At 62.9% G+C, this 57,671-nt stretch carries 48 protein-coding genes and 1 pseudogene (1 of these 49 running past the window's edge); 9 read left to right on the top strand and 40 right to left on the bottom strand.

Annotation, left to right across the window (positions count from 1 at the left end; genetic code table 11):
• Nucleotides 1-780: 780 nt before the first annotated feature.
• The 12 genes and pseudogenes from pbpC to C5J24_RS32780 form a co-directional block, all read right to left on the bottom strand.
• A complete protein-coding gene (gene pbpC, locus C5J24_RS29115) occupies nucleotides 781-2,862 on the bottom strand; it encodes a penicillin-binding protein 1C (protein WP_105423000.1) in 2,082 nt (693 codons plus the stop codon).
• Between the two features lie 16 nt (nucleotides 2,863-2,878).
• Entirely contained in the window at nucleotides 2,879-8,326 is a 5,448-nt protein-coding gene (locus tag C5J24_RS29120; RefSeq protein ID WP_105423002.1) for an alpha-2-macroglobulin family protein, read from the bottom strand.
• Between the two features lie 136 nt (nucleotides 8,327-8,462).
• Nucleotides 8,463-9,212, bottom strand: coding sequence for an SDR family NAD(P)-dependent oxidoreductase (locus tag C5J24_RS29125; RefSeq protein ID WP_105423004.1), 750 nt, complete (start codon nucleotides 9,210-9,212; stop codon nucleotides 8,463-8,465).
• Nucleotides 9,213-10,081: 869 nt separating this feature from the next.
• Nucleotides 10,082-11,719, bottom strand: a pseudogene (locus tag C5J24_RS32505) (acyl-CoA synthetase); the annotation flags it as partial.
• Nucleotides 11,716-12,885 carry an acetyl-CoA acetyltransferase gene (locus C5J24_RS29135; protein ID WP_105423008.1) on the bottom strand — a complete coding sequence of 390 codons (1,170 nt, stop codon included), beginning with the start codon at nucleotides 12,883-12,885 and terminating at the stop codon, nucleotides 11,716-11,718. The pseudogene C5J24_RS32505 and the gene C5J24_RS29135, both read right to left, overlap by 4 nt.
• 16 nt (nucleotides 12,886-12,901) lie before the next feature.
• The gene (locus C5J24_RS29140) at nucleotides 12,902-13,777 is read right to left on the bottom strand and encodes an IclR family transcriptional regulator (RefSeq protein ID WP_105423010.1); all 876 of its coding nucleotides are present in this window, start codon (nucleotides 13,775-13,777) and stop codon (nucleotides 12,902-12,904) included.
• A gap of 35 nt (nucleotides 13,778-13,812) precedes the next feature.
• Nucleotides 13,813-14,832 (bottom strand): TRAP transporter substrate-binding protein, encoded by a 1,020-nt coding sequence (locus tag C5J24_RS29145; protein WP_046638027.1) that lies wholly within the window; start codon nucleotides 14,830-14,832, stop codon nucleotides 13,813-13,815.
• A gap of 44 nt (nucleotides 14,833-14,876) precedes the next feature.
• The gene (locus tag C5J24_RS29150) at nucleotides 14,877-16,733 is read right to left on the bottom strand and encodes a TRAP transporter large permease subunit (protein ID WP_105423165.1); all 1,857 of its coding nucleotides are present in this window, start codon (nucleotides 16,731-16,733) and stop codon (nucleotides 14,877-14,879) included.
• A gap of 325 nt (nucleotides 16,734-17,058) precedes the next feature.
• A complete protein-coding gene (locus tag C5J24_RS29155; RefSeq protein ID WP_105423012.1) occupies nucleotides 17,059-17,862 on the bottom strand; it encodes an SDR family NAD(P)-dependent oxidoreductase in 804 nt (267 codons plus the stop codon).
• 157 nt (nucleotides 17,863-18,019) lie between these two features.
• Nucleotides 18,020-18,601 carry a DUF2239 family protein gene (locus C5J24_RS29160; RefSeq protein ID WP_105423014.1) on the bottom strand — a complete coding sequence of 194 codons (582 nt, stop codon included), beginning with the start codon at nucleotides 18,599-18,601 and terminating at the stop codon, nucleotides 18,020-18,022.
• Nucleotides 18,602-18,658: 57 nt separating this feature from the next.
• A complete protein-coding gene (locus C5J24_RS29165; protein WP_105423016.1) occupies nucleotides 18,659-19,738 on the bottom strand; it encodes an acyltransferase in 1,080 nt (359 codons plus the stop codon).
• A gap of 234 nt (nucleotides 19,739-19,972) precedes the next feature.
• Nucleotides 19,973-20,266, bottom strand: a complete 294-nt coding sequence (locus C5J24_RS32780) for a hypothetical protein (RefSeq protein ID WP_371674850.1) — start codon at nucleotides 20,264-20,266, stop codon at nucleotides 19,973-19,975.
• A 31-nt stretch (nucleotides 20,267-20,297) separates the two neighbouring features.
• Between C5J24_RS32780 and C5J24_RS32785 the strand changes: the two genes are divergently transcribed.
• Nucleotides 20,298-20,738 (top strand): hypothetical protein, encoded by a 441-nt coding sequence (locus C5J24_RS32785; protein WP_371674851.1) that lies wholly within the window; start codon nucleotides 20,298-20,300, stop codon nucleotides 20,736-20,738.
• 55 nt (nucleotides 20,739-20,793) lie between these two features.
• On the opposite strand, the gene C5J24_RS29175 is transcribed toward C5J24_RS32785, so the two are convergent.
• From C5J24_RS29175 to C5J24_RS29255, 17 genes are all read right to left on the bottom strand, one after another.
• Nucleotides 20,794-21,807, bottom strand: coding sequence for an amidohydrolase family protein (locus C5J24_RS29175; protein ID WP_105423020.1), 1,014 nt, complete (start codon nucleotides 21,805-21,807; stop codon nucleotides 20,794-20,796).
• A 171-nt stretch (nucleotides 21,808-21,978) separates the two neighbouring features.
• Nucleotides 21,979-22,758, bottom strand: coding sequence for an IclR family transcriptional regulator (locus tag C5J24_RS29180; protein WP_105423021.1), 780 nt, complete (start codon nucleotides 22,756-22,758; stop codon nucleotides 21,979-21,981).
• Nucleotides 22,759-22,854: 96 nt separating this feature from the next.
• Complete coding sequence (locus C5J24_RS29185; protein ID WP_105423023.1) at nucleotides 22,855-24,105, bottom strand: LysR substrate-binding domain-containing protein; 1,251 nt, start codon at nucleotides 24,103-24,105, stop codon at nucleotides 22,855-22,857.
• Nucleotides 24,106-24,186: 81 nt separating this feature from the next.
• Nucleotides 24,187-25,110 (bottom strand): 5,10-methylenetetrahydrofolate reductase, encoded by a 924-nt coding sequence (locus C5J24_RS29190; RefSeq protein WP_105423025.1) that lies wholly within the window; start codon nucleotides 25,108-25,110, stop codon nucleotides 24,187-24,189.
• 92 nt (nucleotides 25,111-25,202) lie between these two features.
• On the bottom strand, nucleotides 25,203-26,615 hold the full coding sequence (locus tag C5J24_RS29195; RefSeq protein WP_046626242.1) for an aminomethyltransferase family protein: 1,413 nt from the start codon (nucleotides 26,613-26,615) through the stop codon (nucleotides 25,203-25,205).
• Between the two features lie 161 nt (nucleotides 26,616-26,776).
• A complete protein-coding gene (locus C5J24_RS29200) occupies nucleotides 26,777-27,511 on the bottom strand; it encodes a GntR family transcriptional regulator (RefSeq protein ID WP_105423027.1) in 735 nt (244 codons plus the stop codon).
• Nucleotides 27,512-27,692: 181 nt separating this feature from the next.
• Nucleotides 27,693-28,565 (bottom strand): NAD(P)-dependent oxidoreductase, encoded by an 873-nt coding sequence (locus C5J24_RS29205; RefSeq protein WP_105423029.1) that lies wholly within the window; start codon nucleotides 28,563-28,565, stop codon nucleotides 27,693-27,695.
• Nucleotides 28,566-28,580: 15 nt separating this feature from the next.
• The gene (locus C5J24_RS29210; protein WP_105423031.1) at nucleotides 28,581-29,636 is read right to left on the bottom strand and encodes a 4-oxalomesaconate tautomerase; all 1,056 of its coding nucleotides are present in this window, start codon (nucleotides 29,634-29,636) and stop codon (nucleotides 28,581-28,583) included.
• 52 nt (nucleotides 29,637-29,688) lie between these two features.
• Nucleotides 29,689-30,360: a 4-carboxy-4-hydroxy-2-oxoadipate aldolase/oxaloacetate decarboxylase gene (gene ligK, locus C5J24_RS29215; protein ID WP_105423033.1), complete on the bottom strand. Its 672-nt coding sequence runs from the start codon at nucleotides 30,358-30,360 to the stop codon at nucleotides 29,689-29,691.
• 13 nt (nucleotides 30,361-30,373) lie between these two features.
• On the bottom strand, nucleotides 30,374-31,102 hold the full coding sequence (locus C5J24_RS29220; protein ID WP_046665258.1) for a PIG-L deacetylase family protein: 729 nt from the start codon (nucleotides 31,100-31,102) through the stop codon (nucleotides 30,374-30,376).
• A 15-nt stretch (nucleotides 31,103-31,117) separates the two neighbouring features.
• Nucleotides 31,118-32,074, bottom strand: a complete 957-nt coding sequence (locus tag C5J24_RS29225; RefSeq protein WP_105423035.1) for a VOC family protein — start codon at nucleotides 32,072-32,074, stop codon at nucleotides 31,118-31,120.
• 279 nt (nucleotides 32,075-32,353) lie between these two features.
• Entirely contained in the window at nucleotides 32,354-33,007 is a 654-nt protein-coding gene (locus C5J24_RS29230; protein ID WP_046665260.1) for a TerC family protein, read from the bottom strand.
• Between the two features lie 373 nt (nucleotides 33,008-33,380).
• Nucleotides 33,381-34,262: an ABC transporter permease gene (locus C5J24_RS29235; RefSeq protein WP_105423037.1), complete on the bottom strand. Its 882-nt coding sequence runs from the start codon at nucleotides 34,260-34,262 to the stop codon at nucleotides 33,381-33,383.
• 12 nt (nucleotides 34,263-34,274) lie between these two features.
• Entirely contained in the window at nucleotides 34,275-35,201 is a 927-nt protein-coding gene (locus tag C5J24_RS29240; RefSeq protein ID WP_046665262.1) for an ABC transporter permease, read from the bottom strand.
• Between the two features lie 12 nt (nucleotides 35,202-35,213).
• Entirely contained in the window at nucleotides 35,214-36,197 is a 984-nt protein-coding gene (locus C5J24_RS29245; protein WP_105423039.1) for an ABC transporter ATP-binding protein, read from the bottom strand.
• Nucleotides 36,194-37,207: an ABC transporter ATP-binding protein gene (locus C5J24_RS29250; RefSeq protein WP_105423167.1), complete on the bottom strand. Its 1,014-nt coding sequence runs from the start codon at nucleotides 37,205-37,207 to the stop codon at nucleotides 36,194-36,196. Before C5J24_RS29250 ends, C5J24_RS29245 begins: the two co-directional genes overlap by 4 nt.
• Before the next feature lie 108 nt (nucleotides 37,208-37,315).
• Complete coding sequence (locus tag C5J24_RS29255) at nucleotides 37,316-38,953, bottom strand: ABC transporter substrate-binding protein (RefSeq protein WP_105423041.1); 1,638 nt, start codon at nucleotides 38,951-38,953, stop codon at nucleotides 37,316-37,318.
• Between the two features lie 401 nt (nucleotides 38,954-39,354).
• Between C5J24_RS29255 and C5J24_RS29265 the strand changes: the two genes are divergently transcribed.
• Nucleotides 39,355-40,173, top strand: coding sequence for a sugar phosphate isomerase/epimerase (locus C5J24_RS29265; RefSeq protein WP_105423169.1), 819 nt, complete (start codon nucleotides 39,355-39,357; stop codon nucleotides 40,171-40,173).
• A gap of 42 nt (nucleotides 40,174-40,215) precedes the next feature.
• Here C5J24_RS29265 and C5J24_RS29270 read toward each other — a convergent pair whose 3' ends face one another.
• Nucleotides 40,216-40,908: a GntR family transcriptional regulator gene (locus C5J24_RS29270; RefSeq protein ID WP_046638008.1), complete on the bottom strand. Its 693-nt coding sequence runs from the start codon at nucleotides 40,906-40,908 to the stop codon at nucleotides 40,216-40,218.
• Nucleotides 40,909-41,158: 250 nt separating this feature from the next.
• Here C5J24_RS29270 and C5J24_RS29280 point away from each other — a divergent pair, with 250 nt between their 5' ends.
• Nucleotides 41,159-42,436, top strand: a complete 1,278-nt coding sequence (locus tag C5J24_RS29280; protein WP_105423047.1) for a cysteine desulfurase-like protein — start codon at nucleotides 41,159-41,161, stop codon at nucleotides 42,434-42,436.
• 42 nt (nucleotides 42,437-42,478) lie between these two features.
• Here the strand turns inward: C5J24_RS29280 and C5J24_RS29285 are convergent, their stop codons facing one another.
• From C5J24_RS29285 to C5J24_RS29295, 3 genes are read right to left on the bottom strand one after another with little or no spacing between them, the layout of a single operon-like run.
• Nucleotides 42,479-42,988: a flavin reductase gene (locus C5J24_RS29285; protein WP_105403783.1), complete on the bottom strand. Its 510-nt coding sequence runs from the start codon at nucleotides 42,986-42,988 to the stop codon at nucleotides 42,479-42,481.
• On the bottom strand, nucleotides 42,985-44,079 hold the full coding sequence (locus tag C5J24_RS29290; protein ID WP_105423049.1) for an LLM class flavin-dependent oxidoreductase: 1,095 nt from the start codon (nucleotides 44,077-44,079) through the stop codon (nucleotides 42,985-42,987). The genes C5J24_RS29285 and C5J24_RS29290 overlap by 4 nt, the downstream gene beginning before the upstream one ends.
• A complete protein-coding gene (locus C5J24_RS29295) occupies nucleotides 44,076-44,783 on the bottom strand; it encodes a GntR family transcriptional regulator (RefSeq protein ID WP_105423051.1) in 708 nt (235 codons plus the stop codon). Before C5J24_RS29295 ends, C5J24_RS29290 begins: the two co-directional genes overlap by 4 nt.
• Nucleotides 44,784-44,977: 194 nt before the next feature.
• Between C5J24_RS29295 and C5J24_RS29300 the strand changes: the two genes are divergently transcribed.
• Together C5J24_RS29300 and C5J24_RS29305 are read left to right on the top strand one after the other, a co-directional pair.
• Nucleotides 44,978-45,733: an HpcH/HpaI aldolase/citrate lyase family protein gene (locus C5J24_RS29300; protein ID WP_105423053.1), complete on the top strand. Its 756-nt coding sequence runs from the start codon at nucleotides 44,978-44,980 to the stop codon at nucleotides 45,731-45,733.
• Nucleotides 45,734-45,761: 28 nt separating this feature from the next.
• Nucleotides 45,762-46,691 (top strand): NADP-dependent oxidoreductase, encoded by a 930-nt coding sequence (locus tag C5J24_RS29305; protein ID WP_105423055.1) that lies wholly within the window; start codon nucleotides 45,762-45,764, stop codon nucleotides 46,689-46,691.
• A gap of 6 nt (nucleotides 46,692-46,697) precedes the next feature.
• Here C5J24_RS29305 and C5J24_RS29310 read toward each other — a convergent pair whose 3' ends face one another.
• A complete protein-coding gene (locus C5J24_RS29310; protein WP_105423057.1) occupies nucleotides 46,698-47,504 on the bottom strand; it encodes an aspartate/glutamate racemase family protein in 807 nt (268 codons plus the stop codon).
• 98 nt (nucleotides 47,505-47,602) lie between these two features.
• On the opposite strand from C5J24_RS29310, the gene C5J24_RS29315 reads away from it, so the two are divergent.
• Nucleotides 47,603-48,145, top strand: a complete 543-nt coding sequence (locus C5J24_RS29315; protein ID WP_051903914.1) for a winged helix DNA-binding protein — start codon at nucleotides 47,603-47,605, stop codon at nucleotides 48,143-48,145.
• Here the strand turns inward: C5J24_RS29315 and C5J24_RS29320 are convergent.
• The 6 genes from C5J24_RS29320 to C5J24_RS29345 form a co-directional block, all read right to left on the bottom strand.
• A complete protein-coding gene (locus C5J24_RS29320; protein WP_105403778.1) occupies nucleotides 48,124-48,915 on the bottom strand; it encodes a cyclase family protein in 792 nt (263 codons plus the stop codon). The two genes, C5J24_RS29315 and C5J24_RS29320, sit on opposite strands and share 22 nt — an antisense overlap.
• Nucleotides 48,912-50,159, bottom strand: coding sequence for an SDR family NAD(P)-dependent oxidoreductase (locus C5J24_RS29325; RefSeq protein WP_245446849.1), 1,248 nt, complete (start codon nucleotides 50,157-50,159; stop codon nucleotides 48,912-48,914). The genes C5J24_RS29320 and C5J24_RS29325 overlap by 4 nt, the downstream gene beginning before the upstream one ends.
• On the bottom strand, nucleotides 50,156-51,331 hold the full coding sequence (locus C5J24_RS29330) for a thiolase family protein (RefSeq protein WP_105423094.1): 1,176 nt from the start codon (nucleotides 51,329-51,331) through the stop codon (nucleotides 50,156-50,158). Before C5J24_RS29330 ends, C5J24_RS29325 begins: the two co-directional genes overlap by 4 nt.
• On the bottom strand, nucleotides 51,331-51,756 hold the full coding sequence (locus tag C5J24_RS29335; RefSeq protein WP_105423096.1) for an organic hydroperoxide resistance protein: 426 nt from the start codon (nucleotides 51,754-51,756) through the stop codon (nucleotides 51,331-51,333). Before C5J24_RS29335 ends, C5J24_RS29330 begins: the two co-directional genes overlap by 1 nt.
• 71 nt (nucleotides 51,757-51,827) lie before the next feature.
• Nucleotides 51,828-53,441 carry an AMP-binding protein gene (locus tag C5J24_RS29340; protein WP_105423098.1) on the bottom strand — a complete coding sequence of 538 codons (1,614 nt, stop codon included), beginning with the start codon at nucleotides 53,439-53,441 and terminating at the stop codon, nucleotides 51,828-51,830.
• A gap of 10 nt (nucleotides 53,442-53,451) precedes the next feature.
• Nucleotides 53,452-53,880 carry a hypothetical protein gene (locus C5J24_RS29345; RefSeq protein WP_105423100.1) on the bottom strand — a complete coding sequence of 143 codons (429 nt, stop codon included), beginning with the start codon at nucleotides 53,878-53,880 and terminating at the stop codon, nucleotides 53,452-53,454.
• A gap of 403 nt (nucleotides 53,881-54,283) precedes the next feature.
• On the opposite strand from C5J24_RS29345, the gene C5J24_RS29350 reads away from it, so the two are divergent.
• The 3 genes from C5J24_RS29350 to C5J24_RS29360 all read left to right on the top strand — a co-directional run.
• Nucleotides 54,284-55,819 carry an ABC transporter substrate-binding protein gene (locus C5J24_RS29350; protein WP_105423102.1) on the top strand — a complete coding sequence of 512 codons (1,536 nt, stop codon included), beginning with the start codon at nucleotides 54,284-54,286 and terminating at the stop codon, nucleotides 55,817-55,819.
• A 76-nt stretch (nucleotides 55,820-55,895) separates the two neighbouring features.
• Nucleotides 55,896-56,912, top strand: coding sequence for an ABC transporter permease (locus C5J24_RS29355; RefSeq protein WP_105423173.1), 1,017 nt, complete (start codon nucleotides 55,896-55,898; stop codon nucleotides 56,910-56,912).
• A gap of 1 nt (nucleotide 56,913) precedes the next feature.
• On the top strand, nucleotides 56,914-57,671 hold the 5' portion of the coding sequence (locus C5J24_RS29360; RefSeq protein ID WP_105403771.1) for an ABC transporter permease. It continues 118 nt past the right edge of the window; 758 of the gene's 876 nt are visible here — the first part of the coding sequence; its start codon is at nucleotides 56,914-56,916; the stop codon falls past the right edge of the window.

Genomic DNA, 57,671 nt, shown 5'->3' on the forward strand with positions numbered 1-57,671 from the left:
GGACTTCATCCAGCATGAAAACCCCTCCCACCTGCCGGCCACCCTCCCCACCAGGGGGAGGGTTAAAAATGCCGCGCCGCCGCACATTCCATATACGATCGCCCTGCCCGCGAGGAGGAAGATCACCAGCTTCATAGCCTTCCCGCTTACCTCGGGTGAAACGGTTGTTTGTTTGGGAGCTGGTGCCCACCCGGACGGAGGAGGGTATGGCAGGATGCGCCGTCCAATACTGTCTTTCCATGTTTACCCGTGGATAATTCAGCGCCGCCCTCCAGCATCTCCAGCGACTTAACCGCCTCATCATCCCCGCCTCCCAACCCACGCCTACAATCCCCTCGCTTCCATCGCCGGAGTGTTTCGCGAGACGTTCGCGGGCAGGCGGAGGCCGGCGCTTTCATAGGAACCGTAACGTGCGGGGATGGTGGAAGAGGTGAAAGCCATGGAGCGCTCGTCGAAAGGCAAGCCTTCCTATCAAGCCTCCCCCGGACAGCCATGTCCGGTTCGGTTGAGCCGTGCAAGTGGCAAGGTTTCCCGAAAGGAAACCGTGAACACAGCCACGCAGCGAGGCGAGATGATCACCTGTAGAGGCTGGAAGCCTCGAAAAGACGCCGAAGGCCACGCGAATGCGGAGCCACCATTAAAAAATCAATCGAGGTTCCGCATTCGTGTGGGCTCTCCGATCTTTGACAGAGCCACGGCAGGTAACTGCGCGGGGCTCCGGAGTATTGGCCGAAGCCGAGCGGACGCCCAAACGCCTTCCTCGCGGAAGCTCCAACATTTCTATTCCACGAAAACCCGAACGCTCGCGGCACGGCCGGCGGCGTCGATCACCGTCAGCGTCGAATAACCGGCACCATCCGGTTTCCATTCGCTGGTCCGGCGGCGGGACAGCTCGCTGAGCGGCTTGCCGTTGGCGAGCCAGCGGAACGGCGCGCGGCCGCCCTGCAGCTTCAGGACCAGCGGCGAGATATCGCCCGATAGCGCGCCGAGATCGACCCGTGCGCCTTCCGGCGGATAAACGATCTGCGGTGCCGGCTCCCGCGTCGAGGCGGAAAACAGCCCGTTCGCGGTCATCGAGAACCGCCTCTGGCTGATCGGCAGTTCGGCCTGCGCAATGCGGACGGCACCCGAAGGCGCGGATGGCAGCGGCGTGATCGGCACGCCGGACTTCGAAAACGCCTCGAACAGGATCGGCGCCGCGGTCTGATAACCGGCAATGCCCGGCACCGCGCCATTGTCCGGCCGCCCGACCCAGACGCCCAGCACATGACGTCCATCGAACCCGACCGACCAGGCGTCGCGATAACCGTAGCTCGTGCCGGTCTTGTAGGCGATGCCGAGCCTTCGGCTGCCCTGCGGCGGCAGAACATCCGAGAGAATATCGGCGACGTTCCACACCGCCTGCGGATCGAGAAGCGGCTCGCCGTCGATCATGCCAGGCTGGTCCTCGATGCCATTGCCGATCCGCATCGGATTGCCGCGATTGGCGAGCGCCGCATAGGCCTGCACCAGATCCTTGAGCGTGATGCCGACGCCGCCGAGGCCGATCGCCAGGCCCGGCGCCTCGTTGGCCGGCAGGACCGGCCGCACGTCGGCGCGACGAAAGCGGATCATCAGCCGCGACGGGCCGACGGCATCGAGCAGCCGCACGGCCGGCACGTTGAGCGACAGTTGCAGCGCCTGGCGGACGCTGACATCGCCCTGGTAGGTCATGTCGAAATTTTTCGGCCGGTAGCCGAAGAAATCCGCCGGCCGGTCCTCGATGATCGTTTCCTGGGACACCAGCCCCTGCTCGAAGGCAAGGCCGTAAATGAACGGCTTCAGCGTCGAGCCGGGCGAGCGGTTGACCCGCGTCATGTCCACCCAGCCGGAGCGGCTCGCATCGAAATAATCGGCCGACCCGACCTCGCCGACGATCGCGCCGGTGGTGATGTCGGCCATCACCATGGCGACCGAGACCTTCGGGCTGAGCTTGACCGAAGCCTCCCTCGCCACCTGTTCCAGCCCCTGCTGGATGCTGCGCCTCAGCGTTGTCCTGTGCTGCTCGGTCTTCGGTTGCTTGCGGATCGCCGCTTCGGCGAGATGCGCCGCATAAGCCGGCAATTGCAGCCGGCGTGCCGGGATGCCGTCGTGTGCCGCCCGCTCCGACTCGCCGTCGCCGGTCACCGCGGCAACGGCCGAACGCATCAGCACCCGTTCCCGAGCCGCCTGGGCAACCTTGAAATGCCGGTCCGGCCGCCGGCCCTCCGGGGATTGCGGCAGGGCAACCAGAAGTGCTGCTTCCGCCACCGTCAGCCGCCGCGGCTCCTTGCCGAAATAGGCAAGGCTCGCAGCCCGCACGCCCTCCAGATTGCCGCCATAGGGCGCATGGGTGAGGTAGAGTTCGAGGATTTCCCTCTTGGATAGCCGCCGCTCGATCTGGATGGCTCGGACGACCTGGCGGAGCTTGGCTGCGACGGACCGGCTCTCGCGCGGCTCGATCAGCCGCGCCACCTGCATCGACAGCGTCGAAGCGCCCGACACGACGCGACCGTTGGTGACAAGCTGCAGCATCGCTCGCCCGAGCGCCCACGGGTCGACGCCGCCATGCTCGTAGAAACGCTGGTCCTCATAGGCGACCAGCATTTTCAGGAAGCGCGGATCGACGTTTTCGGTGCTCGTACGAAGCCGCCAACGCCCCTCGGGCGTCGCGAAGGCGCGCAGCAGCTCGCCATCCGCATCCAGCACCTCGGTGGAAACCACCCGCGCCTTTTCAAGCGGCGGGGGATAGGCCCTGTCGACCGCATCGAGGCCGGCGATCAGCCCCGCCGCTGCGCCGAGGCCGATACCCAGACCGATCGAAAGTTTCCACCTGAGCTTCATCGGAACGAGCTACCGCTTACTGGGCGGCAAGCACCTCCATCTTGCCCATTGCGGTACGGGCCGAGAACTGCGGACGATACATGTCCTCGACCTGGGCAGCCGGGTGATCGTAGACGCCGGGGGTCACGGCGCGGACCACATAGGCAAGCGTGATCTCGCGGTTGTCGCCGGAACTCCGGTCGAAGGCCGCAACGAAACGGTCGTTGCGGAATTCGGTATGGGCCGCCTGCACTTCCTCGATCCAGTCGAAATTGGCGAGGCTGGCACTGTTGACGATGCTCGGATTGTCGATCTCGAACCCCGCCGGCAGAAGGTCGGTGACGACGATGCGCGACGGCCAGCTGTTGCTCTCGGTGATGGTGATCACCGCCACATAACGCTGGTTCTGCTGCGCTTCACTGACATTGGTCTCCTCGCCGTCCATCGAGTAATAGGTGCGGCTGATCTGGAACCCGTCGCCGCCGGCAGGCAGCGGCTGAGCCGGTGCAGCAACCGTGGTGATCGAGGCAGACAGCGGATCGGCGCTGTTGTTCTTGACGGTCAGCGGATGGCCGATCAGCGCATCGCCGGTCATCTGCGACATCAGCGTGCCGCGATGGTCGGCGCCGTTGACCTGCAGGCGCAGGCCGTCGTCACCGTTCTGCAGCGCGCGGGCGGCGAGCAGCATCCAGGTCTGTTCCTGGGTGCTGGTATATTTCTTCTGCCCCCATTCCTTGGCAACGATGGTGGCAAGTGCCGGAACGATCGGCGGCACCGGCCGGCTTTCGGCGGCAAGCGCCAGAACCGCGGCACCGTCACGCAAGGAGGAACCGTAGTCCGAGCGCGACAGGCTGACCCTGTGGATCTGCGCTGTTTCCGACATCTGCAGCGAGGCTGCAAAGATGTTCTTTGACCGCAGCGCATCGCCATAAAGCGCCAGCGCCGCGGCGATATGGGCCTTGGCGAGCGGCGTCGGGAAGTCGTTCAGCATCGTGTCGGCGTAATAACGCAGGTCGCTGATCGCGGCCTTGCGGTTGCGGGCGAGCACATAGAGCGCATAGGCGATCTCGTTGCCCTGATCCTTGACGTTGTTGGTGAAGCCGAGCGAGTTCTGCAGGCTGTCGAGAGCCTGGACGAGCGCCTGTTCGGGCACGTCGTAACCCTGCTCGCGGGCCCGGCTGAGGAAGTCGCTCACGTAGGAATCGAGCCACAGATCGCCGCCGCCCGGACCCCAGAGGCCGAAACTGCCGGCCGAAGACTGGTAGGACAGCACGCGATAGATCGCATCCTGGACCCGCTTCTTGACTTCCGTATCGTCGGCAAGGCCGTTCTGCACCGCCATCTGGCTGAGATAGAGAAGCGGCAGGGCCCGGCTGGTCGTCTGTTCCGCGCAGCCATAGGGATAACGGCTGAGGCTCATCAGCAGTGCCGGAATGTCGAAGGCGGTCGAGCGGCTGACGTTCACGCTGACCGAGGCACCCGGCAGGATGCTGTCGGCAAGCAGGTTGGCATCGACCGTGACGCTGGCGCCCGGCTTCAGCTGGACAAGCCGCTGCTGGGTGATCGGCATGGCGGCCGGCCGCACCGGAATATCGAGCACCTGGTCCAGCGACATGCCCGACGCATTCGAAAGGCGGACCAGGATCGACCCGTCGCCCGGCTCGACACCGCGAAGCGCAAGCGTGACATCCGACTTGCCGCCTGCGGCCAGCGTTATCTTTCCGGTCCCCTTCTGGTCGACGGCAACCGGCTTGTTGGTGGTGATGGCGAGCTGGTAGTCGCCCGCCGGCGCATCGGTGTTGGCGATGTCGAGCCTGAGATTGGTCTGGTCGCCAGGCGCCAGGAAGCGCGGCAGGCTGGCGGTGATCACGACCGGATCGCGGATCACCACGTCCTTGACGCCATGCCCGACGCCGGTCTTCGACCAGGCGACCGCCATGACACGCGCCGTGCCGTTGAACTGCGGAATGTCGAAGGAGACATTCACCTTGCCCTGCTCGTCGAGCTTCACCGGCCCCTTGAAAAAGGCGATCAGCTTTTCCTTCGGCGGGCTCGACTGCAGCGCAGTGCTGCCGCCGTCGCCGCCGGTGCGCAACCGCCCGGTGGCGCCGAGCGAGCCGTCGATCAGGCGACCGTAGAGGTCGCGGATTTCGAGGCCGAGGCGGCGCTGGCCGAAATACCAGTCGTCCGGTGCCGGAGGTTGGTAACGCGTGAGATTGAGGATGCCCACGTCCACCGCAGCGACGGTGACATAGGCGTCCTCGTTGGCGCCCGCTCCGGCAACCTGCAGCGAGATATTCAGCGGCTGGCGCGGCAGCGTTTTTTCCGGGGCGGTGATCTGCACCTGCAGATCGCGGCTTTCCGGATCGACCTTCAGCCATGTGACGCCGATGGCGCGCATCGGCATGCGGCTTTCCTGCGCCTGGCCCGGACGATAAAGTGTCGCCGTGACATAGGAACCGGCACCCCAGGCGGCGGTGACCGGAATGTCGACTTCGCCGCCATTCACGCCGATGCTCGCGGTCTTGACCGCAATCAGACTCTCGGAACCGGACGTGATCATCAGCTCGCCGGCGTAACGTGACGACACCTTGAGCTTGGCCGTCTCGCCGACCTTGTAGCTCTGCTTGTCCAGTGCAATTTCCAGCGCATCCGGAGTTTCGGTCGAGGTCGCGGCCACGAACCAGCCGGCATCGAACTCGACGCTGGACGTCGGCCCGCCGATATCGGCGGTTTCGACCTCGAGCCGGTAGCGGCCCCAGTTGACCGGCACGGAAACCTTGCCGCCGTCTGCCGTGACATTCACCATGCCGTTGGCAACCTGGCTGGTGCGGGTCACCGGCTCATACCGCCAGGACGAGCCGTCGCGATACCATTGATAATCGCGGTCGATCTTGATCAGTTTCCAGGGCAGGTTCTGCACCGCCTGTTTCTTGCCGGCCGCGTCCACCATGATCACGGTGAAGTTGCCGACCGAGTTTTCGCCGAGATCGCCGGAGAATTCCGGCTTGATGCCGATCCGCGCACCCTCCGCCTTGACCGGCAGGGTGATCGAACGCTCGATCGCCCGGCCGCCCGCCTCCTGCATGCGCACCACGATATCGGCGTTCACAAGCTGCGTCGTCGAGGGCGCTTCGGCAACGGTCGCGTCGAAGGTCGCCTTGCCGTCGTCGTCGAGCGGTTCGAGCTCCTCAAGCGGAATGCGAACCGCTTCGCTCGCCTCTTCGTCGACGAGGCCGAACTGATAGCCTGGGAAGGCGGGATTTTCGCGCGTCGTCTTCAGCGCGATCTCACCTTCGAGATTGAGGCCGGCCGCCGGCGCGCCATAAAGATATCGGCCGTCGATATTGACCGGCACCGGTGCCCCGACCGCGATTTCCTTGGCGTCGCTGGTCATGTCGAACTCGATGCGATCCGGCACGAAATCGTCGACGAGGAAGGTCTTTTCGCCGATCGCCGATCCCTTGGGATCGGTGAAGATCTGCATCGTCCAGGTGCCGCGCATGGAGGTAGCCAGCAGCGGCAGGTCGAGCGCATAACCACCGAGCGAACCGTTCCTGACCATCCGCCGATCCTCGACCCCGTCCGGACGCAGGAAGACGAAGGTGAGCGGCAGGTTCTCGATCGCCGTCGCATCGATGTTTCGGGCAAGCGCCGAGGCATGCACGGTTTCGCCGGGGCGATAGATGCCGCGTTCCGTCCAGGGCAGGATGTCGATCGCGCCGGGTGCGGGGCGGCCTGTCACGCCACGGTCGGACAGATCGAATCCGGCACGGGCCATGTCGAGGAAGACATAGTCCTGGCCGTTGTTCTGTGCCGCCAGCACCGCCGGCACCATCGCCGCCGTGCCGCGCATCAGGCCGGCGGTGAACACCGCGCGGCCGTCCGCATCGGTCTTCGCCGTGCCGAGGATTTCGTTGTTCTTGGCGAGCAGCTGCAGATCGACGCCGGCCATCGGCTTGGCGCTGCCGAGCGAGCGGGCGAAGACGTTGAGGCCATCCGTGCCGGCATAGGTGGCAAGACCGATATCCGACACCACGAACCATTGCGTCGCCTTGGTATCGTATTCCTGGCTCGTCGCATTGGCGGCTGCCGCCGTCAGCATGTAGACGCCGGGCTTGCGGGTCGGCAGGGCTTCGTCGACCGGGAAGCTCGTCACCACGTCCTTGTTGAGGTCCTGCGCGATATCGATCGTGCCCTGCCAGACCAGTTCGCCGCTCTGCTCCTCGATCTGGGTGGCGTTATAGCCGTCCATCTGGGTCAGGAATTGCGAATTGGCGAGCAGTGCCGCGATGCTGCGGTCGCCCACTCTGTAGAGCTTCAGATTGGCCTTTTCGGTATTGACCGAGACGATCGGAATGCCGCGGCGCGCGGTCGAGGGCAGTACGAAACTGTCGCCGGTGAACCGCACGGACGCCGAGCGGTCCTTGACGTAGATGTCGATATCGACCTGGGCAACAAGCGGCTCGTCGACGGAAGACGGCAGGCCTCGGCGCAGCGACAGCTTGTAGCGCTGGCCATGAGTAAGGCCTTCGACGCAGATCTGGTTGCCCTTGGCTTCCATCGCCTTCGGCGCCTGCCCGTTGAGCACGACGAAGGGCGCGTAGTCGACGCCGATCTTCACCAGCGGTTCGGAGAACTGAACGCAGACGCGCGGGTTGGCGCTATCGGCATCGACCGTATTGCCGGTCATGCGGAAACCCTGGCGTTCGCGCAGGTCGTTGTAGGCGGCCTGCACGGTGCGGGCGTTCACCAGCGCAAGACTTGCCTTGTAGGCGTTGAGCGCCGCGCGATAATTCTGCTGCTTGGCAAGCGCGGCCCCGAGAACCGCCAGCGCATCCGCCCGGGTCTGCGTCGTGCGTGAAAGCTGATAGCCGTTAACGGCGGCAAGCGTGCCTTCGCCATCGGCAGTGCTGTTGTTCTTGGCGGTGCCGGCAGCGCGCGCAAGCTCGATCCACAGCGCCCCATCATCGGGAATGATCGAAAGCGCGCCTTTGAAATTATAGATCGCCGTTTCGACATTGCCGGCGAGCAGCTGGCCCTGGGCGATCGTCTTGAGGCTTTCGACGCCGTAACCCTGCTGGTTGTCGCCGAGCGTCAGGCCATCCTTCTGATCACGCGCCTGCTGGAGGACCTCTTCCGAGAGGAAGGACAGTTTCGGCGGGGCGCCGATATCCGGTTCGATAGCCGATACGACGATCTTGCCGGCTGTCGCACCCTGGAACGGGTTGAGCTGGCTGTAATCCGACTTGAGGAAGCACCATTTGGCTTTCTCGTTATAGGTGAAAGCCTTGCAGGCATTGTCGCCGATGCAGGCCGCCTCGCACTGGGGCTGGCTGACATTTTTCACGGTCCTGAGATCGAAACCGAGATAATCGCTGTTCGGAGTGCTTTCGATCCGCCGGTCGGCCGCAGTCAGCGGCGAGGCGAAAGCGAATGCGGAAACGATGAGAGCGAGAAAGCCGAATAACGCGCGCCTAGACATGGAAGTCCCCCCGTGGCTGCCGTCGGAAGCTGGCAGTTTTCTAATCTATCCCGTGACTTGTCAACGAGCCCCGACGCGTCGGGCCGCCTATTTTCATGAAGAGATTGTCATATGACGAACGTCGTGCCGGAACGGATCAGGCCATCAGCCCGGCAGCCGTAAATCCGCCGTCGACGGCGAGGATTTGGCCGGTCACATAGGAGGACTGGCGTTCGTCGACGAGAAAGGCAATGGCCGTGGCGATCTCCTCCGGCCGGCCGTAGCGGCGCATCGGCACGGTGCGTTTCCACTCCTCGCGCGTCGCGGTGGTGTGGTTTTCCCTGACCATCGGCGTCTCGATCGGACCCGGCGCAATGGCGTTGACGCGGATCAGGTCGTCCGCGAGTTCGACCGCCATGATCTTGGTGAGCGTCACCAGCGCGCCCTTCGACGCGCCATAGGCGGAACGGCCGAGATTGCCCTTGATGCCGGAGACCGAAGCGATGTGGACGATCGACCCGCCGCCGTTTTCCCGCATGATCGGCGCCAGCGCCTGAGACAGCGCAAATGCGCCGACGACATTGACCTCGTAGATCCGCCGCAACTGATCGGTCGTGGTATCGGCGAAACGAACGTTCGAACCGATGCCCGCGCTGTTGACCAGTGCCTGCAGCGGGTTTTGAAGCGCCTGGCAGCGTTCCGCGAGACCCGCGATCGCCTTTTCGTCGGTGATGTCGAGGAGGACGGTGGTGAGGAGACCGGCCCGATTGCCGAGACGTTCCGCCAACCGGTCAAGCGCCGCAGCATCGCGGTCGGCAGCCAGCACATGCCAGCCGGCTTCGATCAGAAGCTCCGTCGTCGAAAGGCCGATACCCGATCCCGCACCCGTGACGACGACGCTGCGCATGTTCAGCTCTCCCGGTTTTCGATGATGACCAGTTCGAAGGTGACGCCGACGGGATTGTCGCCCCGCGCCAGCCGGCCGTGATAGATCACGCCGTCCGTATCGACGACCGCGGCGTCGATGGAGGCCCGAAGCCCATCCGGCGTCATTTCGAGCACGCCGTTCTCGATGTCGATCTCGGTCGCGAGGCAGACCACCCGGCCCCCATCTTCGAAGACGGGCTCGTTGATGCTGCCGATGCCATAGATGCGGGCGTTCTCGATGCCATGCTCCCGGCAGACGCCTTCGATCGCCATCCCGACATCCTCGTTCGGGCGCACCCGCAGCAGGATGCCGTTGCCCTCGCCGCTCTCGCCGTTAGCGGAAAACAGCGTGAAATTGGTTTCGGGATCAGGGATCGACGAGAAGGTCGCGGTGGCGCTGCCATAACCTTTGACCGCGATCGGCCGGCTGACGATGCTGTCGAAGGGCAGCACATGCCCCATGCGCAAAGCCCCTTCGCCGGTATCCCAGATGCCGTGGCAATGCAGGAACGGCGCCCCGTCCCGTTCGCCGACCATGGCGGTCGCCGCCAAAAACCTGCCGCCCGCCTCCGGCGCGAAGGTCGCGCTATACCAGGCAGCATGATCCTCGTCCGGTGAGAAGGCCGGCAGGACATAACGGAACGGATCGCAGGCCCCACCTTCGATATTGAGGAAACCACCCTTGCAGCCGGCCTCAGCGAAGATGCGCGCCACCTCGGCCATGAAGACTTCGCCGGGCCGCAGCACACCCTCGACCGGCTTCAGGGCGGTCCGCACCGCCTCTCGCCTGATCGGAGCGACGGGCCCCGGATGCCTGAGCTGGCGCAGTCCCGGCAGGTCATTAGCCGGCTTACTGTCAAACTCGCCACGCGCGTGCAGCTCTTCGCGGATCATTTTCTTGGTGATCTTGCCATAGGCGGATTTCGGCAGCGCGTCCCAGAAGATGAAACGTTTCGGCATCTTGTAGCGGGACATCCGGCCGTCGATGAAGGCGAACAGGTCCTTCTCGGTCACCGCCGAACCCGGCTTGGCGACGCAGACGGCGATGCCGACTTCGCCCCAGAGCGGATCGGGCACGCCGAGCACGGCCACCTCGCTGATTGCCGGATGGGTGAGAAGTTTCTCCTCGATCTCCCGCGGATAGACGTTCGAGCCGCCGGAAATATACATGTCCGAGGCGCGGCCGGTGATGTAGAGGAAACCCTCCGCATCCATGTGGCCGAGATCGCCGGTGCGGAACCAGCCGTTGCGGAACGCCTTCTCGTTGGCCTCCGGATTGTCGTAGTAGCCAGCAAAGACGGCCGGACCGACGCAGCAGATCTCGCCGGTCTCGTAAGGACCGACCTCGTCGCCCGCATCGTTCTGGATCGACACCTGCATGCCGGTGCGTTCCATGCCGCAGGTCCCGATCCTGGCAGCTTCGCCGTCCTCGGCCGAATGTTGCGCCGGCGGCAGGACGGTGATCGCCCCCGTCACCTCGCCGAGCCCGAAATATTGAACGATCACCGGTCCGAGGCTCTTCAGCGCCCGCTTCTGGTCCTCGCGATACATCGGCGCGCCGGCATAGATGACGTAGCGGAGCGAGGAGTGGTCGTATTTCTCGGCGGCCGGATGCTCGACCAGCAGCTTCAGGATGGTCGGCACCGTGAACATCGTCGAGACGCGCCATTTTTCGACCAGCGCCCACGCCGCATCGATATCGAATTTTTCGGTCGGCAGCAGGATAGTTTTCACCCCATGCGCCACCTGGGTGAGCTGATGCACGCCCGCGCCATGCGAGAGCGGCGCAACGACCAGCGCCGCATCGGCGGAGGTCACGCCGGGCATCAGGTCGCAGAGATGGTTATTGATCACGAAGGCCATCTGTCCGTGGGTCAGCACCGCCGCCTTCGGCCGACCGGTCGTGCCCGACGTGAAGAAGAACCAGCAGGGATCGTCGCGCTCGACCCGCGCTTCGGCCGGCTTCCTGCCGCCGAACTCGTCGACAACGGCATCATAGGACGGCCCGAAATCCGCTTCGCCTATGGCAATAACGAAACCGATCTCCGGATTGTTCTCCCGCACCACCCGGGCGTGATCCGGAAACGAGGCGTTGCAGATCAGGCCGGTCGCGCCGCTCGCCTTGGCGAGATAGGCGACCTCTTCCGGCGTCTGCCGGAAATTGGTCGGCACCCAGACGGCGCCGATCCGGAAACAGGCGAACATGCTCTCGAACATCTGGTTGCAGTTCTGCGACTGGACCAGGATGCGGTCGCCCTTGGCCACCCCGAAGCGCTGCTGCAGCGCCGCGGCCATCGCGTCAATGCGCGTCTCGAACTCTTCCCAGGTCCAGGACTTTTCGGCCCAGACCAGCGCAACGCCCTGCGGCTCTCGGCGCATCGCCTGCGTCACGAAGCGGGCGAGGTTCATCACCCGCGTCGAACGGGGGCTCAGCCCTCCCTTCGGTTCGGCCTGATCGCCGCCGGCAACCGAGGTCGTCGCATTCATTTCGTCCGCTCCAGGATCGACACGTAATTGGCGACGGCGGCGCCGCCCATGTTGAAGACACCGGCCATCGTCGCCTTCGGCAGCTGCATCTCGCCCGCCTCGCCGCAGAGCTGCATCGCCGCCATCACATGCATCGAAACGCCGGTCGCGCCGATCGGATGGCCCTTGGATTTCAGCCCGCCGGATGGATTGACCGGCAGCCGGCCGTCCTTGCGGGTGATGCCTTCGCGGATGACGCGATACCCATTGCCGGGTTCGGCAAGCCCCATCGCCTCGTATTCGATGAGTTCGGCGATGGTGAAGCAGTCATGCGTCTCGACGAAGCTCAGGTCGTCCAGCGAAACGCCTGCCTCCGCGAGCGATTTCTGCCAGGCCCTGCGCGCACCTTCGAAGGCGATCGGATCGCGGCGCGACATGGCAAGGATATCGTTGACATGGTTATGCGCCTTGAAGGCGACCGCGCGCTTCATGCCGGCTGCGACTTCAGGCGAGGCGATCACCAGAGCGGCCGCACCATCCGAAACCAGCGAGCAGTCGGTGCGCCTCAGCGGCGCCGCCACGTAGGGGTTCTTGTCGGATACCGTGTTGCAGAAGTCGAAGCCGAAATCCTTCTGCATATGGGCATAGGGGTTCTTCATGCCGTTGGCGTGGTTCTTCGCCGCGATCATCGCCAGCTCTTCCGAACGGTCGCCATAACGCTGGAAATAATGGCTGGCGATGCGGCCGAAGAGGCCGGCGAAACCGCCTCCGACATCGGCCTCCTCCTCGCGGTAGGAGGCCGACAGAAGGATATCGCCCGTCTCCTTGGTGGGTAGCGCCGTCATCTTCTCGGCACCGACGACCAGCGCGATCTTGCCGCGCCCGGCTGCGATGAAATCGAGCGCCGAATAAAGCGCCGCCGAACCGGTGGCGCAGGCATTCTCCATCCGCACGGCCGGCACATGATCGAACCCGTCGGCCGCCATCGCCACCAGGGCGCCTTGAAAATCCTGCTTGGAAAAACCGTTATTGAACACGCCGACGAAAATGCCGTCGACATCCTTGGCCGTGATGCCAGCATGTTCGAGGGCCGGATTGATCACCTCGGCCATCAATTCCCGCGTCGAGGCCGCTTCGGACTTGCCGAACTTCGAATGCGCCCAACCGACGATCTGCGCTCCTGCCATGACCTTCTCCTTCGTTTCAAACCCGTTCCGGTGTTCTCGACCGTGCCGCCTGCGGCGCCTTTCGAAGCGCCGGTTTCTCCGAACTGAACAGCGATTTCAGCTTGCCCTGCACCTGCTCGACCTCATGAGCCAGCAGCCCGACAAGTTCCTTCTGACGTGCCTCACCCATGCGACTGTCGATCGCGGCAATCGACAAGGCTCCTGCAAGCCGTCCGTCGGGCAGCAGGATCGCCATGCCGATCCCCCAGGAATTGGCGATCACCCGCCCGGGATTGAGCGCGTAACCGAGTTCGCGTGAGCGAGCGACATCCTCTCGGATAATCTGAGGGGAATAGCCCGGATATTGCGCGGCAATGACGCCTTCAATGCGGCCGAGGACCGCCTCCACTTCCGAGTCCGGCAATGCCGCCAGCATGGCAAGTGATCCGGCCCCGACACCGAGTGGGTTCTGGTCACCGGTCAGCAGCGCGTGGGTGCGCACCGGATGCGTGCCCTCCTCGCGGTGCAGGCAGACGGCGTAATCGTCACGCCGCATCGAGACGAAACTCGTATCAGCGGACTTGCCGGAAAGCCGCTTCAGGCTTTCGCCTGCCATTTCCAGAAGGCCGTGCCGGCGAGAGGCCAGCATGCCGAGTACGTAAAGCTCCCCGCCGAGATAATATCGGCGGGTAAGCTCGTCCTGCTCGACGAGGCGGGACCGCATCAGCGCCATCAGCAGCCGCCGGGCGGTGGGGTTGTTGAGGCCGCTATCGGCGACCACATCGGCGAGCGCCACGCCCTTTTCCGCGCCACGGCCGACGATGGAGAGAAGCTGCAACGCCCGCTCCACCGCCTGCGAGCCGGAAACGGCACCTTCCCGAAGACCCGACGGGATCTCGATCACCTGTTGCATATGCCGTTTCCCATCAGATGCATGGCCGCTACCGATCAGCTCAATGACTTGCCGATAGCCTTTTCGAGGATCGCCCAGGCCTCGTCGCCGTATTTCGACTTCCAGTCCTTGTAGAAATTGGCAGCGCGCAGCTTTTCCTGGAAAAGCGCACCGTCCGGCTTGTTGAACTTCATGCCCTTGCCTTCGAGTTCGGCCTGGACCGTGGCGTTGAGACCCATGACGTCCTTGCGCTGCAGCTCGGCGGCGGCGTTGAAGTGCTTCGAGACGATACCCTGCAGATCTGCCGGCAGCGCCTGCCAGGAGCGGCGGTTGAGCAGGATCCAGAAACCGTCCCACATGTGGTTCGTCATCGAGACGTATTTCTGCACCTCGAACAGCTTCGCCGTCGTCAGGATGGCCAGCGGGTTTTCCTGTCCGTCGACGATGCCGGTCTGCAACGCGGTATAGGTTTCTGCAAAGTTGATGCTGGCGGGCGCCGAACCGAAGGCCGTGAACATCGAGGTCCAGAGCGGGCTCACCGGCACGCGGATCTTGAAGCCCTCGAGATCCTTAGGCGTCGTAATCGGCCCCTTGGACGAAGTGATCTGCCGGAAACCGTTATCCCAGATCTTGTCGAGCGTCAGCAGGCCCTTCTTCTCGATCTCGCCACGAACATATTTGCCGAGCTCGCCGTCCATTGCCGGCCAGACCTTGTCGTAGCTCGGGAAGGCGAAGCCGACGCCGTTCAGCGAGGCATTCGGCACCAGGGTCGACAGGATGATCGGCGACAGGCTGAACATTTCGACGCCGCCGGAGCGCACCTGGTTCAGCATGTCGGTGTCGGCACCGAGCTGGCTCGACGGGAAGATGTTGATGGCCATGCGGCCGCCGCTCTCCTCCTGGATCTTGGCGACAGCTTCCTTGGCGCGGACGTTCATCGGATGCGTCAGCGCCTGGTTGTTGGCGAACTTGTAGGTGAACTCGGCGGCGTTGGCCGGCCGTGTGCGGATTGAAAAGGTCGTGGCAATGCCGGTCGTGGCCGCGCCCAAAAGAAGCGTTCTGCGATTGACGTTCATGAAATCCTCCTCCGATTTCGTTCCCAGTTTTTGCCTCAGAGCCCTTAGAGAAAGGCCGTCGAGAAGTAGGGCACCGCTGCGATCACCAGAAGGCCGATCATCAGCGCGCCGATATAGGGCCAGATGGCCTTCATGGCTTCGTCCGGCGAGACATTGCCGATCTTGCAGGCGATGTAGAAGCCGATACCGATCGGCGGCGTCATCAGGCCGATATTCATCGCCGTCACCACCACCATGGAATAGTGGATATCATTGATGCCGAGCGAGCGGGCGACCGGAAACATGATCGGCGCCATCAGCACGATCGCCGGCAGGCCTTCCAGCACGCAGCCGAGCACCATGAAGATCAGGATGGTGACGCCCATGAAGGTCATCCAGCCGCCCGGCAGGCCCTGCACGGCCTCGACGAGCTGCGCCGCGAAGCCGGTCTGGGTCAGCGCCCAGGCCATGGCGGAGGCCGCACCCAGGATCATCAGGATCGCGCCGGACAGTGCTGCCGTCTCTACCAGCATGGAATAGAGCTTCTTCAGGCTGATGCCGCCGTAGAGCGTCGCGCCGATGATCATCGCGTAGAGGACGGCAATCGTCGAAACTTCCGTCGCGGTGGCAATACCCTCGCCCACGGCGGTGCGGATCAGGAAGGGCAATAGCAGTGCGGGGGCGGCGACCAGAAACGCTTTCTTGATCACCGAAAGCGGTGCCCGGCGCACACCCGCCATGGATTCGTGCCGCGCCTTCCAGCGCGCCAGGATCGCGAGAACCAGAAGCAGAACCATGGCGATCGCAAAACCGGACGTGAACAGCCCGGCGATCGAAACGCCGGCGGCGGATCCAAGCACGATCAGCACGATCGATGGCGGCACGGTTTCCGCCATCGCCGCGCCGGTTGCCAGAAGCGCGATCATCTCCGGTGGCTTGTGGCCGCGACGCTTCATTTCCGGAAACAGCGCCGGCGCGACGGTCGCCATATCGGAGACCTTGGAGCCGGAAATGCCGGACACCAGGAACATCGAGCCGAGCAGCACATAGGACATGCCGGCCCGGACATGGCCGAGCAGCGAGGCCAGCACCTCGACGATCGCTCTGCCCATGCCGGTCGCATCGAGCACGCAGCCGAGCAGCACGAAGATCGGCACCGACAGCAGGATGATGCTCGACATGCCCTCGTCCATGCGGCCGATCATCACGAACACAGGCACGGAAGTCGTGAACGTCAGGAATGCCAGCGTCCCGAGGCCGAAGCAGAAAGCGATCGGTACGCCGAGAACCAGGAACAGCGCGACGAAACCGACGAGGAAGATCGGGATGTTCCAGTTGCCGATCTGCTTCAGGCCCGGCCCAACCAGCCAGAGCAGCACCGTCACGGCGGCGATGACCACCACGGACACCGCCACCTGCCTGAAGGTCGATCCCTTCAGCGCGTTGACGACCGCGAGGATCAGCATCAACCCGATGCCGACCGGCAGGGCCGCGGCGCGGAAACTCATCGGAATGTTGAGCGCTGCCGAGGTAATGTAGGATTCTTCGATCGCATATTCGTAGGCCGGCCGCAGCATCACGCCGAGGAAGAGCGCCATCAGCAGCAGGGCGAGCGTATTCGCCAGGCCGTGCAGCTTTTCCGGCAGCATGCCGACAAAGAGCGTCAGCCGCAGGTGTTCGCTGCGATCGACGGCCATGGCCGAACCGAGCATGGCAAGCCAGAGGAAGGAGATCGATGCCACCTCGTCGATCCAGACGACCGGCAGCGAAAAGACATAACGGGAAATGACCCCGGCCAATAGAAGCGCGATGATGCCGACGAGAAGCGCCGCGGCGACCGCCTCCACCGGCCGCATCCAGACGGAACCGCTTTGCTGCGGCGCCACGCCTTCGAGACCGGCGAGCAGAGAAGCCTCGTCCATGGGCTCGATCGTATTATGGGCTGCCGTCACGCGTCATCCTCCTCAGTGCCGCGAAGGGGACAAACGAAAGAAACACTCCGGATCGATCGCGGCCGAGCCGCAAATCCAGGCGGACTACACCCCTCTCCGGCGCAACCGCTTTTCCTCCCGACGTCCGGCTCCTCCAGCCATCCGTAGTGGTCCATGATCTGGATCTTATTCTTCTTCAAGTTGCCGGAGTTTGCTGAACACGGACGGATTAGGCAAGCCTAAATTTGCCGCCAGAGCAGAAAACTTTAAAATCGATCCACATCATGGATCGCTCTCCAGCGTAGCTGTAATTGTCTCAGCTCAAGCTGCCGGACACCGTCACATGCAGCCCGCCGTCGATGGGAAGCTCGACTCCGGTAATGTATTTCGCCTCGTCGGACGCGAGGAAAACCGAGGCCCAGGCGATGTCCCAGCCGTCTCCCTGGCGTTTCATCGGCGAAAGCGCGTCTCTTTTGGCCTTCATCTCCTCTGCGGAACCGTAGTACCCGCTGATCTGTTTCTGGATATGCGGCGTGTCCATCACCCCCGGCAGGATCGCGTTGGCGCGGATGCCCTTGGCCGCATATTCGATCGCAATCGCGCGCGTGAAGTGATTGAGCGCCGCCTTCGATGCATAATATGAAACGTAGGGGTAGCCGGTCCACCGGATGGAGGCGAGCGATGAAATATTGATGATCGCCCCGCCGCCCTGCTTCTCCATGATCGGCAGAACGGCCTTGCAAGTCAGGAAGGCGCTGGTCAGGTTCACGTCCATCACCTTGCGCCAACTCTCCTCGGTTGCCTCCGCCGCGCCGCCCGGCAGGTTGATGCCGACATTGTTGTGCAGCACGTCGATACGGCCGAAGCGTTCCATGGTCGTTTCGACGACAACGGCAATGTCGGAGGATTTGGTGACGTCGGCGGCGAGCGCCAGGCCCGTGCCGCCCTCGGATTCGATGACGTCGACCGTGTTCCTCGCTGCATCGAGATCGACGTCGACGCAGACGACGCTGCCGCCCTCGCGCGCATAGGCGACGGCCGCAGCCTTGCCGTTCCCGAAACCCGGGCCGACCGAACCGGCACCAAAGACGAGAACGACCTTATTCTTCATGCGATCCATAAACTGCTCCTCCGAGCCACCCTCCCCGGCGGCGCGAAGCAACTTACGGTGCGGATTTCATCCGGTCCATGTTCAATCGCGGACAGAACGTGTTCAAAAAGTACCGGATTGCTCCGAATTGCCCGGTATCCGCGGCTTTTTTGGCGACTAACAGAAGTTATTTTTCTTCGGCAGAGCCCGCCCCGAATGCGGCTCGGGCGAGATATCGGGCGTGGTCCCGAATATCCTTCGGCCAGATCTCCGTCAGCTCCTTGAAGCGATCTTCCTGCCCGGCATAAAGCGCCCGCGCCGCGTCCTCATATCCCGGCTGATCCCCGGCGAGCGCCCGCATGAAACGGTCGGCGGTCTCCTGAGCCCGGCGCCTGTCGTCTCCCGAACTGCCGGCAGCACGCGCTGCGTCGACGAGCTTGCGCAGAGCCACCGAGGCGCCGCCCGGCTGCTGGGCGAGCCACTCCCAATGCCGCGGCAGCAGTGTCACCTCGCGTGGCACCACGCCAAGCTTCGGCCGCCCGGGCCGCCGTTCCACCGGCTCGACAGGCTCCACATCATCCCTGGGAAGGCGACCGAGACAGTCTTCGAGTGTGCCGCGGAGATCGAGATCGACCGGCTTTCCCGTCTCATCGTCGAAGACCAGAACGCTTTCATGGCCACCGGCCTTGATCGCCGTGACGACCTCGACCGGGGATCCGCCCGCAATGCGGTTTTCACCCCGAAAAGCTGTCCAATGAAAATCTGCCATCTGCTTCCTCTGTATCGAGAGGAATTTACCCGGGTAGAATGAACCCGTCAATCCGGATCAGGCGGTCCGCTGTCTGAGGCGCCCCAAACCGTCGCGAAGATGACCAGCAGCGCGTATGATCGCCCGCCGCGCCGGCGGTTCGATAGTCCTTGCGATCACCCAGGCGACGAAGAGCAGGGCAGCAACCAGCACGAGGGCTACGAGCCAGCGGTTCTGATCCGTGCCGAAATGGGCAAACACCGCGTAACCGATATTCTGGTGCAGCAGGTAGAGCGGATAGGTGAGGCCACCGAGCCCGATCGCCAGTGCCGGAGAAATGCGGAGCGACGGCGCCGTGGCACAGACCGCAACCGCTGCCAGCGCCAGCGGCCCGATGAGCGCGAGCCCGACGGCGCTGCGGCCCAGCCCGTATGTGGCGATGAAATCCGGTTCGGTCAGGAAGGGTGTGGCGATTGCCCAGCAGACGGTGGCGGCAAGCACGCAGAGGCTCGAAGGGGACGCATGCTGCCTCACCTTGTAAAGCGCCAGGCCGAAGGCGAAATAGCCGGAATATTCGGTGATCAGCAGTTTCTGGATCGCGCCGCTGCCGATGAAGGCCTCGTTGACGACCGAAATCGCCAGCCATGCCAGCACGACAACGCGCCAGCCGCGCTCGAAAAGGCCGGTGGCGATGAGCAGGAAAACCCAGCCGTAGAAGATGATCTCGTAGGCGATCGTCCAGTAGGCACCGTCGAGAAAGGGCTGGCCGAGGCCGCGCGAGATGATGACGGCATGCGCCAGCCATTGCCTGACCGTCGGCGGATCCAAGGTCGGCAGATGCCAGACGGCGAGCACAGCGGCAGTGATCGTCGCGCAGACGATGAAGGTCGGCCAGAGCCGCGCGAAGCGTCCGGCGGCAAAGTCATAGGCCGTGTGGCCTTCCGCCGACATGGTGATGACATAGCCGGAAATCGCAAAGAAGATCAGCAGGCCGGTATCGAACCACATGGCAAAGGGTGCGAGCTCCGGAAAGCTGATGCCACCGCCCTCGCCGGAAATCCGCATGCGGAAACCGTAATGGAACGTCAGCACCATCAGCGCCGAGACGAGGCGCAGGATATCCAGGTTCAGCAGCCTTGGCGTCTTCGGGGCCGTCATCCGATCCTCTGGGGTAAAATAGCTTAAAGCCGGACCCTATCGCACCTGCCTTTGGAAAACGTGAATCCTTCCCCGAGAATACGAGCGGTTCGGGCTGGCCAGCCTCAGGGGACGCAAGGACTTCCCTTTCCTTGACGAATATCGTTTCCTGCCAAATTCATGACGGGACCCATGGACAGTCCCGAGGGAGGTTTCGATGTCGGTTTTTCTCTGCAGCGCCTGCGGCACTTCCTTTCATGAAGCCGAGGAAGCGCCGGAAACGTGCCCCATCTGCACAGACGAGCGCCAATATATACCGCCTTCCGGCCAAGCCTGGACGACGACGGAAAAGCTCGCACGGACGCACCGAAATTCTTGGGTGCAGCTCGAGCCGGAGCTGTTGGCGATCCAGACCGTCCCCGCCTTCGCCATCAACCAGAGGACCCTGCTGCTTCGCACGCCGGCGGGAAACATCCTTTGGGATTGCATCGCGCTCCTCGACGATGCGACCAAGGCGATCGTCCAGTCACTGGGCGGCCTCAGCGCCATCGCGATCTCCCATCCGCACTATTACACGACCATGCAGGATTGGGCCGCCGCCTTCGACGCGCCGATCTATCTGCATGCCGCGGACAAGGAGTGGATCTGCCGTCCCTCGGATCACGTCCGGCTGTGGGACGAGGATGCGCTGGTGCTTTCCTCCTCCGTCACGCTGGTTCATGGCGGCGGACACTTTGCCGGCGGTACCGTCCTGCATTGGACGGGCGAAGACGACAAGGGCGTGCTGCTGGCCGGAGATATCGTCCAGGTCACGCCGGGCGCCGACCACGTCTCCTTCATGTGGAGCTACCCCAACATGCTGCCGCTCAGCGCCGCTGAAGTTGCCGATGTCGCGGAGCGGCTGGCACTTTGGCCTTTCGAGCGGATCTACGGCGCTTTCTCGCACCAGAATGTCCGTCAGGATGGGCAGGCGATCGTCGCCCGCTCCGCCAGGCGTTATATCGACCGGCTCTCCAAATGAAGAACGCGCGGGCGTTGCCGCCCGCGCGTCCGATAGACCCAAGAACCGGGATCGCTTACTTCAGGCCAAGAAGCTTCTTGGCATTGCCCTCGTAGATCTTCTGGCGGGTGGCGTCGGAGATGTCCATGTTGTCGAGAACCTGGATGGTCTCGCGGATGTACATCGGACCGCCTTCCGGATCGAACGGCGCGTCGGAGGCGAACAGCACCCGATCTTCGCCGAAGAATTCGATGGCGTGCTCTATTGCCTTGGTCGAACCGAAGCTCGCCGTATCGGCATAGAATTCCTTGAAATATTCGAGATGCGGACGCTCCAGCGCCTTCAGCACGACCGAAAGGTCGCGATCGGACGTGCGCTTGCCCATCTGGTCCCAGCCGGCACCGACGCGGCCTTCGAAGAAGGGCACCATGCCGCCGGCATGGTGGGTGACGACCTTGAGACCCTTGTACTTGTCGAAGATGCGCGAGAACACGAGGCGCGCCATGGCCGCCGAAGTTTCATACGGCCAGCCGAAGGTCCAGAAGATCTCGTATTCCGAACGGTCTTCGGTCAGGTAGTCCGGGAAGTTGGCGCCGCGCGACGGATGCAGGAAGACCGGCTTGCCGGACTTTGCCATATATTCGAAGAAGGGCTCGAACTGCGGCAGGTCGAGCGGCTTGCCGCTGTAATTGGTGAAGATCTGGACAGCACAGGCGCCGAGATCTTCGACGACCCGCTTGGTTTCCGCCATCATCCATTCCTGGTTTTCCATCGGCACGGTGGCGATGAAGGCCGGGAAGCGTTCCGGATATTTGTCGCATAGCTCCTTCTGGGAATCGTTGCCGATCCGACCGAGGTCATAGGCGCGTTCGGCACCGGCCAGCTTTTCCAGCGGCGGGGAAGCGAGCGACAGGACCTGCTGGTAGTCGCCGCCGAACATGTCCATCACCTGGAAACGACGGTCGAGGTCCGTCATCATCGGCACCGCGCCCGAGCGCATGGTGACGTCGGTCATCGTGCCGATATAGCCGATCAGCTTGTCGAAAAAGGGCTTTGGCCAGATATGGTTGAAAGCGTCGATCTTCTTCATGGAATGCTCCTCCTGTCTGTCCTGCTACGGCACCGCGAACTAAGGGAAGTCCAGTGCCCCGAGGCGTTTAAAAAATCCGCGAGCCGAGCGATGCCGAGATCGACCATGCTCCGTCGCGGCAAAATGCGAAGGCAACCGCCGAAAGTCAACATATTTTCTTGTATTATGAGATTATCGACTAGAAATCCTGTGTCGATGCGAGGCCAGCGCGGCGGTGATCTCACCGGCGGCAAGCAAGACTTCCCGGCCGATATCCTCCACCGCGGAGCCTCGGGCGAGTTCTTGGGCGATCGTCACGGAAAAGCTGGCGATGGGGCTCTGGCCCGCATCGAAGATCGGTGCCGCGAAGCCGACGACACCGGGTGTCACCTCACCATGGGCCACGGCGTAACCCTTCTTGCGCACCGACTTCAGCCCATCGAGGACGGCTTCCACGGTATCGCCGGCGCCCGCCGCCTGCCAGTCGTCGAGCGTGCGATTGATCAGCGGCAGGAGATTGCGGCGCGGCAGGAAGGCAACGATGGACCGGCCGATCGCGCCCCGGCTGAGCGGCATCGGCCTCCCGCGCGGATAGCTGCTGATCGCCTCGCGGCTGGAACTGATCGAATCGACGCAAAGGATCTTTTCGCCGTACCAGCGCACCAGAAGCGCCGTGCACTCGTATCGCCCCGTGAGTTTCTGGAGGTAGGGCGCGCCGGACAGGATGAGATTGTCGGATTTCCGCAGGAGGTAGTCCATCTCCACCACCCTCGGCCCCAGCGTAAAGCCGGTATTCGGCATGGAGGTGAGGAAACCGCTGTCCTTCAGGATCTTCAGATAGCGATAGAGCGTCGGCCGGCTATAACCCAGCTCCTCCATCAGCTCTTCCGGGGTCCATTCCAGACGGTCCTCGGTGAAAACCTCAAGTACCGCCTGAAGGCGTTCGAGACTGTTGACGGCCTTTTTTCTCAAAGATGCTCCCGCTCTTTCCTGACGGCGCGCGACATCAGACCGGCCGGACCTATGCGGCAATAACGATAACTGCGAAAACTGCAATGGCAAGTGGTGCTACTCGGCGGCCTTCAGCGGAGGCAGGCGACTGCCGCCAGGAGCGCTGACTGCCTCCTCCGTCGCGACCACACGCCGGATCGCCGCCAGATATTCCGCCTGGAGAGCGGTCGGCTGCCAGTTGCGGCGGGTGGTGATGCCGATCGACAGCGGCTTTCCCGGCACTTCATAGTTCAGAAGCGTCAGGAATCCCGCCTTCAGCTCGTGCCGGAGCTGATGCCGGGACAGCAGCGCCAGCCGATCCGTCTGCATCAGGATGCCACGCAAGGCCGTCAGCGAACCGGTCTCGACGGTCCCCTGCATCTGCGGTCCATCGGGAAACTTTGCCGCCAGGGCATCGAACGTGTTGCGGTTGGGCGTCCCCTTGCGCGCCACCACCCATGGATAGGAGGCAAGTTCGACAAGCGAGACATCCGTCTTGCCCGAAAGCGGATGACCGGCACCCGCGACGACCGCCAGCCGAAAATCGAAAAGCGGCTCCTGGCCGAGTGTCGGCGTCAGGCGGCTGCGCAGCGCCCCGATCAGAAAATCGATATGTCCCATTTCCAGATCGCTGAGGAGCTGCTCGTAGCTGCCCTCGAGGATCTCGAACCGCGCCAGCGGATGGGTGAGGGCCAGCGAGGCAATGGCATCGGGCACGATGGTGGTGCGCGCCATGGGCAGCGCGCCGACCGATACCAGGCCATCGAACTTGCCGCGCAGCTCCTGCACTTCCTCGGTGGCGTTGCCGAGCTCTTTCAGCGAAAGGCCGGCCCAGCGGGCAACGGCGCGACCGGCACCGGTGAACCGCGTCGCGCGGCCATCGGCCTCGAAAAGGCTTGTGCCGAGGATTGCCTCCGCGTTGCGCGCCGTGCGCTGAACCGCGGCACCTGATTGGTCGAGGATACGCGCGGCACCCGGAAACCCTCCGGTCTGGGCAAAGGCCTGCAGGGCGCGCAGGTGGGAGATCGTCAGCCTTGCATCGGCACCGGAGCCGCGCGAACCCGAATCCGCCTGGAGCTTCTGGCAACCGCTCCGGATAAGATCGAGCGCCCTGAGCGACCGGGTCTGGACGACCCGGCCTGCCGGCGTCGCCATCGCATGTCCCGGCCCGCGCTCGAGAAGCCGCGTTCCGAAGCGGTCTTCGAGGCGGGAAATCGCCTGTGAGGCCGCCGGCTGGGTGACGCCGACGATATCGGCCGCCCGCGTCAGCGAGCCGGTGCGCAGGCAGGCGCAGAAAAGACGGATATGGCGCAGATTGGGATAGTCCACGTGCCTGTCCTCCCCTGCCTTTCTCCTCCCGGCAGCGGGTCGAAACGGTGCAAGTCCGGCACTTGCCCCGCTTCTGTTAATTCACGGTGCGACGTTACGCTCGCCGGTCAGCTGTTCGTTCATCCATTCCGCGCTGGCACGGATGCCGCCGAGCGGGAAGACATGGATCTGCTGGATCAGGCTTTCCGGATGGGAAGCCTTGTAATCGGCGATCTCGGTCAGCACTTCCGTCGGTTCGTAGGGAACCAGGAGCTTGCTGAGATCCATCGCGCGCTTTTGCAACACGCCGAGCGAGGGGCCGACGCCGCAGGCGATGGCAAACTTGATGAGCGTCTGCAGCTTGGTCGGTCCGGCAATGCCGAGATGGATCGGCAGCTTGACGCCGGCGGCAGCGATGCGCTCGGCCCAGGCGATGACCGGCTTGGCATCGAAGGCGAACTGAGTGGCAATCGCCATCTCCGCATCGGTGCGCTCGGAATAGGCCTGCTTGAACTTCAACGCCTCGTCGACGATCCTGTAACCGCCGTCCTTGTCGATGTCCTTGTTGCCTTCCGGATGGCCGGCGACATGCAGTCGCTTGAAGCCGTAGCGGTCGAACAGGCCGGTCTCGATCAGCTGGATGGAACTGTCGAAATCGCCAGCGGGCGTCGACACGCCGCCGCCGAGCAGCAGCGCCTGGTCCACGCCTGCCTCGTTTCTGTAGCGCTTGATCCAGTCCTCCAGGATCGCGTGGCTTGCAATGATGCGGGAGGGAAAATGCGGCATGACGGGGAAGCCGTCTTCGTGCAGGCGCCTTGCGGTCTGCACCATGTCCTCGATCGGCGTCCCGTCGATATGGGCGATATAGACCCGCGTGCCCTTCGGCAGCAGTGCCTTGAAATCTTCGATCTTGGCTGCCGTGCGCGGCATGACTTCGATAGAATAGCCGTCGATAAGGTCCCTGAAGCTGGCCGGCTCCACGGACTTCTCTTCCTGCTTGCCCCTGAACAGATTCAAAAATGCCATTGTTGATCCTCCCCCCGTTTAGCCAGTGAAAACCGTCCGGTCAGACGGACGGAGCGGCGTGCGAGAACAACCCGTTCTCGCACGCCCATCGATTAGAGGGCCTTCTTTGTGCGCCAGCTTTCGGCGTAATTTTCACGCGCTTCCTGAGCGTAGGGCACGGCTGCGACGCGAACGCGGATCTCGGCCTGCTTATGGCCCTGCTCGACCGAGGTCTTGGAAGTACCGCCATCCGGCTCGCCCCAGATGAGCGTCAGGATATCGTTTTCCTCGATGTCGGCATCGACGACGCCGAGCGACAGCATGGAGCGCTCGTTGTAGCTATAGCCGTTGAACATCGACAGGCCGACGACCTTGCCGTCCTTCAGAACCTTGTCGAAGCTCGACGAGGCGTAGTTGGAGAGCGGGAAGTCGATCCACTTGGCGGCCTGTTCGCCGGGCTGGAAAGCCGAAGCGATGACCTTGACGACGTCGTCGGAATTCCACTCGAAAGTGACCTTGCGGCGCTGCGGGGTCGCCTTCTGCTTTTCGACGGCGGCGCGGCCGACGAAGTCGTGGTCGAACTTGACGTAGACGCCGTAACCCAGCTCGTAGGGGTTCAGGTAATAGTCTTCGATCTTGTCGGAGACGTAGCTGCCGCCGATCGAACCCGAAGCTTCGTAGCTCTGGGCAGAAAGCCAGTCGCGATAGGCCTGCAGCTCGTCACCGGTGTAGATCGCCGGAAGCGGCGACGGGATCCAGCCGGATTCCAGGGTGTTGGTGGCATAGGCGCGGCTGCCGACCGGACGCAGATCGACGCCGGCCTCTTCAGCTGCCTTGATGATGGCGGCGCGGACTTCGTCCTTCTCCGCATACGGGCCCCAGATTTCGAGACCCGGAGCGCCGGCCATGCCGTGGCGCAGAGCCTGAACCTTGCGGCCGCCGACATTGATCCAGTCGACGTGGAAGAACTTGATTTCCGGGATCGGGCCGCCGTTCATCTTTTCGAAGACCTTCGGCGCATCCGGACCCTGGATCTGGAAGCGGTAGTGGATGCGGGTGACGAGCTTGCCGTCCGGACGCGAGGGCGAGCGCGGATCGTGGGTCAGCTTGACGTTATATTTGCCGAGCGACGCGTTGTAGAGCAGCCAGTTGGCGGTCGGTGCGCGGCCGACGAGGACGAATTTCTCTTCGGTTTCCCGGAAGATGATCATGTCGCCGATGACATGGCCGGCAGGCGTGACCGGAACGTAATGCTTGGCGCGGTCGACGCCGAAATTGGCGAAGCTGTTGATCGACAGGCTTTCAAGGAACTTGGCGGCGTCCGGGCCTTCGACGACCAGTTCGTCCATGTGATGCGACTGGTCGAAAAGAACCGCGCCTTCACGCCATGCAGCCTGTTCCGAACGCCAGTTGGAGAATTCCGGAGCCACGACCGGGTATACATAGATGCCGGTCTTGGAGTTGCGCAGATGCTCGACGGTGTTGCCCGCATCCTTCAAAACTTGAGTGAGATTGGCCTGAGTCACGGAATTCCTCCCTATGGTTTGTCTGTGGCTTGCGATGTCGTGTATACATGACGGCATCGGAAGACAAATTCAAGGGGAAATATTCGGCAGGCTGATGATCGCCTCGGGGATAGTAAACCGAAGGCTTCCGACCATCAAAACCTGCGGCAGGCGGTCGGGTCTCAGGAGTTGAGGAGCACCAGGCCCGGAACTGTCAACATCAGTTCCGGATCCTCGAAGACGGCGTATTCGAGGTTCTTGCGGGCGATGCGGGCATGTTCGCGGGCGATGAATTCCGCCCGTGCGCCTTCGCGCCCGGCGATTGCCTGCACCAAGGTGCGATGTTGTTCCTGCGCGATATGCAGCGACTGACGGAAGGCAGCCACATGGGCCCGGCCTGACAGGAAAGCCGATGGCGACGCGAACGGCAGCCGTGTCGCGCGCTCGACCTCCCGCTGGATTACCGTGCTGCCGGAGAGCTCGACCAGCACCACATGAAACTTTGCGTTCGCCTCCGAATAGGCTTCCAGATCCACCTCGTCCGCGGCTTCGCCGAAACAATCGTCAAGCCGGGCCTGGATTTCCCGAAGCTGATCCAATCCCGCCTGGGAGACGCCGCGTTCGGCGGCAAGCCGCGCCGCCGTCCCTTCCAGCACGCCGCGTAGCTCGATCGCATCGACGGCATCGGCATAGGTGAAACTGCGGACCACAAAACCGCCATTCGCCAACCGGTCGAGCAACCCCTCTTCCGCAAGACGCGACATCACCTCCCGCACCGGCGTTCGGGAAATCTGCAGCGTCTCGGCCAGAGACACTTCGAACAGTCGGGTGCCGCCGGGGTAGTCGCCGCTCAGGATCTTCTTGCGCAGCTCCATCAGCGCGCGCATCGTGTGGGTCGTTCTCGAGGTCTCTTCCAAATCCGCACCTTTGCCTGAGACAAGCCGGCGCAACCTCCGCCTGTCGATCCGCAAATCTTAGCCACATCTGATGGATTGGCCAAGCCTCATGTATACAGGGGGCAGAGGCTGTGGATGACGGTGCGGGTTTGGAGCGCAAATGCATGGCGCGTATACAAGGCAACGCGCTGAAGAGGCGGGCTTATTTACCTCGACGCCGAGCCGAAAGGACCCGCGCAACGGTTTCCCTGAGATCGCCGGCCGGCTTCACGCCGCTCGCCGCCATCTCGTCCTGAACGGCGGCAATCTCGCAGGCAAGCCCGCCGTTCAGCCCCAGCGCATCGAGGGTAACGCCGCTTTCGCGCATCTCCGCGGCCCGGCGGCGGCCGTGGCGGGTCGTGCGCTCGAACTGGTAATCCGGGAATTTCGACCAGTCGAGGCCAGGAAAGCTTTGGGAGAGCGAGGCTAAAATTTCCTCGAAACAGCCCGAGGCCTCCGCCGCCAGCAGCGCCTCGACGGTGATCGCTTCCAGGCCCTTCACGAATACCGAGCGCACCATCTTGATGGCCGTCGCCGAACCGACCGTCTCGCCCGCAACATCAGCGCTGAAGCCAAGGCCGCGGAAACGTTCCAGAAGCTCGGCCGCGCTTTTGCCGGCAATCAGAACCGGCGTCGCATGGCCCTTCGGATGGACCGGGGCCATCACGGCCATGTCGAGGTAGTCGGCGCCGGTCTGGTCGACCAGCGCGGAGGTCTCGCGTTTGCGGCCGGGGGACACGGAATTGATGTCGATCAGCAGCGCGCCCTGGCCGAGATACGGCGCGATCGACTGGGCGGCAATCAGGCTCTGGTCGGCGGTGACCGCGCTGAAGATCCATTCGGCATCGGCAAGACTCGCGGGCGAGGCTTCTGGCCGGACGCCGCGGCTGGTCATCGCTGCCTGCATCTCCCCCGCCTTTTCGGCGTCGTCGAGCAGCAGGTCATAGGCACGGAATTCGCCATCATCCAGCTTCGGCGCAAGGCTGTCATGAAAGGCGCGTGCCGCCTCGCCAAAACCCAGAAATGCGATCCTCATGCCCGTGCCCTACTCTCAGTCGCCGAAAACCACACCGTCGAAAAGCTTGCGCGCCGTGCGCAACACCGCCGCACGATGGACTTCGCCATCCTTCATCGTGGCGATGACGCTCATCTCGCCGGTCGGATGCTCGATCGACAGCAGCTTCTCGTCGCCTTCCGGAATGACGGCCAGGTCCGAAGCCGGGCCTTCCGGCAGCAAGCAGGCGGTCGCGACGCTGACCGCGCCGAGCACGCCGATCGCATCATGGCATGTGTGCGGAATGAAGGTGCGGGTCGAGATCGCCCCGCCCGCCGTCGGTGCAGAGACCATCGTCATCTTCGGCACGGATTTCTTGGTAACGTCGCCAAGGTTCATCATCGGCCCGGCCTTCAGGCGGATCGCTTCAAGCTTGGCGCGCAGCTCCTGGTTCGCTTCAAGATCCTTCGGGCTCTCGGTGCCGGTAATCCCGAGCACATCGCCGCGCATGACGACGCAGGGCATGCCATTGTCGATCAGCGTGCAGGCGACGCCTTCGATCATGTCGACCGGATTTCCGGTCGGCAGCAGCGCGCCGCAGGAGGAGCCGGCCGTATCGGCAAACACGATCGGTACCGGCGCCGAAGTCCCCGGCACGCCGTCGATCCGAGCGTCGCCCTTGTAGGTCACCTGGCCGCCGGGCGTTTCGATGGTCGCAATGGCGATCTGCCCGGTATTTTCCATGAAGATCGAGACTTCGGTCTTGTCGCCCCGGGCGGCCACCAGCCCGCGCTCGATGGCAAAAGGCCCGATGCCAGCGAGGATATTGCCGCAGTTCTGCGCGTCGGTGACGATCGGCTGGTCGACGAAGACCTGCAGGAAGAGATAGTCGACATCAACCCCTTCCCGATCGGACTTCCGAACCACCGCCACTTTGGAGGTCAGCGGGTGGGCGCCGCCCATGCCGTCGATCTGGCGAGGATCGGGCGATCCCATCGCCCGCAGAAGGAAATTGTCACGGTCGGCCGGCAGGTCCGAGGCGAGGAAATACCCGCCCTTGGAAGTGCCGCCACGCATCCACATGCAGCGGACGCCGGTTTCAGTGTCACTCATCTCGATCTCCCTTCTTCTCCCCAGCGGGAGAAGGGAAAGCGGCCTCCACCGCTCAGATATACTTCAGGCCTTTTTCGGCGAGCTTGCCGCGCATGTCATAGATATCGAGGCCGAGTTCGCCGGCCGCGAGCCGCTTGCGCTTGTCTTCTTCGGCCGCAACCCTTGCTTCCGCCTTCTTGGCAACCGCTTCGGCTTCCTCGCGGGCAACCACACACACACCGTCGTCGTCGGCAACGATCACGTCGCCGGGTCGGACATAGGCACCGGCGCAGACGACCGGAATGTTGACCGACCCGAGCGTTTCCTTGACCGTACCCTGGGCGTAGACCGCCTTCGACCAGACCGGGAATTTCATCTGGGTGAGATCGACCACGTCACGCACGCCGGCATCGATGATCAGGCCCTTGCAGCCGCGCGCCTGGGCGGAGGTCGCCAGCAGGTCGCCGAAATAACCGTCCTCACAGGGGCTGGTCGGGGCGAGCAGCAGGATGTCTCCGGCCTTCAGCTGCTCGATCGCCACGTGCAGCATCCAGTTATCGCCCGGAGGTGCGGAGATGGTGACGGCGCTCGCCGCGAGGCGCGCGCCCGGATAGATCGGCCGCATGTAGCTGGCGAGCAGGCCCTTGCGGCCCTGCGCCTCATGGACGGTTGCGACACCGCAGGCTGCCAGCTGGTCGATGACCGACTGATCCGCGCGTTCGATATTCTGGACGACGACCGACATTAGTTCGCCCCTATCAAAGTTCGTCGACGGTGCGCGGGAAGACCGACTGGAAGCCTTCCGCATGGGTCGACTTGCGTCCGCTGGCCTGGCCGCCGGAATTGCGCATGAAATGGTTACCGCGGTTCTCGGCGACGTTCTTGTAGAAGTCCCAGAGATGTTCCTGGCCTTCCATGCACTGGATGGCCGCCCACTTCTTTTCCCAGACGGGAGAGATGTCGAGGAAGACGTCCGGCTTCCATTCCATCTGCTCGGTCTGGTGCGGCTCGAACAGGTAGAGCTGCGGCGCGCCAAGGATCTTTTCGCCCGGATTGTGGCCCCAGGCCTGGGCGATCATGCGGGCCTCGATCGCAACCTGCGTCGCGTACATGTGGTCGGTATTATAGGGGTCCCACTTGGAATGGGAGAGCATGAATTCCGGCTGAACCTTGCGGATCACGTCGACCAGCTTGAACTTGGCGTCCTGATCGACGACCAGCGGATAGTCGCCGAGATCGAAGAACTGGATGTCGGTGACATCTAGCGCTTTTGCCGCGTTCTCCGCTTCCCTGCGGCGCTCGGTCTTCACCTTTTCAAGCGTCATGCCCGGGTTTTTCCAGAGCTTGGCGCTTTCTCCGCGCTCGCCATAGGACAGGCAGACGACGGTGACGTCGTAGCCCTTTTCCTCGTGAAGCGCGATCGCGCCGCCGCAACGCCAGACGAAATCCGCCGAATGGGCGCTGATGACCAATGCTGTCTTTGCCATGGGATGCCTCTTGACTTACTTGTGTGCCACCGGCGGCGTGCCGTGCGTGTGGAAGGTTTCGATCGTCTTCATGCCCCAGGCCTGGCCCTTTTTGCGGTCGGCTTCGGTCCAGACGACCGGCTTCCAGTCCGGACGAAGGATCAGGCGGGCGCCTGCATTGGCGAGCTCGACGCGGTTGCCGGCAGGCTCCCAGACATAGAGGAAGAACGTGCCCTGGATCGCATGCTTGTGCGGGCCGGATTCGATATGAACGCCGTTTTCCAGGAAGATATCGGCGGCGCGCAGAATGTCTTCGCGCTGGTCGCAGGCATAGGTGACATGGTGGAAGCGGCCGTGCGAACCGGTATGGTCTTCGGAGCAGGCAAGATCGTAGGTCTTGTTGTTGATGGTGAACCAGCAGCCGCCGACCCGGCCGTTGTCGAGCTGGATCATCTCGGTGACCCGGCTGCCGAGCGCCGTGGTCATGAACTCGCGGATCAGGCTGACATCGGCAGCGAGCAGATTGACGTGGTCGAGGCGGCGCGGGCTTGCGCCGCGGCCATGGTAACGCTGGGCGATGTTCTTGAGCGCCGGCTTTTCTTCCGGCGGCGCCACATATTCCCTGGTGTCCCAGTAGAGCTCGAACAGATGGCCGTCGGGGCTCTTGAACTGGTAGGCCCGGCCGTGACCGAGATCACCTTCGGTCCAGCCGACGCCCCAGCCCTTTTCCTCGATTACCCTGACGCGGCGCTCCAGCGCTTCGGCAGACGAGGTGCGATAGGCGATATGGCCGACACCGGTCGTGTGATGCCTGGTGAGCTTCAGCGTGTGGAATTCGTAGTCGTCATAAGCGCGCAGATAGACGCTGTCGCCCTCGCGACCGCTTTCGGTCAGCCCGTAGACGCGGGTGAAAAAGTCGAGCGACTCGTCGAAACGGTCTGAATAAAGCTCGACGTGGCCGAGATGGGCGACATCATAACAGGGTTCGGTCATGGCTTTTCCTAGATGGTCGATCTATCGCGCCCGGCGGACAGGCGCATCTCCTCCAAAAAATCGAGCCCGCGTCCTCCACTCCAACACGGCCGGCGCATGGGCGCCGCAGCTTGGCATGAAGACATAAAAGGAGATCAGCAGCCTGACGAATAGGTTCTGCTGACGCGGCATAAGTTTTGGTTGAGATCAGGAAAAACCGCCCGGCAAACGGCGGGCAAAGACGGGCGTCAGAGGCCCGAAGGAAAGGGCGCGGCGGCAGAACCGCCGCGCCAGGCGATATTACACGCCGAGATAAGGTGCGACTTCGTGATAGCCGCGCCAGATCATCTCGAGCGACACGTAAAGGATGACGGCGAGACCGACATAGGCAATCCAGCGATGCTTGTTGAGCAGGCGGGCGATGAAGCTTGCCGCGATACCCATCAGCGCGATCGAGAGGACCAGGCCGAAGATCAGGACTTCTGGATGTTCATGGGCAGCACCCGCAACGGCGAGCACGTTGTCGAGCGACATGGAGACGTCCGCAATGACGATCTGCCAGGCAGCCTGGGAGAAAGTCTTGCGCGGCGCACCGCCCGCGACCGTACCGTCGGCGTTGAGGTCTGCATTCTGCAGCGCTTCGTTGGCTTCGTCCTCATGCTGATGGGGCGTGCGCAATTCGCGCCACATCTTCCAGCAGACCCAGAGAAGCAGGACACCACCGGCCAGCAGCAGGCCAACGATCTGCAGAAGCTGGGTCGTGGCAAGCGCGAAACCGATACGCAGCACGGTCGCTGCAATGATACCGACCAGAATGGCTTTGGACCGCTGTTCCTTCGGCAGGCCGGCAGCAGCAAGGCCGATGACGATCGCATTGTCGCCGGCCAGCACGAGGTCGATCATGATAACCTGCAGGAGGGCGGACAATGCCTCCGGCGTAAAGAATTCCATCATTTGGCACCCAATCTCTCAAAGGCGGGAGTGCCCGCGAGTGGACCGAGACGAACTTGAGACGCTCACGACCTGCATTTCCGCCTGTCGTAGGTCACCGCCGTTGTCGTCACATGATTTCCACGAACACCAGGCACCCAAGTTGGACTAATCCAGTCCGACATCACAGCTCAAGCATGAACTGTCAGAGGGGCCCGGTCCTGGTGGCGTGAGATTTAGCGGCATGATCGCAGAAACTCAAGTGGCGAGTTTATGAAACAGCTGGTTTTGGGCTGTTTTCGCCTGGGATCGTTGACGATCCGTTGTAATCCGCCCACAGCGCCAGTAGCGGCATCGATGGAAGTGGCCACCGGACTTGCAGCGAGCCACCCCGAGATTACGAAAGGGTGGGATCGAGCTTGTCGCGCAGCCAGTCACCGACAATGCTGATCGACAGGGTCGTCAGCATGATCACGACCGATGGAGCAAGCATGATCCACGGCGCGCGGGTCAGGTATTCGCGCCCGAACCCCACCATGTTGCCAAGGCTCGTCTCCGGCGGCTGCACACCGAGCCCCAGGAAGGAAAGACCGCTTTCCATCAGGATGATTTCCGGGAAGGTCAGCGTCATCGAGACGATCAGCGTCGAGGCGACGTTCGGCAGGATATGGTGGAAATAGACACGCGCCGGCGTTGCGCCGAGCTGCACGACGGAGGCCGCATAGCCTTGCGAGCTTGCCGAGATCGCCAGGCCGCGGGCGATGCGGGCGTAACGCTCCCAGCCGTAGAACCCCATGAGGCAGACGAGCAGCACCATGGACGAGCCGAAGAAGGCGAGCACCGCAAGCGACATGATCAGGAACGGCAGCGCCGCCTGGAAATCGGCAAGCACCAGCACGAGATGTTCGACCGCACCCCGGAACTGCGCGGCCGCGAAGCCGAGCGCCGTGCCGAACACAGCCGAGAGGATCGTGGCGCCGAAGGCGATGATCAGCGACACCCGGACCGACTGGAGGAGGCGCGAAAGCACGTCGCGGCCGAGTTCATCGGTGCCGAGCAGGTGTTTCAGCGCGCCCGGATGGGAAAGTCGGCTCGACAGGTCCATCGCGGTGATGTTGTAGGGGCGGAGCTGGTCGGCGAAGATCGCAACCGCGACCACGACCGCCAGCCAGAGAATGCCGAGGCCGACGGTGAATGGCACGTTGCGGCGCAGGCGCGAGATGAACGTCGCGTACCAGCCGGGCGTCCGCGAGGTTTCCGACAGATTGATCGTAGCCATATCTCTTTGTCCTCAATGCGCCGCGTTGGAGCGAAGGCGGGGGTCGAGCCAACCGTAGAGCAGGTCGACGACGAGGTTCGAAACCACCATGGTGGCTGCGATGATCAGCAGGATGCATTGGACGACGGCGAGGTCGCGGTTGCCGACCGAGACGATCAGCAGGCGTCCGATGCCCGGCCACGAGAAGATCGACTCGACCACCACGGCACCAGCGATCAGCGAGCCGACCATGAAGCCGACGATCGTCACGATCGGCACGGCCGCATTCGGCAATGCATGGTTCCAGACGACATCAGGCCATTTCAGGCCCTTGGCGGAGGCAGTGCGGATATAGGGCTGCCCCATCACCTCGATCATGGCGCTGCGCGAGAAACGGGCGAGGATGCCGATGCCGCCGATGCTCATGGTGATCGTCGGCAGGATGCCATGCACCCATGTATCCTGGCCGCCGGAGGGCAACACCCCGAGGATGACCGCAAAGATCAGCACCAGCAACAGGCCCATCACGAAGGACGGGATCGTGAAGCCGAGGACCGCCAGCAGGATCACGCCGCGATCGGCGAAACTCTGGCGATGCAGCGCCGCGTAGACGCCGGCCGGAATACCCAGGACGAGCTTCAGGAGCAGCGCCGGCAGGGTGAGCTGCAGCGTCGCAGGCACGCGCTGCAGAACCAGGTCCAGCGCCGACGCCTTGTCGCGCATCGACACCCCGAAATCGCCGGTGAAGATCGATCTTACATAAGCGAGGTATTGGACCCAGAGCGGCTGGTCGAGCCCCCAGGCGCGGCGGAACGCGTCGACGGCTTCCTGCGGCACGTCCGGGCCGAGCATGACCTGCGCCGGGTCGCCCGACATGCGCAGCACGACGAAGGCGAAGGTGACGACGGCAAAGATGGTGATCAAGGCCCGAAGGAGCCGAACGGCTACGAAGCGGATCATCGAAGGCTCCTCTCAGGCTGCGATCGAGGCGGCTTCGCCGGCAACGACATGGCAAGCGGCCGTGCGGCCATTGCCGATCGGGCGAAGCTGCGGCACGACGGAACGACAAACATCCCGCGCCAGTGCACAGCGGGGATGGAAGGCGCAGCCGGACGGACGATTGGCCGGGTTCGGCGGCTCGCCCTGGAGGATGACGCGTCCTTCGAGGATCTTGCCCGGCACCGGCACGCTGGAGACCAGCGCCTTGGTATAGGGATGTTGCGGCGAGTGGAAAATCACGTCGGAAGAGGCTTCCTCGACGATCCGGCCAAGATACATCACCGCCACCCGGTCGGCGATGTTGCGCACAACCTTGAGGTCGTGGCTGATGAACACCATGGCGATGCCGTTCTGCTCCTGCAGGTCGCGCAGCATGTTGACCACCTGCGCCTGGATGGAGACGTCGAGCGCGGAAACCGGCTCGTCGCAGACCAGAAGCTTGGGGCGAGCGGCAAGCGCGCGGGCAATCACGGCGCGCTGCCGCTGGCCGCCCGACAGTTCGTGCGGATAACGCCCGGCCTGATCCGGACGCAGGCCGACGGCCGTCATCAGCTCGGCAACGCGGGCTTCCTGATGCTGCTTCGGAATGAGTTTGTGGATCTCCAGCGGCTCGCCGATCTGTTTTGCGATCGTCACGCGCCGGTCGAGGGCTGCCAGCGGATCCTGGTAGACGAACTGCATCTTCGCCCGCAGCGCCCGCCATTGCGGCGTCTTCAGATGCGGCATCGGTTTGCCTTCGAACCTGATTTCGCCGCCCTGCGCGGCGTCGATGCCGAGCAGCATCCGGCCGAGCGTCGATTTGCCCGAGCCGGACTCGCCGACGACGCCCAGCGTCTCGCCGGGTTTCAGTGTCAGCGAGATGCCGTCCACGGCGCGCACCGGATGCGGCCGCGCAAAGATGCCGCGGCGGATCTGGTAGATGCGAACGAGATTGTCCGCTTCGATGAGGGCGGTCATTGCAGCATGTCCTCGATCACTCTGGTTCTTGCCGCGACAGGCTCATTGGCCGGATTCGGCCGGAAGCAGGCGAGCTGCCGGCCATCGGCCGACGTCTCGAGCGCAGGGCGCTCGCTGCGACAGGCCTCGACCGCGCGAAAACAGCGCGGCTGGAAGGAACAGCCTTCGGGCAGATGTTTTGGGTTCGGAACCGTGCCGGGGATGGGGATGAGCCGGTGACGGGGACCGTCGATCCGCGGGATCGCGTCGAAAAGACCGCGCGTATAGGGATGACGCGGCTCGGAGAAAAGCTGGGCGACAGTGCCTTCCTCGACGATCCGGCCGGCATACATGACACAGACCCGTTCGCAGACCTGGGAGACGGCACCGAGATCGTGGCTGATAAACACCGTCGCCATGCCGGTCTCGGCCCGGAGCTGGATCAGCAGGTCGAGGATCTGCGCCTGGATCGTCGCGTCGAGCGCCGTCGTCGGCTCGTCGGCGATCAAGAGGTCCGGTTCGCCGGCAAGCGCCATGGCGATCATCAGCCGCTGACATTGGCCGCCCGAGAATTCGTGGGGGTAGAGGTCGAAACGGCGGCGGGCATCGGGAATGCCGACCATGTCCAACAGCCGTAGCGCCTCTCGTCTGGCCGGTTCGCCCCTGAGCCCACGATGCAGCGCCAGCGCCTCGACGATCTGGCGGCCGATCCGGAGCACCGGATTGAGCGAGCTCGACGGGTCCTGGAAGATCATCGCGATCCGGCCGCCCCGCACCCGTTCGAAAGCCTCGCGGGAACCGCCGGCAAGCTCCTGTCCATCGAGCTGCACGGAACCGGTGACACTCGCCTTGCCGGGAAGCAATCCCAGAGCCGCAAGCCACGTCACCGACTTTCCGCAACCCGATTCTCCGACGAGACCGAGCGCCTCGCCCCGGCCCACATTGAGATCGATGCCGTGCAGAACCTGGACACCGTCGAAAGCGACCCTGAGGTCGCGCAGTTCCACCAGATTGGACGATGCTCTATCCATATCCCGCCATACTCCTGCCTTCCGCTGTTTCCGGCCGACGGCATTGCCGCTTTTCAAAACAGATGCTCCGGCGGCCCTTCGGTCGCCGGAGCAGTGGAAACAATCCGGTCAGATCGCCCAGTTGGAGGAGCGGAAGTCCATCGCGAAGGCCGGAGCGGCCTTCCACTTGAGCGACGACTTCATGCCCGTGAACACAGCGTTCTGGTGCAGGACCTGATAGACCGGGTCTTCGCGCTCGCAGATTTCCAGCATGCGGGCGATCGCCTTCTTGCGCAGCGCACGGTCGGTGGAGGTTTCCATGACCTGCGCAAGCTTGTTCATTTCAACGTTCGTCCAGTCCTTCTTCTGCTGGACTTCGCCATTCGGGCCGAACTGCACGACGAGGGGGGTGATCGGGTCGTTGATCGTGTTGGAAGCCGACCAGTCGCGGACGCCCTTGACGCCTGCCGGATCATGGATCTGGCCCCAGTTTTCCTTCATTTCGATCTGCACGTTGATGCCGACCTGCTTCCACATCTCGACCATGATCTGGCCGTTGGCGGTCTGGTTCGTGTAGTAGTTGTTGAGCAGGCGGTACGGGATCGGGTCACCCTTGTAGCCGGCCTGCTTGATGAGGTCCTTGGCCAGCTGCGGATTGAATTCCGGAGTAGCCCAGCCTTCGATGAACATGTCCGAGGTGCGGAAGGATTCGAACTGCAGACCGGCCGGGACGACGGTCTGGCCGGCCCAAAGGGCCTCGACGATCGCCTTGCGATCGATCGAGTGCGTCATCGCGCGGCGCATCAGCGGGTTGGCAAGGATCGGGTTCTGGGTGTTGAAGGTCGAAACGCGGTGGTTCCAGATGGTCGAGCTCTGAACTTCGAAGCCCTTGGCAGCCCTGATCGTGGCGATCTGGTCCGGCGGCAGGTCGCAGGCGAAGTCGTACTGGCCGGAAAGCAGGCCGTTGACGCGCGAGGCGACTTCCGGAACTTCGACGAAGCGGATCTGGGCGAGCGGCGGGCGGCCACCCCAGTACTGGTCGAAGGCGACGAGTGTCAGCGAGACGTCCGGCTTGTATTCGGCAACCATGTAGGGACCGGTCGTAACCGGCTTGCGGGCCCATTCCGTAAAGGACTTGGCTTCATCCCAGGCGCGGCGGTTGGTGATCTGGCTGCCGCCGGAATAAAGGCGACCTTCCATCGTGACATCCGGCGTCGCGTTGTGGAAACGGACGGTGTATTTGTCTAAGGCCTCAACGCCGGCAAGGGCCGGCCACAGGCGACGGCCAACGCCGGGAACGGTAGCCGGCAGTTCCTTGACGGTGGTCGGCTTGTGCTCGGATTCGAAGATCGTCTTGCCGCCGGCCGGCTCCGTATTGCCGAACACGCGCTCCCTGGAGAACGAGAACACGACATCGTCGGCCGTCAGCTCATCGCCGTTGTGGAACTTGACGCCCTGGCGCAGCTTCAGTTCCAGCGTCTTGTCGTCGATGCGCTTCCATTCGGTCGCGAGACCCGGGATCGGACCCTGGTTGCCCATCCAGTTGCGCAGGATGAGGCCCTCCCAGAGATTCGGGAAGAAAACGCGCTCGCCGACATTCGACTGTTCGTGCCAGACGTCGAGCGTGTTGTTGTTGGTGATCTTCTGGACGGCGATGGTGATCGAGGGGCGCTTGTCGCCCTGTGCGATCGAGAAGCGCGGCAGGATCAGCGAACCGGCAGCGGCGCCGGCAAGACCAAGCGTGCTGCGGCGGGTGAAGTTGACCATGGAATTTGTCCTTTGGCTTCGGTTGATGGACGAGCTCGATCAGTCCCCTGCGGGGCCGAGCGGTGACGGATTAAGGGGTTCGCAGAGCCTGGCCCGCCAACGACACGCCATTTGCGCGGGCCGCGGACATGAAGCCGCTCGCCCGATGAACAACGATAAGAAGCGTCTTGCTGCCGCTCATGACGACCCCCTGATTTACGGGGGTTATTTGGCCAGCCTGTGTTTCAGTTCCGTGACGCTATCTTGGCGATTCGATGAAATTGAACACGGATGCAAATTTCATGGCCTTGCGTTACAAATGTAATATTGCCGACACAAAATTCTGGCATCGAACCCTCTGCGTGGAGTTTCTTCCGGCGCATTCCCCCTCCCCACATTTTCTTTGTTCGATGGAGTTTTCCATGTCCTCCCTTCCCGTGATCGGCGCCGCCATGACGCTTGGCGAGCTCGAAATTCACCGCAACTGGCTTTTCGAAAAACAGCGCGATCTCGAACTTCAGGATTTCACCACCGCCGACGTATTGAACGGCGACTGGTCGCCGCTTGCCGAGCGCGCCAGGAAGCTGCTGGACGGTTTTGACGGCCGCCTCGGCATCCACGGCCCGTTCTGGGGCTTCACAATCGCGTCGAATGACCCGGATATCCGCGCCGTCGTCGCTAAGCGCCTCAAGCAAGGCCTCGACGTCTGCGCGGCAATCGGCGCGACGCAGATGGTTGCCCACAGCCCCTATACGACCTGGTCCTACAACAACCTCGACAACAACAAGGGCGAGCCGGAGCGCGTCGTCGAGCATGTGCATCTGACGATGCGTGACGCCGTCAAGCAGGCCGAGGATATCGGCGCCGTGATCGTTCTGGAAAACATCGAGGATATCGACCAGCACGTCCGCGTGGCACTCGCCAACAGCTTCAATTCGCCGGCCGTCGCGGTCTCGATCGACACCGGCCACGCCCATTACGCGCATGGCTCCACCGGCGCTCCGCCGGTCGATTATTATGTGAAGGCAGCCGGCAACCGCCTGCAGCACGTCCACCTGCAGGATGCCGACGGTTACGCAGACCGCCACTGGGCGCTCGGCGAAGGCAATATCCTCTGGCCGTCGGTCTTCCAGGCATTTGCCGATCTCACCAGCAATCCGCGCCTGATCGTCGAGATCAAGGACAAGTCGAAGATTCCGGCTTCCGTTGAGTATCTCGCTTCGCTCGGCCTCGGCCAGTAAGCCGGACTTTGAAGCTTATACCCCCGGCGCACGGCGCCGGGGTTACCGCAGTTCCGGAGACATATCCCGCAGGTGCGACTGGGTAGCAAGGATATCCCCCACCATCATCTCCCGCGCCAGCGCGCCGTTGCGCTCGCGAAGCGCCGCTACGATCCGGAAGTGATAGGACGAGAACGGGTGTACGACGCCCTTGTCGAATTCCTTTTCCACGTAATTGGTCAGCATCCGCATATAGGGACCGAACCGCAGCCAGAGCATTTCGATATGCTGGGGCAGCACCTCGGAACGCGAAGCCTCGTAAATGCCGAAATGGAATTCCTGGTTCTTGCGCAGCATGCCGTAGACGTCTCCGGCCTTGCCGGTTTCCTCATGCTCGCGCGCAAGCACTTCCGAACGGTCGATATCCTCGTCGCTCATATGCTTGGCGGCGAGTTCCGTCGCCAGTCCCTCGAGCGCGATGCGCGCCTGGCAGAGATCGTCGAGCCGCTCGCGCGAAACCGCCGGCACCCGGGCCGAGCCGTTATGGCCGATCTCCAGCCCGTTTTCCGCCGCAAGCCTTCGGAGCGCCTCGCGCACCGGCATGTGGCTGGTCCCGAACTCGGTTGCCAGCGACGAAATGGTGATCGCCTGCGACGGCGCGAAGGAACCCCACATCAGCGCCCGGCGCAGCTGTTCGTAGACCGTATCCTGAACGGTCACGCGCGACGTGACCTTCAAAAGCCCGCTATCCGCCATCCTTGCCCTCTGATCCCATTCAAATCACAACCAGGCCTCGCATAACGGGCCACGCTCTTCAAGTCTCTTGGGCGTCGGACCCTCTGCTGTTCCCGACGCGATTCCCCTTGATCAAATGCCAATGGCACAATAGAACATTTGAAAGTTTGATCAAATGCTCATTCGGCAACAGGCCCAACATAGACACGGGGAAGTTCGTTGTCACCTGCATCCCCTCTTCATTGATAAATACGACACCTGGGAGAAATCCATGAACACGCATGTCACGGCAGGCGACAACTTCGCCAAGGCTTTTCCGGTCGATGAGCTGAGGCTGAAATTTCCGGCCCTCCAGAAATACAAGGACTTCATCTTCTTCGAAAATGCCGGCGGTGCCCAGGTGCCCCAGGCCGTCGTCGATGCGGTCGCGGCCCATCTCGTAGACTGCAACGTGCAGCGCATGGCGCCATATCTCCACAGCCAGGGCGTCGACCGCACCATTGCCGAAGCCCGCGTCTCGGTCGGCCTGCTGGTCAATGCCTACCGTCCGGAGGAAATCTCCTTCGGCCTCAACGCCACGTCATTCATCCGCCTCGTCAGCCTCGGCATCGCCAAGATGCTGCAGGAGCGCAATGAGATCATCGTCACCGACATGGACCATGACGCCGACATCGCCACCTGGATGGCGCTAGAGGCCGACGGCGCCCAGATCGTCTGGTGGAAGATGCGCGAAGACGGCATGCTGCATACCGACGACCTGAAGCCGCTCCTGAACGACAGGACCCGCCTGGTCGCCTGCACCGTGACCGCCCATTCGATCGGCACGATCGTCGACGTGGCAACCGTCGGCAAGCTGGCGCATGCGGCCGGCGCCGAGGTCTTCCTCGACTGCGTGCATTACGGCCCGCACGCGCTGATCGACGTTCAGGCCTGGGATTGCGACTACCTCGTCTGCTCCGGCTACAAGAATTTTTCGCCGCATATGGGCTTCCTCTGGGGCCGTTATGACGCGCTGGTCAAGCTGCCTACCTTCAAGGAAGACTTCATTCCGGACGTGCCGCCCTACAAGATCGAGGTCGGCACTTTCACGTACGAGAACGTCGCCGGCATGAATGCTGCCGTGCTCTATCTCGAAGAGCTCGGCCGCAGGTTCCTTCCCGACGGCGAACATTCGCGCCGCGATGCGCTTGCCGCCGCCATGGGCGCCATCCGCGCCTACGAGCAGACGCTGTCGAAAAAGATGCTGTCGGTCTTGAAAAAGCACGGCGCCACGATCTACGGCGTCTCCGACGAAGCCCAGGTGGAAAAGCGGGTTCCGACGATCTGCTTCAACATTCCGGGCCTGACGCCGCAATTTCTCTCGACCGAGCTTGGCAGGAACAGCATCGGCAGCCGCGACGGCCACATGTTCGCGCCGCGGCTAATGAAGCGCCTCGGCCTGACCATGGAGACAGGCTGCATGCGCGTCTCGATGGTCCACTACAACAAGGTGGAAGAGATCGACCGCTTCGACACGGTGCTCGGCGAGATCATCGCCAAGGCCAGATAAAGCGAGAGCCTCCGCGGGCACACGCTCGCGGAGGTATTCATCTCACTTGAGGTGGTGATAGCGGCGCCGGAAATAGACGAGCGCTTCTTCGTCCTCCGGACCATGGGCAATCCCGACGACCCGGCAGAACAGCACGTGATGCGTGCCGCTCTCGACGACATTTTCCACTTCGCAATCGAAAGACACGACCGCATCGGTCAGCCGCGGCGATCCCGTCGCGGCGAGCACCCAATCGCCCACCGCAAACCGGTCATCCTGCGGCGTCGAGCCGCCGAACAGCCTCGACATCGGCTCGTGGCCTGCAGCCAGTGTATTGACGCAGAGCACGCGATTTTTCTCGAACATGCCGGCGACCGAACTTGACCGGTTAAGGCAGACGAGCAACGTCGGCGGCCGGTCCGTCACGCTGCAGACGGCCGACGCCGTGAAGCCCGCAAGCCCGCCCGGTCCGTCTGTCGTGACGATGTTCACGGCCGCTGCCAGCTGCGCCATGCCTTCCCGAAAGGCGAGCCGCGTCGCGTCCACTTCGTCGCTTTGAATATTTATCGTCATTCGACCCTCAGCCCCGCTTTTCTCAACAAAGGCATGACGCGATCGCAGAAGAAAGGCAGCTCATAGGTGTAGTTTACGAAAGACATGGCAATGCCGGAATACCCCTGTTCGGCGATCGCGATCATGTCTTCGACGATCTTTTCCGGTGTGCCGATCAGCGGATAGCCGCCGGCGCCGCCTGCAAACCGCTTTCGATAAAGATCGTAAGCACTTTTGTCGTGCGACTGGGTGAATTCCTTCTTGCCGGCCATATGCGCATCGACCGCTGCGTGATCGGCCATCGTCACCGCATACCGTTCGTAATAATCCTCGGCCTCCTGCTGGCTCTCGCGGCAGACGACGTGGCAGACCGTATAGGCGCCGACGTCGCGTCCGAGCTTCTCAGCGCGGCTCCTGATATCCTCCACGTGTTTTCCGGCCTCCGAGATCTCGGTGAAGGTGGTGAACAGGTATTCGCAGTTCTTGGCCGCGAAATCCCGGCCCGGCCCGCCGAAGGCAGCGTTCATGGTGACCGGCCGCGGCGACTGCAGGCTGGCCGGTCGGCTGACGACGTCCTTGAGCTTGTAATAGGTGCCGTCATAGTCGAACGGCGCATCGGACGTATAGGCCCGTTCCATGATCTCCAGCCATTCGCCGGCCTGATCATAACCCTTCTCGACCAGCGGCACGCCGAACATGCCGAATTCCTTGGGGTTCCAGCCGCAGACGATGTTGAGGCCCGCCCGGCCGCCGCTGATATGATCGACGGTGGCGAGCGCCTTTGCAGCATAAAGAGGATGTAGAAGCGGCACATGCACCGTCATGAACAGCCCGATCCGTTCCGTGACGGAAGCAAGGCCGGCCGCCCAGGTGAATGTCTCGAACGACCATTCGCGCACCCGGTTCTTGCCGCCGAAACCTTTCCAGCGGGCGATCGGCAGGAAAAAATCGAGCCCGCCGCGATCGGCGATCTGCACGGCATTGAGATTGTCTTCCCATCGGGCCTGCCAGCGTTCCGGCACGTCGGTGATCGCAAGCCCACCGTCCGCATTCGGCGAAAAGACGCCGAGTTTCAGTCTGCTTGGGCCTTTCAGCGGATGCGGCTTGATCATGCTGTTCCTCTCTTTTGTATTCTTCTGCGGGCGGGACGCGCGGTCTCCGCCTCCTGCAACTGGCGCCGCCGGACGGAGAGGTAGGCTTCCTCCGCCGCGAACATGAAAAGCGTCATGCGGTCCTGGACCATCAGCGGATCATGCGCGAGAAAAGCCGCATGAATGCGGGAAAGGCCGTCGATATAAAGGCCGGCCGTAGCCGGATCGGCGAACGTGCCGAGCCGCACCGACTGGAAATAATCGATGAAGCGGGAAATCGTCGCCGCCATATGCGGGTTGTTGACTGCCTTCAGCCACGCATTGCGGAAATCGACATTGGCCGCCAGCAAGGCTGGAATATCGCTTTGGCTCAGCGACAGCTCCACCCGGTTCATCGCCGCCGTGATCTCCGCCTCGATCTCGGGCGTCATGTCGCGGGCGGCACAGGCCGCGGCCCGCGGCTCGAGCTGGCGGCGCACCTCGAAAAGCCCGGAAATGTCGTCCAGCGACAATTCCCGCACCGCAAAGCCGCGCGTCGTGCCGACCAGATAACCTTCGGAAACCAACCGAAGCAGCGCCTCGCGCGCCGGCATGCGGGAAATGCCGTGGGCGTTGGCGATTTCGGTATCCACCAGGCGATCGGTCGGCGAAACGGCGCTCCGCTGCAGCTTCAGCCGCAGATCGGCATAGATCGCATCCACCAGATTGTCGCTCGGCTTCAACATCGAGATCTCCTATCAAAACCGTATACTGATTTTGTCGAATATCAAGCGAGTTTTCTTATATTGCGCCTCATCGCCTTAAATCATATCATTTTCAGTATACAGTTTAATTCACTTGCGGCCTCAGGAATTTTAGGCTTAAATTTTAATTTGGCGCAGTTCAAAAGCCGTTGCAGCAGATTTCACAAGGCATCCCGATGAGCGACTTCCGCAGGAAATGTATTGGCCATGAGCGCGTCATCGGCACATTCGCGGCGATCCCGCATCCGGTCGCAATCGAGGTGACTGCCGCGGCCGGTCTCGATTTCATCTGCATCGACGCCGAGCATGCTCAGATCGGCCGTGAGCTGATCGAAAACCTCGTCCGTGCCTCGGATGTCCATCGCGTGCCCGCCATGGTGCGCGTTCCGGGCCACGCGCCGGAATCGATAGCCAGCGTGCTCGACGCCGGAGCTGCCGGCGTCTTGGTACCGCGCGTCTCGACCGCCGCCCAGGCCAAGGCCGCCGTTCTGGCAACCCGCTATCCGCCGATAGGCGAACGCGGCGTCGGCCCGGGACGTGCCGCGGGCTACGGCTACCGCATTCCCGACTATCTGAAATCGGCGAATGAAAGCCTCGTCCTCGCAATCCAGATCGAGACCGCCGAAGGGCTGGCCAATGTCGAGGAAATCGTCGCCGTCGAAGGCGTCGACGTGGTCTTCATCGGCCCCGGCGACCTCTCCGTCTCGATCGGCGCGGTGGGGCCGGATGGAGCCGAGAAGCTGGATGCGGCAATTCTCAAGATCACCAAGGCTGCCCGCAGGGCGGGCAAGGCCGTCGGCATTTTCCGCCCCTCCGCCGATGACGTCGGGAAATGGTCGGAAGCCGGCATCAGCTTCTATCTGCTCTCAAGCGATACGAGGTTTCTCGGCGCCGGCATCGCTGCCGACGTTGCCGCCGCACGCTCCGCATAAGCTGCATCGATTTTCCAGGAGTGACGACGTGAAAGCCATCCAGTACAGCGAGCACGGCCCGGCCGATGTGATGCACTATGTCGACCTGCCCGATCCGATCGCCGGACCGGGCCAGATCCTGGTGAAGCTCGAGGCTGCCAGCGTCACGCCCTTCGACTGGAAACTCCGCGCTGGACATCTGCAAAGCCATTTCACCCTGCCGATGCCGAGCGTGCCCGGCCGCGACGGCGGCGGCACGGTGGTTTCCGTCGGCGACGGCGTCACGGAATTCAAGGTGGGAGACCGGGCCGTAGTCATGGCCGGCGTTTTCGCCCAGGGCGGGTATGCGGAAATGATCGCCGTCGATGAAAAGCATGCAGTGAAAATTCCGGACAGCCTCCCCACCGTCGGTGCGGTGGCGCTGACCAATGCCGGCTTGAGCACCTGGATTGCGGTACGGACTGCGGAAGTCAAATCCGGCGACAAGGTTCTGGTGCATTCCGGCTCCGGTGCGGTCGGCGGATTGCTGGTCCAGCTCTGCCACCATCTCGGCGCCCATGTCACCGCCACCTGCCGCTCGACGAACCGCGATTATGTCCTCGGCCTCGGCGCCGATCGTGTAATCGCCTATGACCAGGAGGATTTTTCCGAGTTCCTCACCGATCAGGACATCGTCTTCGAGCTGATGGGCGGCGAAGTCCACGACAAGTCCTACAAGGTGTTGAAAAAGGGCGGTCGCATGGTCTGGCTGGTCGCCGACCCGATCAGGGAGGACCGGGGTGAGGAATTCGGCGTCAAGCTAACCCGTGCAATGATCACCGACGACAAGTCGGCGCTTGAAGCGATGATGGGCCTCGCCGGCGCAGGCCTACTCAAGCCCCAGGTGGCCCGCACCATGCCCTTGTCGGAGGCAGCCGAAGCCCATCGTCTGATGGAAAAGGGCGCCATCTCGCGCGGGCGCCTGATGCTGACGATGTGACGTTTTTTAAGCGCCGCTCGGAAACAGCGGCGCCTGACGGCCGTTGGCGACGAAAGTCCGGAAATCCTCGATCGCATGCGCGTTGGCGAGCGAACAGAACGGACCGCGGCTCACCTCGATGCCGCTGATCTTCTGCAACCGCACGTCCATCTCGGCGCTTTTCAGCGCCACCGCCGCCGTGTTGACGACCGGCGCATGCAGCACCTTGAACCCATATTCGCCGCCGACCAGCAGGCCCGGCAGCACACCTGCCGGCACCACGACATCGGCACCATCGCGCACCAGCGGCTCGGCACAGGCCGTGAAACTGGCAAGCATCCGCCGCCGCGCTTCGTCATCTCCCGCAAAGGCAGCGCTGAAATCCGATGGCTCGCAGTTCATGCCGGCGACGTGCTTCACCCGACCGCCGAGGCCGTAAAGATCGGCCTGCTCGTAATGCCAGGTCTGGAACACGTCGTCGAGGGTGACAAGCGCCATGCGCCGCCCGAGCCGTGCCGCATAATGCATGCAGACCTCGCCGGCACCGATCACCGGAATGGTCACGGCCGACTTGAGTTCGTAGAGGCCAGGGTCCTGAAAATGGCCGATGACGATGGCGTCATACCCGTGGCTCGCCGCCTCCAACCCGTTGTCGATTGCGATCGCCGCGCAGCGAAACTCCGCCAGCCGCCCGAAATGCCGGTCCGGCGGGCTGATGCCGAAGACGTCGACTGTCGTGCCCGGCTCGGCAATGCTGTTCAGATAGTCCGAAAGCCGCGTCATATAGGCGGCGCTTGCAGTGGCATCGATGAAGCTCTGCCAGAAGATGCGCATGTTCCCCTCGTTCCGTTCATTTTCCGGGTGCGATTCGCACTCGTCAAAACCCCAATTTAAGGCTTTACTCCGGGCACAGAAACCGCCCGGAGAGCCGCATGACTGTGTCGACCACGCCTGAAAACCCGCTGAGCGATACGACCGTCGAAATGTCGGAAGCAGCGCTGACCGAGTTCGAATGGTCGCTCTGGCGAATTTCCGCTGCCTTCCTGCGGTGGCAGTCGGAAAGTTCAAGCGAGCTTGCCGGCGCGGGCCTGAGCGGCCTCGACACCGCCATCCTGCACACGATCCGTTATCGCAACAAGCCGAAAGGGCTTGGCGAGATTTCCCGCCTGCTCGGCCGCGACGACACCGCCAACATTCAATATGCTATCAAGAAGCTGCAGACCCTGCAGCTCATCGAGCGGGTCAAGGGCCGGTCGCGCAAGGACACGCTCTACACGCCGACCCGCAAGGGCACCAAACTTACCCAGGATTATCGGGCTTTGCGCCGGCAGCTTCTCGTCTCGCTGATCCAGAAGATGGATCACGCGGAACAGGGGCTCGGCGAGGCGACCGAAATGCTGGAATTGCTGACGAGCTTCTACGACACCGCCGCCCGGCGGGTGGCGAGCGGATCTCATTTGGTGGAGCGTTCCTGAACGAGCGCCAGAACGCGCAAGGGGCTGCCCGAACCGTTCTGGATCTTGAGCGGCGCTGCAACGATCATCGCACCGGTCGGCGGCAGCTGGTCTAGATTAGTAAGGCATTGCAGCCCGTAACGGCCAGCGCCATGCAGGTAATGGTGCGCCGGATAGGGCGGCGAGAAATGTCCCGCCTGGCCGGCGTCCGTGCCGATCGTCTCGGCGCCGAAGCCGATGATATCCCGCTCCTCGACCAGAAAGCGCATGACTTCCGCATCCGGTCCAGGCGTGTGGGCGCCATCTGCTTGCAGATTGGCATAGGCGGCGCCTGACTTCTTCGACCAGTCCGTGCGCAGGAAGGCCCAGGATCGCGCCGGAATGCGGCCGTGCTGTTCTTCCCACTTCACGACATCGGCAACCGTCAGCAGGAAATCCGCATCCTCGGCCGCCTGCTGCGAGCAGTCGATGACGCAGGCCGGCGCGATCATATCGGCCGGCGGCAGCGTATCGACGGAATTGAGCGGCAGGTCACGGCCCGTATACCAATGGATTGGTGCATCGAAATGCGTGCCCGTATGTTCGCCGAAGGAGAGATTGTTCCAATACCAGGCCGGCCCGCCGCCGTCGTAGCGCGAAATCCGCTCCATCCGGAATGGCGCGGATTGCCCCAGTTCCGGCGGCATGACGATGACCGGGAAATCGGGCGACAGCGTGTGGGTGAGATCGACGACGCGGACCGCGCCGCTCGCCAATGCCCCCGCGAATTTTCCCAGAATATCGCCGCTCATTGGCCGGCCTCCCGCTCGACGGCCTTCGGATTGTCGTACAGCCGCGCCTCGATATCCTTGGCGACATCGCCGACGTAAATGTCTTCGAGCCCGCGCTTTAATCCGTCGAGAACGGCATCGGCTACGGCCTTTGGCGCTACCTTGGGCGGCGGCACCGTCTGGAACCATTCGGTATCGAGCGGCCCGGTGAATGCATTGACAACCCGAATACCGCCCGGCCTGAGCTCGGTGCGCAGCCATTGCGACAGCGACACACAGGCTGCATGCGCGGCGGAATGGACGCCGAACTGCGGCGCATTGCTGAGCCCGTGGACCGAGAGCACGTTGACCCAGGCAACGGCGCCGGCAGCACCGTCGGCGCCGCGCGAACGCATCACCGGCCCAAAAGCCTGGGCAAGACGCATCAGTCCCAGCACGGTATGATCCATCGCCTCACGCGCCGCATTGGCCGCGCCCGCATTAAAAAGATGGGCCGGCCGGACGTGATCGGCAGTGTTGATCAGGATCTCCACCTTGGCGCCGATGTCCATCGACAGCTCCTGCACCGAACGTTCGCTGGTAAGATCAAGATCGACGATTTCGACGCCTTCGATCGCCTCCAGCGACGCCTGTTGGTCGAAAGGTTTCCAGCGATCTGTCACGCCGACGAAAATCTTGGCCGCTCCCGCTTTCCTGAGAGCCTGCGCCAGCGGCAATGCAAGCGGGCTGCGCCCATCGGTGATCAAGACGCGACGGTGTTTTGGGTCGGCGGTCATCTCGCGCCATTGGGGATCGTCTTCCATATGCGGCGTCTCCGAAACGGGCTTGGCAAAGAACACGGCCTGTCCGGCCCGGTCCAGCTGCAGGGAAAGCTTGAGCCGGCTACCGGGTCCGCCGCAATCGCCATGCAGATGCACGATGGCAATCGGCCCGCAATCGAGCTGAACCAGTCCGGTGCGCCAGGGCATGTGCTCGCGAAAATAGGGATCGCTGGTGACCTCGATCCGCGTTTCCGACAGCAGCGATCCGCCGGCCGGCGCGTCCTTGAATGTCAGGTCGGACGAAAGGCAGTTCGGGCAGGCTTCACGCGCCGGATAGGTGTAGCGCCCGCATTCGCCGCAGCATTGCAGCATGAACCGCCCGACCGATGCGGCGAGCGTCAGCCCATGCGCCTTGCGGCTGCGGGTCGAGGGAGGCAGCAGCGGCTGAGTGGTGCGAGCGAGCGGGTTCTTTCGCTTCGGCTTGAGGAAGGGTCCGGTCATCATGCCCTCGCCAGAATGGCGGCTGCAGAGGCGAGCCCGCGGTCGTAGTTGATCATCCCGAAACCTGAAACCAGCCCGAGTTTCGCGTTCTCGACCTGCCTGCCTTTCGCTGTCCCCAAAAGCTGGCGCATCGCTTCGGTAAGCCCGAGATGCCCGCCCGCGGCCCCCGCCTGGCCGACAGAAAGCTGGCCGCCGGACGTGTTGTGCGGAAAGGATCCGTCGATCGTGAACGTGTGTTGGCGCACGAAATCCGGCCCCTCGCCTTTTGCGCAGAAACCCAGGTCCTCGAACTGCATCATTGAGATCACTGCGTAGTCGTCATAGGTCTGGACGAAATTCATGTCGTCCGGCTTCGAACCGGCCATGCCGTAAAGCTCGTCGCGATCGACCACCCAGCCGCCGCGCACCTGCACCGGATCCTCGGCAAACGCATTGTGCCGCTCGATCGCCGACAGCAGCCGGACAAAGGGAAGCCCGAGCGAGACCGCCGTCTCCTCGCGCATCACCAGAAAGCCTTCCGCACCGGCGCAGGGCATGACGCAATCGAACAGATGGAACGGCTCGGCGATCGGCCGCGCCGACATATATTGCTCCAGCGTCAGCGGCTTCTTCATCAGCGCATCCGGGTTTTTGAGCGCATTGTCGCGCTGGGCGACGCAAAGCTTGCCGAATTCTTCCCGAGTTGCACCGTAGCGATCCATGTAGTGGCGTGCGATCAGCGCGAAACTCGCATTGGGGCCACCCGCGCCATAGGGATAGGCAGCATCCTGCGCAAAGCGGGAGAAGTTGGCGAGCGTCTTGCGGAACGTATCGACCTGATTGGTATCGGCCGCCACGCAGGCGACGATATCCGCGTCGCCCGCCTGCACCGCCCGCGCCGCCCGGCGCAGCGAGACGATGCCAGCAGCACCACCCATCGGCACGTGGTCGATGTGGCGCGGCGACAGCCCGAAATGCTGGGTGAGCGCGATCGCCGCATCCGGCCCCATGGTGAAGCTTGCGACCGAAAAACCATCGAAATCCCGGTGGCTGATGCCGGCGCCTTCCGCCAATGCCCTGAGCGCCTTGCCCATCCACCAATGCGCGGTCTCAATGGAATAGCGCTGGTAGGGCACCGTCACCGGTACCGCCAGAACCACGCCGTCGTAGGATTGCCGCGCGCGGGACAAGACCATCAGGCCACCGTCAATTTGACGTCGACATTGCCGCGCGTCGCATTGGAATAGGGGCAGCGTTCGTGCGCACCGGCGACGATCTCTTCCGCGACTGCGCGCTGGATGCCGGGCAAGGACGCCACCAGCTCGACCGCCAGCGCGTAACCGACCGGTACCGGGCCGATGCCGACCTTGGCGGTGATCGAGACGTCATCCGGCAGCGCGATCTTGCTGGTTCGCGCCACGAGTTTCACCGCACCGAGGAAGCATGCCGCGTAACCGGCGGCGAAAAGCTGCTCCGGATTGGTCCCCTCGCCCCCTGGGCCGCCGAGCCCTTTCGGCACCGAAAGATTGACCGCGAAACTGCCGTCGGCGCTCTGCGCCTTTCCTTCCCGACCGCCATGAGCGGTAACCGAGGTCTCATAGAGGATTTTTTCCGGGGTCATGCATGCCTCCATAGCAGGATTTAAGCTGTGATTTATAGTATATCAGAAACGACGGAGAATCATGAAGGAACTCATCCCGCTTTGCGGATCGATGCCTTCAGCTTCCTGAGGTCGATCGCCGAACCGTCCTCGACCGCCTTTGCCGCCATCGTCTTGATCTCGCCGCGCTGCAGCTTCTGGGTCGAGCTCACCGGCAGCCTGTCGACGAAGACCACGTAGCCGGGAAGTTTGTGATAGGCGATATGAGCGCCGGCAGCCTCGATGATGCGCTTCGCCTTCTCGGCCGGCTCGCCCGCTCCGGCGGTCTCGCTTTCAACGATGAAGGCAAAAACCTCCTCGCCGCGCAGGTCGTCCGGCACCGGCGTCACCGCGGATGCCTTGACCGCCGGATCCTTGGCAAGGGCCGCTTCCACTTCCAGCACGGCGATATTCTCGCCGCTGCGCCGCACGATGCTCTTCTTGCGGTCGAAGAAATAGAGAAGTCCCTTCTCGTCGGCATAGACGACGTCGCCGGTATGGAACCAGCCGCCCTCCCAGGCCTCTTCGGTCGCCTTTTCGTCCTTCAGGTAGCCGCTGAAGAAACCGTCGCGCGGGTTCGTGCCTTGGGCGCGCACCAGCAATTCGCCGGGCTTGCCGAGCTGCGCATCATTGCCCGCATCGTCGACGATCCGAAAATCCATACCGGCACGCGGCCGCCCGATGCAGCGCAGGCCCGGAGTATAATCGTCCGCCGCGGTGGTGGTTACCGCCCGGCCGCCGGTTTCGGTCATCGCCCACGCCTCGACGATCGGGATGCTGTAGCGCTTCTCGAACTCGATCTTGTGACGGGCATCGACGCCTGGTCCCAAAGCAAACTTCACCTTGTGTGCCCGCTCCGCTTCGACGGCCGGGAGCTGCAGCAGGATCGCCGGGATGACGCCGAGGCAATGGATGATCGTCGCGCCTGAATCGGCGATCGACGCCCACCAGCTGCTCGAATGGAACCGATCGAGGGGCACGATCGCGCCGCCCTTCATGATCATGCCGACCGCCGTGCAGCCGAGCGCGTTCATGTGGAACATCGGCAGCGGCGTCAGCGCCACTTCGGTTCCCTCGCCCATTTCGGCGATACCGCCCTGCGTCGTGTACCATTCGGCGATGCCGATAAAATAGATGTTCGAAAGGATGCAACCCTTCGGCTTGCCGGTGCTGCCGGAGGTGAACAGCAGCGCGCATTCGGTATTCGGGCCGCCGGGTCGTGCCTCCCGTGTTTCCGGCGAAGCCGGAATGTCGTCGCCGGCAGCGATCACCGTCACCTTGCCGGGCGAGATGTCCCGCAGATCATCCAGCCGCTCGCGGATGACCACCATCAACGAAGCCTCGGCCATGTCGAGCTGGAAGAGCAGTTCGTCGCGGCGCAGGTCGGGATTGATCGGCACGATCGAGGCGCCGATCGCGTTCAGCGCCAGCCAGTAGTCGAAAAATTCCGGGCGGTTTTCGAGGAGAAGAGCGACACGGCCTCCGATCCCATATCCTGCCGCCGCAAACTTCTGCTTCAGAAGACTGACGCGGGCGAAAACGTCCCCGTAGCTGTAGCGAAAACCCTCGGGCGCATAAGGCAGCTTGGCGCTGACCGGCGCGATCAGCATCGGCGCATCCGGGTTTTTCAGCGCCTGGTTCTCGAATAGGAGATAGGGAGAATGCATGGTCCTGTCCTTATGCCCGTTCCAGGATACCCTTGATCAGGAACATCTCGGCCTCGTGGATCGTGCCGAACTGGACCCATTCCGCATCCGTCTGCGTCTCCAGCCTCCATGTCAGCAGCGTCACCACGCACCTGTCCGGCCCCATGCGCAGGAGTTCGCCGGGGATGACGCGAGACATATTGCGGAACTGCATGACGTCCTTGGCCGCGCCGACTTCGTAATCCACCTGGAAGCGGTCGCGGTCGACATGGAGCCGCACGAATGTCTGTTTTCCCGTGAAGGTCGAGGTGCCCACGAAGAGGCCGGGCTCGACCTCTGTTCGGTTGAGGCTGCCCCACGCCCACTGGCCCTGTTTCAGCCCGTCCGACATCAGCTCGAATGCGACCGCCGCCGGGCGCTCCACCATGATGCTGCTGGAATGACAATGCGGATCAATCATGAGCGTCCCTCTTTCAGTCGCATCGAGGCGTCATTTTTCTAAAAGACATTTTAAGCATAAAATAATTGGAAAGAACGTCAACGGATTTTTGTGTCCTCGGCCTTCGGCTGCCGCTTTGGCGATCGTCGCTCATCACGTTCTCAACCTGCAGGCTGAGAAAAACCCGGCATTTCCGGCCTTCTACACGCAGAAGTCGACGGGTTTCTCAATTTCTGACGATCGGAAATTTTAGGCTTGAAGTAATTTATACCTCGTTCTACGATCCCCTCAATTGTTAAGGGGACAACCGCGAAAAGCGGGTCAGAAGAAAAAACCGAAGCCCCTGGCAGGATTGCAGGCTTGCGTTTCACCAACCGCCGCAGGTCCGTCGGTCGCGATCGACGGGCAAACCAGAGGGATCGTCATGACTTTTGAAATCGACCGCAGAAATCTCCTGCAGATGCTCGGCCTTGCCGCGGTCAGCGGCTCCGTGCTCTCGCAGGCCAGCTTCGCCTTCGCACAGGGCGCCGACAGCGTCACCATCGGCTGGCCGTCCGACGTGCCGTCCTGGGACCCGAACCTGCGTTTCGTTCCGGATGCGCAGCCGCTCTTCAAGATGGTCTTCGACCAGCCGCTCGATCAGTCGCCGGACCTGAAGCTCATCGGCAACCTCATCACCAAATGGGAACTGAAGCCGGACGGTCTTTCGATGCCGTTCGAGATCCGCAGCGACGTAAAGTTCCACAACGGCGATCCGATGACGATGGAGGACTTCAAATATACCTTCGTCGATCGCATCAAGTCGGGCCTGAAGCTCGACATCGCCAATTCCTGGCGCACGCTCACCGACATCGAAATCCTCTCGCCGACATCCGGCGTCATGAAGTTCTCCGCCCCGACCCCGACCGCGCCGCAATGGCTGGCTTTTCTCGGCAGCTACCTGGTGCCGAAGAAATATATCGAATCCGTCGGCCCGGAAGAATTCGCCAAGAAGCCGGTCGGCACCGGCCCCTACAAGCTCGTCGACTACCAGATGAATTCCCGTATCGTCCTGGAGCGCAACGACGCCTATTTCGGCACCAAGCCGAAGATCAAGCGCGTCACCATCGACATCATTAAGGATCCGTCGGCGCGTACCGCAGCCATCCAGTCCGGCCAGGTGGACCTGACGGTCAACATTCCGGTCCGTGAAGCCGAGCGCCTCGGCAAGACCGAAGGCCTGACCGCCGAAATCAACCCCTTCACCCGCCTGATCCTTTTGCAGATGCGCAATGACAAGGGCTTTACGGACATGGCCGTCCGCCTTGCAGCCCATCACGCGATCGACAAGGCAGCGCTCTCCAAGGCCTTTTATGGCGGCGCGGCAGTGCCGCTCTCCGTACCGGCCACACCCGGCACTCCGGGTTACCTGCCCGACTACAAGTTCGCCTACGATCCGGAACTGTCGAAGAAGCTTCTGGCCGATGCCGGTTACACCGCCGACAAGCCGGCGACCTTCACGCTTGCCGCCACCAACGGCCAGTTCCCAAGCGATTTCGATATCGCCCGGGCGCTGGTGCAGATGTGGCAGAAGGTCGGCCTGAAGGTCGAACTGCAGCAGATCGAATATTCCAAATATTTCGAACTGAACCGCGGCGGCCAGCTGCCGGAAGCGACGCTCTACAGCTTCGACAACGCCACCGGCGACCCCGAAATCTTCTCCGGTTATCTGATGAACCCGAAAATGCCGTTCGGCGCCTGGAAGGGTCCGGAGATCGGCGACAAGATTCTGAAACTCTTTGTCGAGCCGGTCTACGAGAAGCGTATCGCCGGCTATAAGGCCGTCGCGCAGGAAGCTGTCGAGACCGGCGCCAACATCCCGATTCTGCAGAGCGTCCAGACGCTGGTGCGCAAGAAGAGCCTGAACTACGTCAAGTACGGCAATGCCTGGGTCCTGGGCAGTACCATGTCCTGGTCCTGATACCGGCTGAACCCGCCATCCTCGGGTCCGGGTACGCCCGGACCCATTCCTTCACGTCGTCATACGGGGCATGCGCATGTTTGCGACCATTGCCAAGCTCTTGGTAAAGCGTGTCCTCACCGCGATACCGATCCTGCTGCTTGTTTCCGCGCTTCTCTTCTGCATCCTGCGCATCCTGCCGGTCGATCCGGCCGCCATGTCCCTGCCGCCCAATGCGACGGTCCAGGAAATCGAGGCCATGCGCACGGAAATGGGCCTCAACCTGCCGCTCTATCAGCAATATGGCATCTGGCTGAACAAGCTCTTCCACGGCGATATCGGTCGCTCCATCCATTTCCGCCAGAATGTGACAAGCCTGATAGGTTCGACACTGCCCGCCACCATCGAGCTCGCCGTCATCGCCATGATGGTGGCAACCGTCTTCGGCCTAGCGGGCGGCCTCTTCCTGTTCTACGTGCGCGGCACCCGCGCCGAAGCGGTGATGGATTTCGTTTCCATCCTGCTGCTCTCGCTTCCGGAATTCCTCTGGAGCCTGTTCCTGCTCCTCATATTCGGCGTCTTTTTCGAGGTCCTGCCCTTCACCGGCCGTCTCAGTCCCGGTTTCGAGCGCCCGCTCGTCACCGGTTTCCTGCTGCTCGACAGCCTGATCACCGGCAATATCCCGACCTTCCTCAATGCGCTTCAGCACATGATCCTGCCGTGCCTCGCACTCGGCATCGCGCTGTCCCCCTCTCTCATGCGCGTGCTGCGCTCGAGCCTGCTCGATGCCTATCAGGACGACTACATCCAGCAGGCCCGGCTTCGCGGGCTTTCCGAAAAGCGCATCCTGATCCGCCACGGCCTGAAGAACGCCATCCTGCCGACGCTGAGCCTGATGGGCGTGCAGTTCGGCTTCCTGTTCGGCGGCACCCTGCTGGTCGAAATCATCTATTCCTATCCGGGCATGGGCAACCTGATGGTCGATGCGATCCGCAACGCCGACCTGCCGATCATCCAGGGCGCGGGGCTCACCTATTGCGTCGCCGTTCTGGTGATCAGCATCGTGGTCGACAGCCTCTACCTGATCCTCAACCCGAAACTGAGGGTGCGTTGATATGCTACGATATGCGAAGGGGCGACCGCTTCCCCTCTGGCTGAAATCCGGCCGCGTCCAGACGGGCCTCGTCATCATCTTCATTCTGGCCGTCTGTGCGATCTTTGCGCCCTACCTGGCGCCCAACGATCCGAACGAGCAGAACCTGCTGTCGATCCTGACCCCGCCCGTCTGGGCCGATGGCGGCGATGCGATGTTTCCGCTCGGCACCGACAGCCTCGGCCGCTGCGTCCTGTCCCGCCTGATTTTTGGCGCGCGCGTGGCGCTCACCGTGGCGTTTACAGCCTCTATCGGCGCGATGATCATCGGCGCCTTCTTCGCCCATGTCGCCGGTTATTTCGGCGGCTGGGTCGATTGGGTGATCGGCCGCATCGTCGAAATCTGGCTCTCCTTCCCGCCGGTCATTCTATCCCTGATCCTGATGGTCGGCCTCGGCACCGGACTGCGCAACGTCGTGCTCGCCATCATCCTGGTCGACTGGACCCGCTTCTGTCGGGTGCTGCGAAGCGAGGTCATCGTCCTGCGCCGGCGGGACTACGTCTCTGCCGCGCAGCTCATCGGCTTCTCGCACTGGCGCACCATCACCCGCGAAATCCTGCCCGGCACCCTGCCGCTGCTCATCACACTGATGAGCCTCGAAATGGGCGTCGCCATCATCGTCGAGGCGATCCTCTCCTTTGTCGGCATGAGCGTCGGCTCGGAAACGGCGGCCTGGGGGCAGATGATCGCCGATGCGCGCCAGAACATCTACGAGGCGCC

Origin of the sequence: Neorhizobium sp. T25_27 (genome assembly GCF_002968565.1) — a bacterium.
GTDB classification, from domain to species: domain Bacteria; phylum Pseudomonadota; class Alphaproteobacteria; order Rhizobiales; family Rhizobiaceae; genus Neorhizobium; species Neorhizobium tomejilense.

Bases quoted from the DNA above. Each gene is read 5' to 3' on its own strand.
- pbpC (WP_105423000.1), bottom strand. From the start codon at position 2,862: ATGAAGCTCAGGTGGAAACTTTCGATCGGTCTGGGTATCGGCCTCGGC.
- C5J24_RS29120 (WP_105423002.1), bottom strand. From the start codon at position 8,326: ATGTCTAGGCGCGCGTTATTCGGCTTTCTCGCTCTCATCGTTTCCGCA.
- C5J24_RS29125 (WP_105423004.1), bottom strand. From the start codon at position 9,212: ATGCGCAGCGTCGTCGTCACGGGTGCGGGATCGGGTATCGGCCTTTCG.
- C5J24_RS29135 (WP_105423008.1), bottom strand. From the start codon at position 12,885: ATGGCAGGAGCGCAGATCGTCGGTTGGGCGCATTCGAAGTTCGGCAAG.
- C5J24_RS29140 (WP_105423010.1), bottom strand. From the start codon at position 13,777: ATGCAACAGGTGATCGAGATCCCGTCGGGTCTTCGGGAAGGTGCCGTT.
- C5J24_RS29145 (WP_046638027.1), bottom strand. From the start codon at position 14,832: ATGAACGTCAATCGCAGAACGCTTCTTTTGGGCGCGGCCACGACCGGC.
- C5J24_RS29150 (WP_105423165.1), bottom strand. From the start codon at position 16,733: ATGGACGAGGCTTCTCTGCTCGCCGGTCTCGAAGGCGTGGCGCCGCAG.
- C5J24_RS29155 (WP_105423012.1), bottom strand. From the start codon at position 17,862: ATGGATCGCATGAAGAATAAGGTCGTTCTCGTCTTTGGTGCCGGTTCG.
- C5J24_RS29160 (WP_105423014.1), bottom strand. From the start codon at position 18,601: ATGGCAGATTTTCATTGGACAGCTTTTCGGGGTGAAAACCGCATTGCG.
- C5J24_RS29165 (WP_105423016.1), bottom strand. From the start codon at position 19,738: ATGACGGCCCCGAAGACGCCAAGGCTGCTGAACCTGGATATCCTGCGC.
- C5J24_RS32780 (WP_371674850.1), bottom strand. From the start codon at position 20,266: ATGGCGCTGAGGCCGCCCAGTGACTGGACGATCGCCTTGGTCGCATCG.
- C5J24_RS32785 (WP_371674851.1), top strand. From the start codon at position 20,298: ATGCAGGATTGGGCCGCCGCCTTCGACGCGCCGATCTATCTGCATGCC.
- C5J24_RS29175 (WP_105423020.1), bottom strand. From the start codon at position 21,807: ATGAAGAAGATCGACGCTTTCAACCATATCTGGCCAAAGCCCTTTTTC.
- C5J24_RS29190 (WP_105423025.1), bottom strand. From the start codon at position 25,110: ATGGCATTTTTGAATCTGTTCAGGGGCAAGCAGGAAGAGAAGTCCGTG.
- C5J24_RS29205 (WP_105423029.1), bottom strand. From the start codon at position 28,565: ATGAGGATCGCATTTCTGGGTTTTGGCGAGGCGGCACGCGCCTTTCAT.
- C5J24_RS29210 (WP_105423031.1), bottom strand. From the start codon at position 29,636: ATGAGTGACACTGAAACCGGCGTCCGCTGCATGTGGATGCGTGGCGGC.
- ligK (WP_105423033.1), bottom strand. From the start codon at position 30,360: ATGTCGGTCGTCGTCCAGAATATCGAACGCGCGGATCAGTCGGTCATC.
- C5J24_RS29220 (WP_046665258.1), bottom strand. From the start codon at position 31,102: ATGGCAAAGACAGCATTGGTCATCAGCGCCCATTCGGCGGATTTCGTC.
- C5J24_RS29225 (WP_105423035.1), bottom strand. From the start codon at position 32,074: ATGACCGAACCCTGTTATGATGTCGCCCATCTCGGCCACGTCGAGCTT.
- C5J24_RS29230 (WP_046665260.1), bottom strand. From the start codon at position 33,007: ATGATGGAATTCTTTACGCCGGAGGCATTGTCCGCCCTCCTGCAGGTT.
- C5J24_RS29235 (WP_105423037.1), bottom strand. From the start codon at position 34,262: ATGGCTACGATCAATCTGTCGGAAACCTCGCGGACGCCCGGCTGGTAC.
- C5J24_RS29240 (WP_046665262.1), bottom strand. From the start codon at position 35,201: ATGATCCGCTTCGTAGCCGTTCGGCTCCTTCGGGCCTTGATCACCATC.
- C5J24_RS29245 (WP_105423039.1), bottom strand. From the start codon at position 36,197: ATGACCGCCCTCATCGAAGCGGACAATCTCGTTCGCATCTACCAGATC.
- C5J24_RS29250 (WP_105423167.1), bottom strand. From the start codon at position 37,207: ATGGATAGAGCATCGTCCAATCTGGTGGAACTGCGCGACCTCAGGGTC.
- C5J24_RS29255 (WP_105423041.1), bottom strand. From the start codon at position 38,953: ATGGTCAACTTCACCCGCCGCAGCACGCTTGGTCTTGCCGGCGCCGCT.
- C5J24_RS29265 (WP_105423169.1), top strand. From the start codon at position 39,355: ATGTCCTCCCTTCCCGTGATCGGCGCCGCCATGACGCTTGGCGAGCTC.
- C5J24_RS29270 (WP_046638008.1), bottom strand. From the start codon at position 40,908: ATGGCGGATAGCGGGCTTTTGAAGGTCACGTCGCGCGTGACCGTTCAG.
- C5J24_RS29280 (WP_105423047.1), top strand. From the start codon at position 41,159: ATGAACACGCATGTCACGGCAGGCGACAACTTCGCCAAGGCTTTTCCG.
- C5J24_RS29285 (WP_105403783.1), bottom strand. From the start codon at position 42,988: ATGACGATAAATATTCAAAGCGACGAAGTGGACGCGACGCGGCTCGCC.
- C5J24_RS29290 (WP_105423049.1), bottom strand. From the start codon at position 44,079: ATGATCAAGCCGCATCCGCTGAAAGGCCCAAGCAGACTGAAACTCGGC.
- C5J24_RS29295 (WP_105423051.1), bottom strand. From the start codon at position 44,783: ATGTTGAAGCCGAGCGACAATCTGGTGGATGCGATCTATGCCGATCTG.
- C5J24_RS29300 (WP_105423053.1), top strand. From the start codon at position 44,978: ATGAGCGACTTCCGCAGGAAATGTATTGGCCATGAGCGCGTCATCGGC.
- C5J24_RS29310 (WP_105423057.1), bottom strand. From the start codon at position 47,504: ATGCGCATCTTCTGGCAGAGCTTCATCGATGCCACTGCAAGCGCCGCC.
- C5J24_RS29315 (WP_051903914.1), top strand. From the start codon at position 47,603: ATGACTGTGTCGACCACGCCTGAAAACCCGCTGAGCGATACGACCGTC.
- C5J24_RS29320 (WP_105403778.1), bottom strand. From the start codon at position 48,915: ATGAGCGGCGATATTCTGGGAAAATTCGCGGGGGCATTGGCGAGCGGC.
- C5J24_RS29325 (WP_245446849.1), bottom strand. From the start codon at position 50,159: ATGATGACCGGACCCTTCCTCAAGCCGAAGCGAAAGAACCCGCTCGCT.
- C5J24_RS29330 (WP_105423094.1), bottom strand. From the start codon at position 51,331: ATGGTCTTGTCCCGCGCGCGGCAATCCTACGACGGCGTGGTTCTGGCG.
- C5J24_RS29335 (WP_105423096.1), bottom strand. From the start codon at position 51,756: ATGACCCCGGAAAAAATCCTCTATGAGACCTCGGTTACCGCTCATGGC.
- C5J24_RS29340 (WP_105423098.1), bottom strand. From the start codon at position 53,441: ATGCATTCTCCCTATCTCCTATTCGAGAACCAGGCGCTGAAAAACCCG.
- C5J24_RS29345 (WP_105423100.1), bottom strand. From the start codon at position 53,880: ATGATTGATCCGCATTGTCATTCCAGCAGCATCATGGTGGAGCGCCCG.
- C5J24_RS29350 (WP_105423102.1), top strand. From the start codon at position 54,284: ATGACTTTTGAAATCGACCGCAGAAATCTCCTGCAGATGCTCGGCCTT.
- C5J24_RS29355 (WP_105423173.1), top strand. From the start codon at position 55,896: ATGTTTGCGACCATTGCCAAGCTCTTGGTAAAGCGTGTCCTCACCGCG.